The sequence below is a fragment of the Bradyrhizobium sp. I71 genome (assembly GCF_022354745.1).
GTDB classification, from domain to species: Bacteria; Pseudomonadota; Alphaproteobacteria; order Rhizobiales; family Xanthobacteraceae; genus Bradyrhizobium; species Bradyrhizobium liaoningense.
The window spans coordinates 1,733,847-1,790,467 of sequence record NZ_CP059398.1 but is presented as its reverse complement, the minus strand read 5'-3'; the positions used below and the strand labels follow the sequence as shown (position 1 = coordinate 1,790,467).

Annotated in this window: 52 protein-coding genes, 1 tRNA gene and 1 pseudogene (2 of these 54 cut by a window edge); 39 read left to right on the top strand and 15 right to left on the bottom strand. The window is 64.4% G+C overall.

All coding sequences use genetic code 11. The features are described from left to right. From FJV43_RS08945 to FJV43_RS08895, 11 genes are all read left to right on the top strand, one after another. On the top strand, positions 1-804 hold the 3' portion of the coding sequence (locus FJV43_RS08945) for an ABC transporter ATP-binding protein (protein ID WP_239626284.1). It extends 15 nt beyond the left edge of the window; only the last 804 of its 819 coding nucleotides appear in the window; the start codon falls outside the window, past its left edge; it ends in the stop codon at positions 802-804. Further along, entirely contained in the window at positions 804-1,592 is a 789-nt protein-coding gene (locus FJV43_RS08940) for an ABC transporter permease (protein ID WP_061879298.1), read from the top strand. Before FJV43_RS08945 ends, FJV43_RS08940 begins: the two co-directional genes overlap by 1 nt. A gap of 90 nt (positions 1,593-1,682) precedes the next feature. Then, positions 1,683-2,708 (top strand): ABC transporter substrate-binding protein, encoded by a 1,026-nt coding sequence (locus FJV43_RS08935; protein WP_239626282.1) that lies wholly within the window; start codon positions 1,683-1,685, stop codon positions 2,706-2,708. A 30-nt stretch (positions 2,709-2,738) separates the two neighbouring features. Further along, positions 2,739-3,443, top strand: coding sequence for an NUDIX hydrolase (locus tag FJV43_RS08930; RefSeq protein WP_239626280.1), 705 nt, complete (start codon positions 2,739-2,741; stop codon positions 3,441-3,443). A gap of 94 nt (positions 3,444-3,537) precedes the next feature. Continuing rightward, on the top strand, positions 3,538-4,848 hold the full coding sequence (locus tag FJV43_RS08925) for an ABC transporter substrate-binding protein (RefSeq protein WP_239626279.1): 1,311 nt from the start codon (positions 3,538-3,540) through the stop codon (positions 4,846-4,848). 15 nt (positions 4,849-4,863) lie between these two features. Beyond that, on the top strand, positions 4,864-5,631 hold the full coding sequence (locus tag FJV43_RS08920) for an ABC transporter ATP-binding protein (protein WP_061879292.1): 768 nt from the start codon (positions 4,864-4,866) through the stop codon (positions 5,629-5,631). Between the two features lie 3 nt (positions 5,632-5,634). Beyond that, positions 5,635-6,339, top strand: a complete 705-nt coding sequence (locus FJV43_RS08915; protein ID WP_239626277.1) for an ABC transporter ATP-binding protein — start codon at positions 5,635-5,637, stop codon at positions 6,337-6,339. A 5-nt stretch (positions 6,340-6,344) separates the two neighbouring features. Continuing rightward, a complete protein-coding gene (locus FJV43_RS08910; protein ID WP_131869829.1) occupies positions 6,345-7,226 on the top strand; it encodes a branched-chain amino acid ABC transporter permease in 882 nt (293 codons plus the stop codon). Further along, complete coding sequence (locus FJV43_RS08905; RefSeq protein ID WP_239626275.1) at positions 7,223-8,242, top strand: branched-chain amino acid ABC transporter permease; 1,020 nt, start codon at positions 7,223-7,225, stop codon at positions 8,240-8,242. Before FJV43_RS08910 ends, FJV43_RS08905 begins: the two co-directional genes overlap by 4 nt. Further along, positions 8,202-9,131 (top strand): polyphosphate kinase 2 family protein, encoded by a 930-nt coding sequence (locus FJV43_RS08900; RefSeq protein WP_239626273.1) that lies wholly within the window; start codon positions 8,202-8,204, stop codon positions 9,129-9,131. The genes FJV43_RS08905 and FJV43_RS08900 overlap by 41 nt, the downstream gene beginning before the upstream one ends. Next, positions 9,128-10,165 carry a patatin-like phospholipase family protein gene (locus tag FJV43_RS08895; protein ID WP_194392461.1) on the top strand — a complete coding sequence of 346 codons (1,038 nt, stop codon included), beginning with the start codon at positions 9,128-9,130 and terminating at the stop codon, positions 10,163-10,165. The genes FJV43_RS08900 and FJV43_RS08895 overlap by 4 nt, the downstream gene beginning before the upstream one ends. A 276-nt stretch (positions 10,166-10,441) precedes the next feature. On the opposite strand, the gene FJV43_RS08890 is transcribed toward FJV43_RS08895, so the two are convergent. Beyond that, positions 10,442-11,326: an MBL fold metallo-hydrolase gene (locus FJV43_RS08890; protein ID WP_239626271.1), complete on the bottom strand. Its 885-nt coding sequence runs from the start codon at positions 11,324-11,326 to the stop codon at positions 10,442-10,444. Between the two features lie 717 nt (positions 11,327-12,043). On the opposite strand from FJV43_RS08890, the gene FJV43_RS08885 reads away from it, so the two are divergent. From FJV43_RS08885 to FJV43_RS08870, 4 genes are all read left to right on the top strand, one after another. Beyond that, a complete protein-coding gene (locus FJV43_RS08885; RefSeq protein WP_239626262.1) occupies positions 12,044-14,374 on the top strand; it encodes a mechanosensitive ion channel domain-containing protein in 2,331 nt (776 codons plus the stop codon). Positions 14,375-14,714: 340 nt separating this feature from the next. Then, positions 14,715-16,310, top strand: a complete 1,596-nt coding sequence (locus FJV43_RS08880; protein WP_239629365.1) for an NAD-dependent malic enzyme — start codon at positions 14,715-14,717, stop codon at positions 16,308-16,310. A gap of 250 nt (positions 16,311-16,560) precedes the next feature. Next, entirely contained in the window at positions 16,561-17,079 is a 519-nt protein-coding gene (locus FJV43_RS08875; RefSeq protein WP_239626260.1) for a septal ring lytic transglycosylase RlpA family protein, read from the top strand. A gap of 103 nt (positions 17,080-17,182) precedes the next feature. Beyond that, complete coding sequence (locus FJV43_RS08870; RefSeq protein WP_239626258.1) at positions 17,183-17,359, top strand: hypothetical protein; 177 nt, start codon at positions 17,183-17,185, stop codon at positions 17,357-17,359. Between the two features lie 147 nt (positions 17,360-17,506). On the opposite strand, the gene FJV43_RS08865 is transcribed toward FJV43_RS08870, so the two are convergent. The 3 genes from FJV43_RS08865 to FJV43_RS08855 form a co-directional block, all read right to left on the bottom strand. Next, the gene (locus FJV43_RS08865; RefSeq protein WP_239626257.1) at positions 17,507-17,812 is read right to left on the bottom strand and encodes a hypothetical protein; all 306 of its coding nucleotides are present in this window, start codon (positions 17,810-17,812) and stop codon (positions 17,507-17,509) included. A 98-nt stretch (positions 17,813-17,910) separates the two neighbouring features. Continuing rightward, the gene (locus FJV43_RS08860) at positions 17,911-18,183 is read right to left on the bottom strand and encodes a hypothetical protein (RefSeq protein ID WP_239626255.1); all 273 of its coding nucleotides are present in this window, start codon (positions 18,181-18,183) and stop codon (positions 17,911-17,913) included. Positions 18,184-18,314: 131 nt separating this feature from the next. Next, entirely contained in the window at positions 18,315-20,996 is a 2,682-nt protein-coding gene (locus FJV43_RS08855; RefSeq protein WP_239626254.1) for an alpha/beta hydrolase fold domain-containing protein, read from the bottom strand. Positions 20,997-21,186: 190 nt separating this feature from the next. Between FJV43_RS08855 and FJV43_RS08850 the strand changes: the two genes are divergently transcribed. Further along, positions 21,187-21,435, top strand: coding sequence for a hypothetical protein (locus FJV43_RS08850; RefSeq protein ID WP_345946182.1), 249 nt, complete (start codon positions 21,187-21,189; stop codon positions 21,433-21,435). A 75-nt stretch (positions 21,436-21,510) separates the two neighbouring features. Continuing rightward, a complete protein-coding gene (locus tag FJV43_RS08845; protein ID WP_239626251.1) occupies positions 21,511-22,977 on the top strand; it encodes a carboxylesterase family protein in 1,467 nt (488 codons plus the stop codon). Positions 22,978-22,984: 7 nt separating this feature from the next. Here the strand turns inward: FJV43_RS08845 and FJV43_RS08840 are convergent, their stop codons facing one another. Continuing rightward, positions 22,985-23,164, bottom strand: a complete 180-nt coding sequence (locus FJV43_RS08840) for a hypothetical protein (RefSeq protein WP_035669098.1) — start codon at positions 23,162-23,164, stop codon at positions 22,985-22,987. A 156-nt stretch (positions 23,165-23,320) separates the two neighbouring features. Between FJV43_RS08840 and FJV43_RS08835 the strand changes: the two genes are divergently transcribed. After that, positions 23,321-24,115, top strand: a complete 795-nt coding sequence (locus FJV43_RS08835) for a class III extradiol ring-cleavage dioxygenase (protein ID WP_239626249.1) — start codon at positions 23,321-23,323, stop codon at positions 24,113-24,115. Between the two features lie 46 nt (positions 24,116-24,161). On the opposite strand, the gene FJV43_RS08830 is transcribed toward FJV43_RS08835, so the two are convergent. From FJV43_RS08830 to glgC, 3 genes are read right to left on the bottom strand one after another with little or no spacing between them, the layout of a single operon-like run. After that, positions 24,162-24,422 (bottom strand): SemiSWEET transporter, encoded by a 261-nt coding sequence (locus tag FJV43_RS08830; RefSeq protein ID WP_239626247.1) that lies wholly within the window; start codon positions 24,420-24,422, stop codon positions 24,162-24,164. 32 nt (positions 24,423-24,454) lie between these two features. Then, complete coding sequence (gene glgA / locus FJV43_RS08825; RefSeq protein WP_239626246.1) at positions 24,455-25,909, bottom strand: glycogen synthase GlgA; 1,455 nt, start codon at positions 25,907-25,909, stop codon at positions 24,455-24,457. Further along, positions 25,906-27,168: a glucose-1-phosphate adenylyltransferase gene (gene glgC, locus FJV43_RS08820; RefSeq protein ID WP_239626244.1), complete on the bottom strand. Its 1,263-nt coding sequence runs from the start codon at positions 27,166-27,168 to the stop codon at positions 25,906-25,908. The genes glgA and glgC overlap by 4 nt, the downstream gene beginning before the upstream one ends. Positions 27,169-27,500: 332 nt before the next feature. On the opposite strand from glgC, the gene FJV43_RS08815 reads away from it, so the two are divergent. After that, positions 27,501-27,947, top strand: coding sequence for a hypothetical protein (locus FJV43_RS08815; RefSeq protein WP_239626242.1), 447 nt, complete (start codon positions 27,501-27,503; stop codon positions 27,945-27,947). 122 nt (positions 27,948-28,069) lie between these two features. Here FJV43_RS08815 and FJV43_RS08810 read toward each other — a convergent pair whose 3' ends face one another. Continuing rightward, a complete protein-coding gene (locus tag FJV43_RS08810) occupies positions 28,070-29,050 on the bottom strand; it encodes an ABC transporter substrate-binding protein (RefSeq protein WP_239626241.1) in 981 nt (326 codons plus the stop codon). 477 nt (positions 29,051-29,527) lie between these two features. On the opposite strand from FJV43_RS08810, the gene FJV43_RS08805 reads away from it, so the two are divergent. The 9 genes and pseudogenes from FJV43_RS08805 to FJV43_RS08765 all read left to right on the top strand — a co-directional run bounded on the left by FJV43_RS08805 (position 29,528) and on the right by FJV43_RS08765 (position 37,476). After that, complete coding sequence (locus FJV43_RS08805; RefSeq protein ID WP_239626239.1) at positions 29,528-30,628, top strand: ABC transporter substrate-binding protein; 1,101 nt, start codon at positions 29,528-29,530, stop codon at positions 30,626-30,628. Further along, a complete protein-coding gene (locus FJV43_RS08800) occupies positions 30,606-31,628 on the top strand; it encodes an ABC transporter permease subunit (RefSeq protein ID WP_239626237.1) in 1,023 nt (340 codons plus the stop codon). Before FJV43_RS08805 ends, FJV43_RS08800 begins: the two co-directional genes overlap by 23 nt. After that, on the top strand, positions 31,622-32,419 hold the full coding sequence (locus tag FJV43_RS08795) for an ABC transporter ATP-binding protein (RefSeq protein WP_239626235.1): 798 nt from the start codon (positions 31,622-31,624) through the stop codon (positions 32,417-32,419). The genes FJV43_RS08800 and FJV43_RS08795 overlap by 7 nt, the downstream gene beginning before the upstream one ends. Continuing rightward, entirely contained in the window at positions 32,413-33,585 is a 1,173-nt protein-coding gene (locus tag FJV43_RS08790; RefSeq protein WP_239626233.1) for an acyl-CoA dehydrogenase family protein, read from the top strand. The genes FJV43_RS08795 and FJV43_RS08790 overlap by 7 nt, the downstream gene beginning before the upstream one ends. A gap of 21 nt (positions 33,586-33,606) precedes the next feature. Then, positions 33,607-34,707, top strand: a complete 1,101-nt coding sequence (locus FJV43_RS08785; protein WP_239626231.1) for an LLM class flavin-dependent oxidoreductase — start codon at positions 33,607-33,609, stop codon at positions 34,705-34,707. After that, the gene (locus FJV43_RS08780) at positions 34,704-35,642 is read left to right on the top strand and encodes an ABC transporter substrate-binding protein (protein ID WP_239626230.1); all 939 of its coding nucleotides are present in this window, start codon (positions 34,704-34,706) and stop codon (positions 35,640-35,642) included. Before FJV43_RS08785 ends, FJV43_RS08780 begins: the two co-directional genes overlap by 4 nt. Before the next feature lie 5 nt (positions 35,643-35,647). Beyond that, a pseudogene (locus FJV43_RS08775) lies at positions 35,648-35,827 on the top strand (hypothetical protein); the annotation flags it as partial. A 174-nt stretch (positions 35,828-36,001) separates the two neighbouring features. After that, positions 36,002-36,262, top strand: coding sequence for a septal ring lytic transglycosylase RlpA family protein (locus tag FJV43_RS08770; protein ID WP_210343482.1), 261 nt, complete (start codon positions 36,002-36,004; stop codon positions 36,260-36,262). A gap of 44 nt (positions 36,263-36,306) precedes the next feature. After that, positions 36,307-37,476 carry a Gfo/Idh/MocA family oxidoreductase gene (locus FJV43_RS08765; RefSeq protein WP_239626229.1) on the top strand — a complete coding sequence of 390 codons (1,170 nt, stop codon included), beginning with the start codon at positions 36,307-36,309 and terminating at the stop codon, positions 37,474-37,476. Positions 37,477-37,670: 194 nt separating this feature from the next. Here FJV43_RS08765 and FJV43_RS08760 read toward each other — a convergent pair whose 3' ends face one another. Both FJV43_RS08760 and FJV43_RS08755 read right to left on the bottom strand, forming a co-directional pair. Then, a complete protein-coding gene (locus FJV43_RS08760) occupies positions 37,671-38,981 on the bottom strand; it encodes an ABC transporter substrate-binding protein (protein WP_239626227.1) in 1,311 nt (436 codons plus the stop codon). 261 nt (positions 38,982-39,242) lie between these two features. Further along, positions 39,243-40,481 carry an SMP-30/gluconolactonase/LRE family protein gene (locus FJV43_RS08755; protein ID WP_239626225.1) on the bottom strand — a complete coding sequence of 413 codons (1,239 nt, stop codon included), beginning with the start codon at positions 40,479-40,481 and terminating at the stop codon, positions 39,243-39,245. Positions 40,482-40,801: 320 nt separating this feature from the next. On the opposite strand from FJV43_RS08755, the gene FJV43_RS08750 reads away from it, so the two are divergent. After that, positions 40,802-41,062 (top strand): hypothetical protein, encoded by a 261-nt coding sequence (locus FJV43_RS08750; protein WP_131869854.1) that lies wholly within the window; start codon positions 40,802-40,804, stop codon positions 41,060-41,062. Positions 41,063-41,231: 169 nt separating this feature from the next. On the opposite strand, the gene FJV43_RS08745 is transcribed toward FJV43_RS08750, so the two are convergent. Further along, positions 41,232-42,206 (bottom strand): LysR family transcriptional regulator, encoded by a 975-nt coding sequence (locus FJV43_RS08745; RefSeq protein WP_239626223.1) that lies wholly within the window; start codon positions 42,204-42,206, stop codon positions 41,232-41,234. Positions 42,207-42,307: 101 nt separating this feature from the next. Here FJV43_RS08745 and FJV43_RS08740 point away from each other — a divergent pair, with 101 nt between their 5' ends. The 5 genes from FJV43_RS08740 (at position 42,308) to FJV43_RS08720 (ending at position 47,498) form a co-directional block, all read left to right on the top strand. Next, positions 42,308-43,135 (top strand): oxidoreductase, encoded by an 828-nt coding sequence (locus tag FJV43_RS08740; protein ID WP_131869892.1) that lies wholly within the window; start codon positions 42,308-42,310, stop codon positions 43,133-43,135. Positions 43,136-43,586: 451 nt separating this feature from the next. Continuing rightward, positions 43,587-45,149 carry a 2-isopropylmalate synthase gene (locus FJV43_RS08735; protein ID WP_239626220.1) on the top strand — a complete coding sequence of 521 codons (1,563 nt, stop codon included), beginning with the start codon at positions 43,587-43,589 and terminating at the stop codon, positions 45,147-45,149. 284 nt (positions 45,150-45,433) lie between these two features. Continuing rightward, positions 45,434-46,438 (top strand): TRAP transporter substrate-binding protein, encoded by a 1,005-nt coding sequence (locus FJV43_RS08730; RefSeq protein WP_239626218.1) that lies wholly within the window; start codon positions 45,434-45,436, stop codon positions 46,436-46,438. Positions 46,439-46,636: 198 nt separating this feature from the next. Further along, entirely contained in the window at positions 46,637-47,245 is a 609-nt protein-coding gene (locus tag FJV43_RS08725) for a Spy/CpxP family protein refolding chaperone (RefSeq protein WP_239626216.1), read from the top strand. 177 nt (positions 47,246-47,422) lie between these two features. Further along, positions 47,423-47,498: transfer RNA gene (locus FJV43_RS08720), tRNA-Lys, on the top strand. Positions 47,499-47,733: 235 nt separating this feature from the next. On the opposite strand, the gene FJV43_RS08715 is transcribed toward FJV43_RS08720, so the two are convergent. The 3 genes from FJV43_RS08715 to FJV43_RS08705 form a co-directional block, all read right to left on the bottom strand. Beyond that, positions 47,734-48,489, bottom strand: coding sequence for a tyrosine-type recombinase/integrase (locus FJV43_RS08715; RefSeq protein WP_239626214.1), 756 nt, complete (start codon positions 48,487-48,489; stop codon positions 47,734-47,736). 757 nt (positions 48,490-49,246) lie between these two features. Continuing rightward, positions 49,247-50,170, bottom strand: coding sequence for a methylisocitrate lyase (prpB, locus tag FJV43_RS08710; protein WP_239626211.1), 924 nt, complete (start codon positions 50,168-50,170; stop codon positions 49,247-49,249). 21 nt (positions 50,171-50,191) lie between these two features. Beyond that, positions 50,192-51,370 (bottom strand): PrpF domain-containing protein, encoded by a 1,179-nt coding sequence (locus tag FJV43_RS08705; protein ID WP_239626209.1) that lies wholly within the window; start codon positions 51,368-51,370, stop codon positions 50,192-50,194. A gap of 248 nt (positions 51,371-51,618) precedes the next feature. Between FJV43_RS08705 and FJV43_RS08700 the strand changes: the two genes are divergently transcribed. The 5 genes from FJV43_RS08700 to FJV43_RS08680 form a co-directional block, all read left to right on the top strand. After that, positions 51,619-52,314 carry a GntR family transcriptional regulator gene (locus tag FJV43_RS08700; protein ID WP_239626208.1) on the top strand — a complete coding sequence of 232 codons (696 nt, stop codon included), beginning with the start codon at positions 51,619-51,621 and terminating at the stop codon, positions 52,312-52,314. A 201-nt stretch (positions 52,315-52,515) separates the two neighbouring features. Next, positions 52,516-54,036 (top strand): FAD-dependent tricarballylate dehydrogenase TcuA, encoded by a 1,521-nt coding sequence (gene tcuA, locus FJV43_RS08695; protein ID WP_239626206.1) that lies wholly within the window; start codon positions 52,516-52,518, stop codon positions 54,034-54,036. After that, positions 54,033-54,980, top strand: coding sequence for an MmgE/PrpD family protein (locus tag FJV43_RS08690; protein WP_345946181.1), 948 nt, complete (start codon positions 54,033-54,035; stop codon positions 54,978-54,980). The genes tcuA and FJV43_RS08690 overlap by 4 nt, the downstream gene beginning before the upstream one ends. A 126-nt stretch (positions 54,981-55,106) precedes the next feature. Beyond that, on the top strand, positions 55,107-56,264 hold the full coding sequence (locus FJV43_RS08685; protein WP_239626205.1) for an ABC transporter substrate-binding protein: 1,158 nt from the start codon (positions 55,107-55,109) through the stop codon (positions 56,262-56,264). Positions 56,265-56,330: 66 nt separating this feature from the next. Further along, a protein-coding gene (locus tag FJV43_RS08680) for a branched-chain amino acid ABC transporter permease (protein WP_239629362.1) crosses the window boundary here: on the top strand, positions 56,331-56,621 show its 5' portion. Its footprint extends 579 nt past the window's final position; only the first 291 of its 870 coding nucleotides appear in the window; it begins with the start codon at positions 56,331-56,333; its stop codon lies beyond the right edge, outside the window.

Below are 56,621 nucleotides of genomic sequence, written 5' to 3'. Positions count from 1 at the left end.
GCAGTGGCGCTGGAAGATGCCAAGGTCGCGTTCCGCCTCGGGGACGGGCGGGTCTATACGGCGGTCGAGAAAGCCCATCTCACGGTCGCCCAGGGCGAGTTCGTCGCCATCGTCGGCCCGACCGGCTGTGGGAAATCGACGCTGCTCAACGTTGCGGCCGGGCTGCTGAAGCCCGCGGCCGGCAGCGTCCAGATCTTCGACCGGCCGCTGGCGGGGCTGAACCGGGATGCCGGCTACCTGTTCCAGGCCGACGCGCTGTTCCCGTGGAAGACCGCGCTCGACAATGTCGCGATCGGGCTCGAGATCAAGGGCACGCCGCGCGCCGAAGCGCTGCCGCGGGCGCAAAAATGGCTGACGTCCGTCGGCCTCGGCGCCTTTGCGGGCCGCTATCCGCACATGCTCTCCGGTGGACAGCGCAAGCGCGTGGCGCTGGCGCAGGTGCTGATTCGCGATCCAAAAATCCTGCTCATGGATGAGCCGTTCGGGCCACTCGATGCGCAGACCCGCCAGGTCATGGGCAACCTGCTGCTCGACTTGTGGAGCGCCGACCGCAAGGCCGTGCTGTTCGTGACCCATGATCTGGAAGAGGCGATCGCGCTCGCCGATCGCGTCGTGATCATGTCGGCCGGGCCGTTCTCGCGCATCATCGGCGACTGGCGGGTGAGCCTGCCGCGCCCGCGCGACATCTTCGAGGTGCGGCTGGACAAGGAATTCCATGCGCTGCATCGCGAGATCTGGAGCGTGCTCAAGGACGAGGTGATGAAGGGCTACGCGCAATCCACGCACGCGGCGGAGGCGGTCTGATGTCGCGTCCCACGCTGCTTGCGCTGCAAATCCTGGTCGCGGTCGTCTGCATCGTGCTGTGGCAAGTGCTGTCGACCGTCCCCGTGTTCGGCAAGATCCTGCTGCCGCCGTTCTTCTTCTCCAACCCATTCGACGTGTTCAGCCAGATAGTGAAATGGTTCTCGTCCGGCGTGATCTGGAAGCACCTCGGCATCACATTGGCGGAATCGATCCTCGCCTTCGTGATCGGATCGCTCGGCGGCGTGCTGGTCGGCTTCTGGTTCGCGCGCCAGCCGCTGGTCGCCGCCGTGTTCGACCCCTACGTGAAGATGGTCAACGCACTGCCGCGCGTCGTGCTGGCGCCGATCTTCGCGCTGTGGCTCGGCCTCGGCATCTGGTCCAAGGTCGCGCTCGGCGTCACCTTGGTGTTCTTCATCGTGTTCTTCAACGTCTATCAGGGCGTGAAAGAAGTCAGCCGCACCGTGCTCGACAACGGCCGCATGCTCGGCATGAGCGAGCGGCAGTTGATGCAGCACGTGTATTGGCCGTCGGCGCTGTCCTGGATGTTCTCCTCGCTGCACACCTCGGTCGGCTTCGCGGTGGTCGGCGCGGTCGTCGGCGAATATCTGGGATCGGCGGCGGGGCTCGGCTATCTCATTCAGCAGGCCGAGGGCGTGTTCGACGTTGCCGGTGTGTTCGCCGGCATGTTCGTGCTCTCGGCCTTCGTCATCCTGATCGACTTCGGCGTCACGCTGGTGGAGCGGCGGCTGTTGGTCTGGAGGCCGACCGCGTCGGACGGGCGCGGCTAGGCTGTGACGGTCTCGATTGAATGACCGGAGCAGCGCTTCTCAAGCTCGTCCCGCTGCTTTATGGTGCCGCCGGCCGAACGGAGGAACCCAATGAAGAACACGATTGCCAGGCTCGCCGGCGCGCTGCTCGTGCTGACGCTCACCACCTCGCTTGCCGCGGCGCAAAGCAAGGTGACCATCGCGGTCGGCGGCGGCTCCTGCCTGTGCTACCTGCCCACGGTGCTGGCCAAGCAGCTCGGCGAATACGAGAAGGCCGGCCTCAATGTCGAACTCGTGGATCTCAAGGGCGGTTCGGACGCGCTGAAGGCCGTGCTCGGCGGCAGCGCCGACGTGGTCTCCGGCTATTTCGACCATTGCGTCAATCTCGCGGCCAAGAAGCAGGAGCTCCAGTCCTTCGTGGTCTATGACCGTTACCCCGGTCTCGTGCTGGTGGTCGCACCCTCGCGCACCAACGACATCAAATCGGTCAAGGATCTCGCCGGCAAGAAGGTCGGCGTCAGCGCGCCCGGATCTTCCACCGACTTCTTCCTCAAATACATGCTCAAGAAGAACGGCGTCGATCCCGCCGATACCGCCGTGATCGGTGTCGGCCTCGGCGCCACCGCGGTTGCCGCCATGCAGCAGGGCCAGATCGACGCGGCCGTGATGCTCGATCCTTCGGTGACCGTGCTTCAGGGCAGCCACAAGGATCTGCGCATCCTCTCGGACACCCGCACCCAGAAGGACACGCTCGAGACGTTCGGCGGCGAATATCCGGGCGGCGCGCTGTACTCGACCGCGGCCTGGATCAACGGCCATGAGAAGGAGACGCAGGCGCTCACCAATGCGATCCTCGCGACGCTGGCCTGGATCCACGCGCATTCGCCCGAGGAGATCATGGCGAAGATGCCGGAGCAGGTGGTCGGCAAGAACAAGGACCTCTATCTCGCCGCGCTGAAGAACACGATCCCGATGTTCTCGGAAACCGGCAAGATGGATCCGAAGGGCGCGGATGCCGTGCTCGCGGTGTTCAGCGTCGGCTCGCCCGAGGTCGCGAACGCCAAGATCGACGTCAGCAAGACCTTCACCAACAAATTCGTCGACCAGGCCAAGAAGACCACGGGCAATGCCAAATAGCCGACGCGAAGGCGTGGTATCCGCCCCGTCATGACGTCACCTGTCATTCATCGCGTCACGACGCTTGATCTTGCCGTCCGGCCGGTCGTGTGGCCGTTCGCGGAGGAACGGCGCGCCGAGATTGCGGCGCATTTCGCCGAGAAGCAGCGCGAGCGGCCGAAGATCTGGAACGGCCGCGTCTTGCTCGGGCGCGATGCCGTGTTCACCGATCGCCATCTCGCCGCGACCTATTTCGAGACCGATTTCGCCAGCTTTCTCGCCTGGCGCGACTGGGGCTTTCCAGACACGGCCGTGTTTAACGGTTTCGGCATGGGCGCACTGCGCACCTCCGACGGCGCCTTCGTGATGGGCGAAATGGGACAGCACACCGCCAATGCGGGCCGCATCTATTTCCCGTCGGGCACGCCCGACCTCGGCGACGTCAGGGGTGGCGCCCTCGACGTTCCCGGCAGCGTCGTCCGCGAGATCGCGGAGGAAACCGGGCTGACCCCCGACGACTACGCGGCGGAGGCGGACTGGCACTGCGTCGTCTCCGGCCGCGCGATTGCGATGATTCAGATTCTCAACCTGGACATGCCGGCCGACGAGGCCCGCGCCCGGATCGAAGCCAATCTCGCACGTGACGACGAGCCTGAATTGTCGGCCATTCATCTCGTGCGCGACATGGGTGATCTGAGGCCGTCCATGCCGCGATTTGTCACGGCCTTCGTCGAGCGCCAGTTCGCCTCGCGCTGATGCGCGAGGCTTGACATCGCCGCGCTCAGCCCATGTGATGGGCAAAAAGCAAAACCAACAAGAATGCGATGCACAATCGTCCAGGGAGGTTTTGATGCGCCTGCGCATGGCTACCCGTTTGGTACGTGGGCTGTTGGTCGCGATATCAGCGACAGGCTTGGCGGTGTCCGCCGAGGCCCAGGAGAAGAAGCTCAAGATCGGCGTCATCTATGATCTGACCGGCCCGCTCGCCGGCGGCGGCTCGGAGCTGCAGTATACCGGCGCAAGAATCATGCTGGATCAGTACAGCGCGAAGGATGTCGAGGGCTACAAGATCGAGGCGATCTATGCCGATGCTCAGAGCAAGCCGGACGTCGCCATCAATGAAGCGATACGTTTGATCGAGCAGGAAAAGGTCGACATGCTGCTCGGCTTCTTTTCCTCGGCGCAGTGCGTGCCGGTGGCAGCGCGCGTCGAGCAGCTGAAGAAGTTCATGTGGATCACGACCTGCATTTCGTCCGCGGTGCTGGAGAACAAGAACTACAAATACGTGTTTCGGCCGCAGGCCTCCGGCGATCAGTTCGGTATGATGACGATGGACTTCATCGCGCAGAACACGAAGGAAAAGTTGGGCAAGGATCCGAAGGACCTGCGGGTCGCCATCATCCATGAGGACGGCGCCTACGGCGTCGACGTTGCCAAAGGCAATGAAGCTGGTGCCAAGAAGGCCGGTTTCAACATCGTGCTCAGGGAAGGCTATTCGGCCACGGCCCCGGATTTGTCTTCGCTGGTCACCAAGCTGAAGCGGGCCAAGCCGGACGTGATCTTCCACACCGGCTATAATCCCGACATCACCCTGTTGCTCCGGCAAGCCCGCGAACAAGGGCTGAAGTTCGGTGCACTCGTGGGACATGGCGCCGGCTACGGGGTCTATGAGAAGCTGAAGGAAGGCCTGGGCTCCGATGTAAACTACTTCTTCAACACCGATCCGATCTCGATCTGGCTCGCCAACCAGAAGAGCATGGATCCGAAGCTGCCGCCGATCATCAAGGCGGTTGGCGAGGAGTTCGACAAGCGCAAGCCGGGCGTCGCCATCCGTTCGGCTCATGTCGGCATGGCTGCGTCCAACACCTACCTGTTCCTGACCGACGTGCTGCCGCGAGCGATCAAGAAATATGGCGGCATAGATCCCGACGCCCTGCGCAAGGCAGCACTCGACACCGACATACCCGAAGGTGGCACCATGCTCGGCTTCGGCGTCAAATTCCACGGCGATGGCTCGCCAATGGCCGGCCAGAACGAGCGCTCGTTCCCCGTCGTGATCCAGTACGTCGACGACAAGTCCTACGTGGTGTGGCCCAAGAGCCAGGCGCAGCGCGAGGCCGTGCTGCCGCTGCCGAAAGGCACCACCTACAGCAACCAGTAGCGGCGGAGAGCGGCGGTGCTGGAAGTGAACGGGCTGGTGAAGCGATTTGGCGGCTTCACCGCCGTGAACAACGTGTCGTTCAAGGTCGACGAGGGCGAGATCCTCGGTCTGATCGGCCCCAACGGTTCGGGCAAGAGCACGATCTTCAACATGCTCTCCGGCACGTTGGCGCCGACATCAGGTTCGATACTTTTCGCCGGCCACGAGATCGCGGGCCTCGCGCCGCACCGGATCATCAACAGCGGCATCGGCCGCACCTTCCAGATTCCGCGCCCCTTCCGCCGCCTGACCATTTTCGAGAACGTTGCGCTCGCCGGCTTCTACGGCCAGGGCCGCCACAGCCGCGCCAGGGCGGAAGAGGCGGCCGAGCGCTCGCTCGCCATGGTCGGCCTGCCCACCGATCGCCATGCCAGCGTCGATGGCCTCGGCGCTGCCGGCCTGAAGAAGCTCGAGCTCGCCAAGGCGCTCGCCACCGCACCGAAGCTGCTGCTCGCCGACGAGAGCCTCGGCGGTCTCGACGAGGCCGAGATGGATCAGGCGGCCGACATGCTGCGCAACATCCGCGACGAGCTCGGCATCACCATCATCTGGGTCGAGCACATCATGGGCGTGCTGATGCGGGTCGTCGATCGCGTCATGGTGCTCGATCACGGCGAGAAGATATCGGAAGGCCTGCCGAGTGCGGTCGCCGGCGATCCGCGGGTGATCGAGGTCTATCTCGGCACCGATGCCGAGACCACGCAGGCCGCGGCCGCCGAAGCGCGCCGCCGGGCGGGAGGCTAGCCGATGCTGGAGCTTCGCGGCGTCAATGCCGGCTACGGCACCTTCCAGGCCCTGTTCGACGTCGACCTCGATGTGAAGGCCGGTGAGGCCGTCGGCGTCATCGGCCCGAACGGCGCCGGCAAGACCACCTTGATGCGCGTGATCTCCGGCCTGATCAGGCCCTCGCGCGGCTCGATCAGAATGGAAGGCGTCGACCTCGTGGCGACGCCCTCGCACAAGATCGTCAGCCTCGGCATCGCGCATGTGCCGGAGAACCGGCGGCTGTTTCCGCAGCTCACGGTGGACGACAATCTCAAGATGGGCGCCTTCATGAAGGAGGCGCGAGGGCACTATGCCGAGCGGCTCGACGTCGTGTTCGAGCTGTTCCCGCGCCTGAAGGAGCGCCGCCACCAGATGGCGGGTACCATGTCCGGCGGCGAGCAGCAGATGTGCGCGATCGGCCGCGCGATGATGTCCAATCCGAAGCTGCTGCTGCTCGACGAGCCCTCGGCGGGGCTTGCGCCGGTCGTGGTGCAGCAGGTGTTCGAGCTGGTGAAGCGGATTCGCGCCAGCGGGCTGACCGTGCTGATCGTCGAGCAGAACGTGCAGCAGGTGCTGAAAGTGGTCGACCGCGCCTATCTGATCGAGGCCGGCTCGATCCGCGCGTCCGGCACCTCGGCCGAGATGCTGGCGAGCGACACGGTCAAGGAAGCATATCTCGGGGTGTGAAGGGCATGCAGGCGTTCCTGGACATTTTCGACATCTACCTGCTGGAGGCCGTGATCAACGGCATCCTGCTCGGGGGCGTGCTGGCGCTGCTCGCGCTCGGCCTCAATCTGATCTTTGGCGTCATCGACGTCACGTGGATCTGCTATGCCGAGCTCGTGATGATCGGCATGTACGGCATGTACTTCATGGTGCAGTACTACGGGCTCAGCTATTTCGTCGCCGCGCCGCTCACCATCCTGCTGGTCGCGGTGCTTGGCGCGGCGTTGCACTACCTCGTGATCGCGCCGCTGCTGACTGCGCCGCCGATCAACCAGCTGCTCGCGACCGGCGGCGTGCTGTTCGTGCTCCAGAGCTTTGCCACCGTCGCCTTCGGCATCGACTTCCGCAATCTCGGCATCCGCCTGCCGGTGCTTGCCTTCGGCGACATGAACTTCAGCTATGCACGGCTGCTATCGTTCCTGGCGGCGCTGGTTGGCATGGTCGCCGTCTATCTGTTCATGACGCGAACCTTCACCGGCACGGCGATCCGCGCCATCTCGCAGGACCGCCAGATCATGGCGCTGATGGGCGTCGACACCAGGCGGATCTATCTGATCACCTCGGCGCTGGGCGGCGCGCTGGCCGGCCTCGCCGCCTGCCTTCTGGTGCTGCAATACGACGTGCATCCCTTCGTCGGCCTCTCCTTCGGGCCGATCACCTTCCTGATCTGCGTGCTCGGGGGCCTCGGCAATTTCATCGGCGGCTTCATCGCCGCCTTCGTGTTCGCCGAGATCATCTCGCTCGGCGGCCTGTTCTCCGATCTCGAATGGGGCTATGTGCTCGCCTTCGCCTTCTTCATCGTCATGATGTTCATCCGGCCCGCGGGCCTGCTTGCGAGGCGCCGATGATGGGGCAGGGGCGGCTTGCAGCCTGGGGAATAGGCCTGGCGGCGCTGATCGCGCTGCCCTTCGTCTATCGCGATCCCTATCATCTGCACATTCTGGTGCTGATCCTGATCTGGTCGTTCGCCTACACCTCCTGGTCGATGATGGGGCGGTTCGGCCTGGTCTCGCTCGGCCATGGCGGCTTCATGGGGATCGGCGCCTATGTCACGGCGCTGCTCTGGAATCACCTCGGCCTGTCGCCCTGGATCGGCATCCCCATCAGCATGGTCGCGGCCGGCGCGCTGGCACTGATCGTCGGCTATCCCTGCTTCCGCTTCCGCATCACCGGCCACTATTTCGTGCTGGTGACGCTGGCGCTTTCCGGCATCGTGCTTCAGGTCATCACCGCAACACGCGACTACACCGGCGGCTCGCTGGGCTACACGCCGAACCGGACCTCGGGCAACAAGCTGCTGGCGCTGCAGTTCGACGACAAGACGACCTGGTACCTGATCGCGCTCGGGATCTGGCTCTTCGGCATCGTGGTCTGGCACTGGGTGGATCGCAGCATGGCGCGCTATGCGCTGGAGGCGATCTCGGAGGACGAGGACGCCGCTGCTGCCGCCGGCGTCGATGTCACGGCGGAGAAGCTGAAGATCACGCTGCTCAGCGCGCTGATGACGGCGCTCGCCGGCGCGATCTACTGCCAGTACCAGATGTTCATCACGCCTGACACGGTCAGCGGCATCGCGGTGTCGCTCCAGATGGTGTTCGCTGCCATCGTCGGCGGCCTGTTCGTCTCGCTCGGCCCGACCGTCGGCGCCATCATCACCATTCTGCTGGCCGAAACGTTGCGCATCGGCTTCGGCACCAGGGCGGTCGGCTGGGACAACCTCGTCTACGGCGTGCTGCTCGTCCTTTTCATCATATTCCTTCCCAAGGGCATCCTTGGTAGCTTGCTCGACCGATTGAAGCCGCAACGCAAGGTGCCCCGCGCTCATGAACAAGAAGCCGTCCAAATCGCTCGCCCAGGAACTTGACCGCTACATCTCGCCATTCCGCCACGATGGTTCGGGCAAGTTTCACCTCAAGGACCACAAGACCGACGAAAGGGGCGATCTCGACAAGGAGAAGGCGCAGGCGGTCCTCGAGTCGAACAAGAGGCGGATGATCGAATTTCAGGAGAAGCTTTACGCGCAGGACCGCTGGTCGCTCCTGATCGTGTTCCAGGCGATGGACGCCGGCGGCAAGGATTCTGCGATCAAGGCGATCTTCGAGGGCATCAATCCGCAGGGCTGCGAGGTTCATGCCTTCAAGGCACCGAGCAGCAAGGAGCTCGATCATGACTTCCTCTGGCGCCATATGATCGCGCTGCCCGAGCGCGGGCGTATCGGCATCTTCAACCGCTCCCATTACGAGGAATGCCTGGTGACGCGCGTGCACCCTGAGATTCTCGCCAAGGAGAAGCTACCGCAGAAGCTCGTGACCAAGCACATCTGGAGGGAGCGGTTCGAGGACATCTCGGCCTTCGAGCGCTATCTCTGCCGCAACGGCACCGTCGTGCTGAAATTCTTCCTCAACGTCTCCAGGGAGGAGCAACGCAAGCGCTTCCTCGAGCGGCTGGAGGATCCGGCCAAGCAGTGGAAGTTCTCGATGGACGACATCAAGGAGCGCGCGCTGTGGCCTCGCTACCAGGCGGTCTATCAGGACATCGTTCGCCACACGGCGACGCCCCACGCGCCCTGGTACGTCGTGCCCGCCGACCACAAATGGTTCGCCCGTGTCGTGATCGGCTCCGTGATCAACGCGACGCTCGAAAAGCTCGACCTGCGCTTTCCTCGCGCCGACAAGGCCTCCCTCGCCGAGTTCGAGCAGGTACGCAAGGCGCTGGAGAAAGAGGAGACGGGAGGCAGGAAGAAAGCCAAGTGACAGCCAACCGTACCTCGGACCGCAAGACCGTCAATTTCGCGCTCCAGGGCGGCGGCGCGCACGGCGCCTTCGTCTGGGGCGTGCTCGACCAGGTGCTCGAGGACGGCAGGCTCGCGATCGAGGCGATCAGCGCGACCAGTGCGGGCGCCATGAATGCGGTCGCGATGGCCTCCGGCATGGCGCACGGAGGTGCTGAGGCCGCGCGGGAGAGCCTGCACGCTTTCTGGTACGAAGTGTCGCGCATGGACATGGCGTACGATTTGATGTCGCCGCTGAACCAGTGGATCCAGGCGCTGAGGCTGCCGCCGGAATATCATCCGGTCCACGCCGTCATCCATACGCTGACGCACACGCTGCCGCCGGGCCTGCTCAATCCCTTTCATTTCAATCCGCTCCGCGCGTTGCTGCAGCGCGTGGTCGATTTCGACCTGCTCAATTCCTCGCCCGAGGCGCCGCAGCTGTTTCTCAACGCCACCAACGTGCGCACCGGCAAGATCAAGGTGTTCCAGAGCCCGCTGCTCACGGCGGAGACCGTGCTCGCCTCGGCCTGCCTGCCGCCCTATTTCCAGGCCGTCGAGATCGACGGCGAGCATTATTGGGATGGTGGCTATCTCGGCAATCCCGCGATCTATCCGCTGATCTACCGCAAGGGCAGTCACGACGTCATCATCGTGCAGGTCACGGCGATCCGGCGCGACGAGCTGCCGACCAGCGCAGCCGACGTGCTCCACCGCATCAACGAGATCAGCTTCAATTCGTCCCTGATGCGCGAGATGCGCGCGATCGCCTTCGCCACGCGGCTGATCGACGACGGCGAGCTCGACAGCGACAGGCATAGTCGCATGTACATGCACTGGATCGGCAACGACCAGTTGATGTCGCAGCTCGGCACCGCCACGCAGTTCCACCCCGAGTGGAGCCTGTTGTGCCGCCTGCGCGACGAGGGCCGCGAGGCGGCACGAAGCTGGCTGGCACGACACTTCGACCAGATCGGAAAATCCTCGACGGTCGACCTGGCGGACATGTTTCTCTAGGTCGCCCCGCCTGCATCGACAAGAAAGTACGAAAACAACCCCATGCACAGTAGCCCGTGCCAGCGGAATCAATGACTTGGCGAGGCAGCTCGTGCTTTGCGGATTTGGCGAAGCCGTTTGACTCGTCGGGCAAAACAGGGGCATGATGTCATGATCGCCGCGGACCGGTACGGTGGGCGAAGCGTGGCCACTATTGTTCATGCGAAAGGGATGGCGGGCACGGCGCTCTGGCGCCTTTGCCTATCCTGAACCGTCACGGCCCTCTGTAGACTCCCCTCAATATCCGCGAGCCCACCAGTAGCAGAAGCGCTCGACATTGGCGGGAAGCGCGGTCTCGTAATTCGCCCATTTCTCGTATTTCGGCAGCTTCACTTCCTTCATCGCGACGTCGACGCACTTGCCGGCGTCCGCCGCCTTCTTCACCTCGGCCGAGAGGTCCTCCATGTAGGCGATGTCGTCCTCGACGTCCTTCTTGGTGCCGAGGCGACCGCCGGCATAGGGATGGCCGGGGATCATCCGCTCCCAATCGAGCGACGCCAGCTTCTTCAGCGAGGCGATATATTCCAGCGGCGAGGCGTTGTCGGGGATGTTGCGGAACTGGACCTGCTCGATCGGAGCGAAGTCGACCACGAAGACGAGCTTTTCCTTCGGCAGCCGCATCACCAGCGAATTGTCGGAATGGTTGCGGCCGACATAGTTCAGCTCCAGCGTGGTGCCGCCGAGCGTGATGCTCTTCCTGTCATCCACCACCTGATCCGGCATCACGACGTCCGCGAGGAGAGATTTCTGCTTCTTCAGCTCGAGCAGGCGCTCCTTGGTCTTGCGGTGCGCGATGAAAGTCGCGCCGAGGTCCTTGAAGGGCTGGCCTCCGGCGATGTGATCGTAGTGATGGTGGCTGTAGATGACGTATTTGATCGGCTTGTCGGTGACCGCCTTGATCGCGTCGATATAGGGTTTGGCGGGACGCAAATAGGAGATCGGATCGGTCGCGATCACGCCTTGCGGGGTCACCACGAACATCGACTGATGGCCGCCATAGCGGAAGATGTAGACGTTGTCGGTGCCGTCGACCTTCCTGGTGGACGTCTGCGGCGGGTTCTGCGCGAATGCTGATCCGGTGACGAGGGCAGCGAGAACAGCGATGCAAAATGATGCTTTCATCTCTGGCTTTCCGGACATGAACGAGGGCGACGGAGGCGGATATTCTCTTCGATACAAACGCTGCCGTCAGGGATTTATTCCGCCGCTTTCACGGGGCCAATCGCTCGTGGGAACGGCCTGGAACGCGCCTTCAAATGTGATTTTAGGGCCTTTGATCCCGCTTGACAGTTTTGTGTCGCAGGAGGACCATGCCGAGGGTCGCAAACAAGCGACACGCAACGTCCACCTCATGAGCAAGGGGAGGTCTATGACGCCACCTCCGCAAATCCAGCCGCGTTAATTGCGATGGAGCTCGTTCGGACTATCGCATAGCGGCAGAAACCGCGAACGGCACGCCGGGACAAGGTTTAGCGGGCTGCATCAGTGAGGCAAAGCCCCTACCTTCCCGGCGCTGTATTTTGCATCACATCGATCGCGTCTGACGGCCGTGACGAGGCCGCCGCGATGGGCATTCATGACATTCTGCTGTCCGCCGTCCTGCTCCTCGCCGTCGTTCCGCAATGACGGGAGAGGTCTTTGTGCGCACGGGGACCGAAGGCGTTTCGTTGACGCCGCGGCTCCTGATCCTGCATTGCGGCAAATGCCAAGAGAATGTCGCCTCAAAGGCCAACTTCCGACACAGGACCCGGGCGAATAGCGGCAATCCGACATGATGCATGTGCTTCGTCGGTGACGGTCCCGACGCCGCCGGCGCATTCGTATTTCCAGGGAATCCTCGTGTCGCATAAGCTGGCCGCGGCGCTCCTCGCCGCTCTCTTCCTCACGATTTCGCCTTCCTCCGGCGCCCGTGCCGAGCCGTCTTCGCGGCCGGCAAACAGCGCTGCCGCACTGTCGCCCGACGAGGCGAAGCGCGCGCTGGAAACCCTTCAGGACGACAAGAAGCGCGCGCAGATGATCGACACGCTCCGCGCGATCGCCAACGCGTCCGGTCCGCAGCAACCCGCGCCCGAGCCAAAATCGCCGATCCCGCTCTCAGCCGACGGCCTCGGTGCGCAGCTCCTGCTCACGGTGTCGGAGGAGATCGGCGAGATCTCGGGTGAGATCGCCAGCATGGCGCGGACGCTCACGCACTTCCCGGCGTTCTATTACTGGATCATGCGGACCGCGAACGATCCCGCGGCCTACAACCTCCTGATCGAGATCGCCTGGAAGCTGGCGCTGGTGTTCGGTTCTGCCTTCTGCGCGGAATGGGTGATCTTCCGCCTGATCCGGCGTCCGGTCGCGTTCCTGGAAGCACGCGCGCCGCAATCAGCACGTCTGCCAGTGCAGGCCCTGCCGATCGCCGATCCGCCGCCATCGGTCGCGGATGTCACCCCGGAGCCGGAACTGCACAAGCGCCGTCACAGCCTCGCGCGGATCTGGCAGCTGTTGCTGCGGCTGCCTTTCGTGCTGGGCCGCATCGTGCTTGAACTGCTTCCCGTGATCGTCTTCGTGGGCGTTGCTACGGCACTGCTCGGGACCGAGATCGGCGAACCTACCACCGTCCGCCTCGTGATCCTGGCAGTCGTCAACGCCTATGCGTTCTCGCGCGGGCTCATCTGCATGATCCGGGCACTGGTGGGGCCATACGGCCTGTTCCCGGTGCGCGCCGAGACCGCCGCCTATATCGAGATCTGGGCGCGCCGCATCGTCGGTGTCGGCGTCTCCGGCATCGCCTTTGCCAATGTGGCGCTGCTGCTCGGCCTGCATCGCGCCGGCTACGCCGCGCTGCTGCGCATGGTGATGCTGGTCGTGCACCTCTTCATCGTCGTCATCATCCTGCAATGCCGCCGCCAGGTCGCCGACGCCATCCGTGCGCCGGCCGAGCGGCAGGGGATTGCGGCCCGTTTGCGCAACCGCATCGCCGGGGGCTGGCACTATCCTGCCATCGCGCTCGATCTCGCGCTGTGGGCGGTTTGGGCGCTCAACATCCGCAACGGCTATTCGCTGCTGCTGCAATATTTCGTCGGCACGGCCGTGGTGGCGCTGGTCACGCGCGTCGTCATCATGGTGACGCTGGGCCTGATCGACCGCGGCTTCCGCATCAAGCCGGAGATCCTCCAGCGCTTTCCGGGCCTCGAGACCCGTGCCAACCGCTATCTGCCGCTGCTGCGCAGGATCGTGTCCGGCGTGATCGCCTTCATCGGCTTCGTCGCCGTGCTCGAAGTCTGGGGCGTCGACGCCATCGTCTGGTTCTATGGCGGCCAGATCGGCAGCAGGCTGATCTCCGCAGTGGTGACGATCGGCCTTGCCGTGTTCATCGCAGCCGCGATCTGGGAAGCCAGCAACGCGCTGCTGGACCGCCAGATCAATGCGCTGTCCCGGGACGGTCATTATGCCCGCGCCGCGCGTTTGCGCACCTTCCAGCCGATGCTGCGCACGGCGCTGCTCTGCCTGATCGCCACGGTGGTCGGCCTCACGGCGCTCAGCGAGATCGGCGTCAATGTCGCGCCGCTGCTCGCGGGTGCCGGCATCGTCGGCATCGCGATCGGCTTCGGTTCGCAAAAGCTGGTGCAGGATCTCATCACCGGCCTGTTCCTGCTGCTGGAAAACACGGTCCAGGTCGGTGACAATGTCAGCGTCTCCGGGCTCTCGGGCGTGGTCGAGAACGTCTCGATCCGCACCATTCGCCTGCGCGCCGGCGACGGCGCCGTCCATATCGTGCCCTTCAGCGCGGTCACGACCATCACCAATGCCAGTCGCGGCGCGGGCAACGCCTCGGTCAGCGTCAACGTCGCCTACAAGGAGGACACCGACCGTGCCGGCCAGATCCTCAAGGACATCGTCGACGAGATGCGCCGCGAGCCTGAATTCCGTGCGTTGATACGCGGCGACCTCGAGCTCTGGGGCATCGACAAGGTCGATGGTGCGATGGTGTCGATCGTCGGCCAGATCCGCTGCACCGAGGCCGGGCGTTGGCCTGTCCAGCGCGAATTCAACCGGCGCATGAAGCTGCGCTTCCAGCAGAACGGTATCGAGGTCGCATCCGCCACCCAGACCATTTTGATGCACATCGCGCCGCCAGCGGATAGCGCCGCCAGTCTGACGCCGCGGCGGGCGGCTGGATAAGCTGTCCCCTGGATTTCCGGCTTGCCTCTATTGATGCGGTAGCGCGAACATGGCCGCTTTCATGAGGCCGAGACGGTGAAATGGTAGCCTCTCGTTGTGACGGCCGACATCAGGCCGGAGTAGCGCCGTTAACCCTTTTTCTCGCGCGCAACTGCCAGGCGCTCGCGAAAAGCTCGCTGCGGTGCGAGATCACAGTTCATGCCCCAGTCTCTCCGTCCTTGATCTGGATGGAGCGCTGGCCGACAATGTCCGCGGTTCAAATAGAAGCTCCTTGGGGGAATTCGTGAATAGACCTACCCGGGTCGTTGCCCAATCGACGTCGTCCAATTCGCAGCAAGGCATGACGCTGCTGCGCGATCCCTTGCTCAACAAGGGGACTGCCTTCACGGAAGCGGAGCGCGAGACGCTCGGCCTGCGCGGCCTCCTGCCGCCTTGCGTGCTGACGATGGAGACGCAGGCCCAGCGCGTGCTCACCAATCTGCGCACGCTGCCGACGGATCTGGAAAAATACGTCGCCCTGAATGCGCTGCATGACCGCAACGAGGCGCTGTTCTTCCGCGTCGTCGTCGACAATATCGACGAAATCCAGCCGATCATCTACACGCCGACGGTCGGGCTCGCCTGCCAGAAATACGGCCTGATCTTCCAGCGGCCGCGCGGCATGTTCATCTCCTCGCGCGATCGCGGCCAGATCGCGGAGATCCTGAAGAACTGGCCCTATCCGGCCAAGCTGATCGTCGTCACCGACGGCGAGCGTATCCTCGGCCTCGGCGATCTCGGTGCCAACGGCATGGGCATTCCGGTCGGCAAGCTCTCGCTCTATTCGGCCTGCGCCGGCGTGCATCCGGAAGCGTGCCTGCCGATCGTGCTCGATGTCGGCACCAACAACGAGGAGCTGTTGAACGATCCCTATTATCTCGGCCTGCGCGAGCGGCGGCTGACCGGCGAAGCCTATGACAGCTTCGTCGACGAGTTCATGCAGGCTGCGCGAAAGACTTTCCCGGGCGTGCTGATCCAGTTCGAGGATTTCGCCAATCATTCCGCCTTCAAGCTGCTGCACAAGTACCGGGATGAAGCCTGCGTCTTCAATGACGATATCCAGGGCACCGCGGCGGTGGCGCTCGCAGGCCTGTTCTCAGGCTTGCGCATTTCCGGCGGCAAGCTCAGGGATCAGCGCATCCTGTTCCTCGGCGCGGGCGAGGCCGCAACCGGCATCGCCGATCTCGTAGTCTCCGCCATGATGGCCGAGGGTGCCACCGAGGCCGAGGCGCTCCGCCGCAACTGGCTGGTGGATTCCCGCGGTCTCGTCGTCGGCGGCCGCGAGGGCCTCTCCGGTCACAAGCTCCGCTATGCCCACACTGACCAGGCACCGATCGCCGACTTCCTCACCGCGATCAAGACGCTGAAGCCGACGGCGATCATCGGCGTTGCCGCGGTTGGCGGCGCCTTCACACCCGACGTGCTCAGGACAATGGCCGAGCTCAACGAGCGGCCGATCGTGTTCGCATTATCCAACCCGACGTCGAAGGCCGAGTGCTCGGCGGAAGATGCCTATCGCTACACCGAGGGCCGCGCGCTGTTCGCCTGCGGCAGCCCGTACGATCCGGTGAAGCTCAACGGCCGCAGCTTCGTGCCGCGCCAGGGCAACAATTCCTACATCTTCCCCGGCGTCGGCCTCGGCGTCATCGCCAGCGGCTCGCGCCTCGTCACCGACGAGATGTTCATGGCGGCGGCCCATACGCTTGCCGATTGCGTCGGCAAGGAGGACCTCACGCAAGGCAGTCTCTATCCGGCACTGCCGCGCATCCGCGAGGTCTCGGTCCGCATCGCTGCGGCCGTTGCCGACGTCGCCTATCAGCGCGGGCTCGCGGACGGACCAGCGCCGAATGACGTGAAGGCTTTGGTCCAGTCGCAGATGTACGAGCCGAAATACTGAGGCCCCAAAGCGCGATGCGATCGGGATCGCCGGAACGCATTCCGGTCAGGCGCTCGCCATCCTCTGGTGAAGCGCCTGATTTCGCAGCCTCGCACGCTGGCCAAGGGCCGACTGTTCCGATTCAGAACACGCACTGTGGTGGAATCGTCACAGCCGGTCGTGAAACGTCCGCGGCCGCAGAGCCGCTTTTGTTCCGACAAGGTTCTGCCCTCATTGCCGACCGAAAATCCGGTCGTTCGGAGGGCGTACCATGTCTCGCATTGCACGTGCCGAAACTGCCCGGATTTCCTTCGTAACCTCGTGCCGGTTGCTGCTCGCGGTCGTCGCCGCAGCATCGCTCGCCGCCTGCGCTCAAGCGCCGGTCGGCCGCCAGAAGGCCGATCTCGCCGGTACCAGCCGGCATGCCGCGGTGGAGCGGCCGCACAGGGTGGCGGCGCTGCATCCACGCCCGATCAGCCGGGCGCGTGCCCCGGACCGTGACGCCAAGCAGACCCCCGCGCATGGCGTCGCCAGCTTCTATTCGGATACGGAAACCGCGAGCGGCGAGAAGTTCGACAAGAACGAGTTGACCGCGGCGCATCCGACCCTGCCGTTCGGCACCAAGCTGCGGGTCACCGATACCTCCTCCGGCCGCTTCGTCACCGTCAGGGTCAACGATCGCGGACCCTATATTCGCGGGCGCGTGGTCGACATCACTCCCTCTGCGGCCGAGGCGCTCGGCATGGTCGACAAGGGCATCACCAATGTCAGGCTGGAGGTCGTGCAATAGCGCGCGACTCGGCAAGACCGATGCGACGCGCTTAACCGGCTGTTAGCTGCTTCTCAAGCACCATGACTGCCCACACAATTCGGGGCATTCGGGGAGGCGGCGCTTGAACACGATCCAGTATCTCGAAGATCAGGCTGCGCGCGCCGAGCGGCTCGCCAAACGGATCACGGATACGCTGACGATCGAAAAGCTCCTGAACTTCGCCGGCGAGCGCCGCCGCGAGATCGAGGTCATCGCCGGCAAGCACCGCGGCACGCGTTCCCCGCAGACCATGCTTTGAGCTCATCGCACCACGTCATTCGGCGCGGAGCTTCTTTTTTCGGGCGCCGTCCCTGCGTGCATGAAAACGACATGACACTGAGGTGCGCCCTCGAAGAGCGCCGCGGAGCCGGCGCTTCTTTATCGCCCGCAATCGGCGCAACGGGCTTTAGCGGTGGCTCTCGACGAAGTCGCTGAGATAGTCGGGCAGCGTCACGCCATCGATGTCGCAGCGCGCCTTTATCTCGCCGGCGACATCGGCCGAGATGTCCTTCATCCAATGCTCGAGCGTGTTGAACGAAATCACCTTGACGGGGTCGTTGAAGCAGCCGGCGACGAGTTCGTCGATCGTGGTTTCGAGATCGCTCCGCTCAATGCGGATTTCGGTCGACCGGTCGAGGCGATCGATCACCACGAAGAGAGTCTGGTCTGCGCCATAGGGCACGACAGGTGAAGGTATGCCAGCTTCAAGCATCTGAGGCGCTCACGCCTTGGCTTCCGATCTTGGCTTCCGATCGCTGACAACGGAAAAGTCCGGATGAAGGTTCCTACGCGCGTGCTTGCAAGCTGCCGTTAGAGAAATTCCCTCAGCCGCGACAGCTCGATGACGTGCTCGGGCGAGAGGATCTCAGTCACGAGTGGCGGCTGCGGCGCCGTCCGGATCTCATAGAGATGCCGGGTCGCTGCCGGCTTCTCCATGAAGGCCGAGATGCACTCGTCGAGGGTACCTTCGCTGATCTGGTATGATTCCCGATCCGGCCGGCGCTGGTTTGCAAGCGACGGCCATTTATACAGCACCGCGAGCGCACCAAAATCGACCTTTGAACCCGCGACTGCATCCCCCATCGCCTCGCCTCACGCAAGAAGCACCCCAGCACGCCGATTTGCGTGCCGGGGCTCGCACCTATCGCTGCATCTCAATGCCGCAAGCGCCTCAACGCGGCAGCCGGGAAAAGGTTCCCGCCGTCTCGTCGCGATCAGCTCGCCGCCGCCGCGATCTTGAGGCTGGCCTGACCGCTGCTGTGCTCGTCGCCGCGGCTGACCTCCGGCGGGAGCCCGGCAAAGCGGCGCAAGGCCTCGGCCATCCGCACCCGGCCTGGCACCCCGGTGATCACCACATCGACCATGGTGAAGGACGAGTGGAAATGGCCGCGGGCCTGAAGCTGTTCGACCGGGACGCCGGCTGCGGCCATTGCCTCGGCATAGGCGACGCCCTCGTCGCGCAACGGATCGAACTCGCAGGTGACGACGAAGGCCGGCGGCAGGCCGGCGACCTTGCCGCGCAGCGGCGAGACGCGCGGATCGGTGCGGTCGGCCGGGGAGCAGTAGAGGTCCCAGAACCAGTACATCAGCGAAAGCGTCAGGAAATAGCCGGTCGCATTGTCGTTGTAGGACGGGCGATCGAAGGTGCAGTCCGTGACCGGGCATATCAGGAGCTGGCCCGCGATTTCGGGCCCGCCACGATCGCGCGCGAGCTGGCAGGTGACGGCGGCGATGTTGCCGCCGGCGCTCCAGCCCGCGACCAGCACCGGACCCGGTTTGCCGCCGAGCTCGCCGGCGTGCTCGGCGATCCAGCGCGTTGCCGCATAGCCGTCTTCAGCCGCGGCCGGGAAGCGATGCTCCGGCGCGTGGCGATAGCCGACGCTGACGAACATCATGCCGGTTCGCCGCACCATGTCGCGGCAGAACGGCTCGTCCGACTGCTCGTCGCCGAGCACCCAGCCGCCGCCGTGGAAATAGACCACGACCGGATGCGGGCCGGGCGCTGTGGGCTTGTACACGCGATAGGGCAGCGGACCGTCGGCGCCGGGCAGGGTGCCGTCGACGATCTCGCCGATCGGCCGTCCTGCCGGGCGGCCCTTGTTGAACTCGTTGACGAAGGCGCGCGCCCCGATCGCGCCCATCGACTCGATCGGCGGCAGGTTCAGCGATGCGAGCAGGTTCAGCACCAGCCGCACGTCCGGCTGCAGGCGCACCACCTCGCCGTCATTGCACTGCGTGGCACCGTTGGGGCCGGTGAGCCTGAAGCCGAGCATGCCGCGGCTGACCACCTCGTCGCAGATGCTGCGATAGGGGCCGACGCCACCAGTATAGGGCATCAGTCCCTGGACCTTGCCGGGCACGTTGGCGCCTGTGTACCAAGTGTTGGCGAGCCGGTGCAGCGTCAGCGTCGAACAGTCCGCCATGTGCCGGCCCCAGCCGGCCTGCGCAGTTTCTGTCGGCTCGATCGTGGTGAAGCCGGCCTCGCGCAGCGCAGCAAGGCGGTCCACGACCCAGTCGACATGCTGCTCGATCGACACCGCCATGTTCGACAGCACCGACGGGCTGCCTGGGCCGGTGATCATGAAGAAGTTCGGGAAGCCCGCGACCGTGAGGCCGAGATAGGTCTCCGGTCCCTTCGCCCACACGTCCGAGAGCGACTTGCCGCCGCGCCCGGTGATCGGGTGCACGGCGCGGATCGCGCCGGTCATCGCATCGAAACCGGTCGCGAACACGATGACGTCGAGGTCGATGCTGCGCCTGGCCGTCGTGATGCCGCCTGCGGTGATCGCCTTGATCGGCTCCTGGCGCAGATTGACCAGCGTGACGTTCGGCCGGTTGTAGGTGGCGTAGTAGTTGGTGTCGAGACAGGGGCGCTTCGCCCCGAACGGATGATCGTCCGGCATCAGCGCCGCCGCGGTTTGCGGGTCCTTCACGGCGGCTGCGATCTTCTCGCGGATGAGATCGCAGATCAGCTTGTTGCCTTCGAGGTCGACCGCCTGGTCGGCCCACAACTGCGTCAGGATGTAGACGAGATCGCCCTTGCCCCAAGCTTCCTCGAACCGCGCGCGGCGCTCGGCGTCGGTGAGCTGCCAGCTCACGACCGCCTGCTGCGGATAGGGCACACCGGCCATCGACTGACGCGCCTGCTCGCGATAGGCGGCGCGATCGCCCTGCAGCAGGCTCATGCGGTCCGATGGCGCCGGGCCGTTATGCGCGGGCAACGCGAAATTCGGCGTGCGCTGGAACACGGTCAGATGTGCGGCCTGCTCGGCGATCAGCGGGATCGACTGGATCGCCGACGAGCCCGTGCCGATCACGGCGACGCGTTTTCCCGACAGATTGACGCCGTCATGCGGCCAGCGGCCGGTGAAATAGACCTCGCCTTTGAAGTCCTTGACGCCATCGATCTCCGGCGGCTTCGGCGCGGAGAGGCAGCCGGTGGCCATGATGTAATGGCGGCAGGAGACCGGTGCGCCATTGTCGGTGGTGATGAGCCAGCGCTCGGACGCATCGTCCCATCTGGCTTCAGTGACCTTGGTCCTGAAACGAATGTCGCGCCTGAGATCGTAGCGATCGGCGACGAAGCCGAGATAGCGCAGGATCTCCGGCTGGGTCGCGTATTTCTCCGACCATGTCCAGGCGGTCTCGAGCTCCGGATCGAAGGTGTAGCTGTAGTCGACGGTCTGGATGTCGCAGCGCGCCCCCGGATAGCGGTTCCAGTACCAGGTGCCGCCGACATCGCCGGCCTCTTCGAGAGCGACCGTGGAGAAGCCGGCCTTGCGCAGGCGATGGAGAAGATAGAGGCCGGCAAATCCGGCGCCGACCACGGCGACATCGACCTGCTGAGCGGTTCCGCGCTCATCGGAGGCACGTGTGGCAACCATTGCGTCAGGCATGGCATTCCTCCCGTATGTTCTGTTTTGCCGGCAGGCTATCGCCGCAGGTTCAGCTTGTCATCAGAGCAAGTGCAATCCCCGGTGGTTGTTTGCGGCGCATCGTGACCGCGCGAATGTTTGCGGCACCACACGCATCGCGACGCACAATGGCCGTGATAGCCCGGGGTAATCAGAGCGCATCCTTCTGTGTATGCTTGCGCTTACAAGCCACGCGTACCGGCCGGGCGTCATGACAGAGTTGAGTGAGCGCACCAAAGCGAACATGGACGTCGTTCTCGAGGAGACATGCCGCCAATTGCCGCATGGCGGCGGTCATGACAGCCGCAGGTTCATCGCCGAGCGCCTGATCAAGGCGGCGGAGTCCGGCCACTCCACGCTCGGCGAGCTCGGCATCGTCGCGCGGCGCGCGCTGGCGGAGTTGATGGGCAAAGGCCGCTAGGCGCGGGCGCGAGGCTTGCCTCGCTGACGGCCCTGGACATAACCTGCCCGGGATCCTTCATCGAGATCTTCGAAGATGCGGTCTTTGCTTGCACTCGTTGCGGCTTGCGCAATCCTGTGTTGCGCACGATCGGCTGAGGCTCAGCCGGTCGGACAGTTTCCATTCGCGTTGACGCGTGAAGGTCAGATGCTCGGCGCCGTGGAAGGCGAGGTGGCGTCCTTCAAGGGGCTGGCTTACGCGGCGCCGCCGGTCGGCGCGTTGCGCTGGCGCGCGCCGCAGCCGACGGCCGAAAGCTCGGAGATGCGCACCGCCTACGACTACGGTGCGCCGTGCCTTCAACCGTCGCTGCAGGATGCGAGCGAGGATTGCCTGACACTGAACGTGTTCCGTCCCTTCGGGGTCGACGGCCCATTGCCGGTGATGGTGTTCATCCATGGCGGCGGCTTCGTCTCGGGCACGGCGAACGATCCGCTGTTCAATGGCGCCAAGCTGGCGCAGGCGGGCCTCATCGTGGTCACCGTGAATTATCGCCTCGGCGCGCTCGGCTGGCTCGTTCATCCCGCGCTTTCGGACGGCGGCGGCAATTACGGCCTGATGGACCAGATCGCCGCGCTGCATTGGGTGCGCGACAACATCGCGGCCTTCGGCGGCGATCCGGGCAACGTCACCTTGTTTGGCAGCGGTGCAGGCGCGACGTCGGTCGCGCTCCTGATGCTGTCTGTGCAATCGCGCGACCTCTTCCAGAAAGCCATTCTGCAATCGGTGCCCGCTCGTGCGCGCCTGCGCTCAGTGCAAGAGGCGGAGGCCATCGGCCGGCAGTTCGTGGCCGCGCTTGGACGGGAGGCAGGTTTGCGCGCAGCCGAGCCGCGGCGTGTGCTGGCCGCCGAACAGCAATTGCTGGAGAAGTCGCCGCGCAGCTTCGCGCCGATGATGGATGGGCGTGTGGTGACCGAGGATCTCGCCCCGGGCTTCACGGCCGGACGTCAAGGTCGCATTCCCCTGATCATCGGGTCGAACGACGACGAGACGGGTCTGGACAATGAGATCGACATCAAGAAGGAGCTTGCGTCGTCCGGCATTCCAAGCGGCGAACTGCGCAAGCTCTATCCGGGCCTCGCCAGATCCTCGGATCTCGCGGCAAGGTTCTACACCGACAAGGTCTTCTCGGAGCCGGTGCGATTGCTGGCTCGCCTGCACGTCGCAAGTGGTGCGCCGACGTTTCGCTATCGCTTCGCCTATGTGCCGGAGGCCCGGCGGGCGAATCCGGAAGCTGGCCACGGGCGGGAGTTGCAGTTCATCTTCGGTGCGGAAGGCGTGCCCGGCGCCGGCATCTTGTCGCGACGTGATCGCGCCGTCGCGAGCCGCATGCGCGCCTACTGGATCAATTTCGCGAGAAGCGGCGATCCCAACGGTCCCGACCTGCCACGCTGGGACGCGGCGGGCGGCGATCGCCTGCTGCTGATCACGAACGACCGGATCGCGAGCGAAGACGATCCGCTGGCGGAGCGTCTCGATCGGCTGGCCGGTGAGGACAGCAAATGAATTGGATTTACGCCGCGAGTTCGACGCGGGGTGCCGGCGTCAGCCGGTCTTCCTCCAGATAGTCCATCGCGCCGTCCTTCTCGACGGCGTAGAACTGCTGGCCTTCCCTCGACTTGAAGGCGGCGCGGACGACACCGCGGCGGCCCTTGTCACTGTTGACGACGTCCCCCAGCGCAAACTTCCTCATCTCACGTCTCACTTGTCTTCAGGCCGACTCCTTCGGCCACGGCGGGGATTCTGAGCGGCAAATCGTTAACGGCTTGCTAACCATGCTGCTTTGCCTATGCTCACCGCGGATCGTGCGGACAGTACGCCCGCGCCCGCTGTCAACGAGACGAGCCCCATGACGCGATTTCCGACCCTCTTCCTGTCGCATGGCGGGGGCCCCTGGCCCTTCATGGAGGACAGGCGCGTGCAATATGCCAGGACCGCCGAGGCGTTCGGTCGTCTGCCGCAGCTTCTCCCCGAGAGACCGAAGGCCGTGCTCGTCATCACCGGACATTGGGAGGCCGATGCCTTCACCGTGTCGACCTCGCCGCATCCTCCGATGGTGTACGACTACTACGGTTTCCCCGAGCATACCTATCAGCTGAAATATCCGGCGCCCGGCAAGCCCGAGCTCGCCGCGGATGTGAAGGCGCTGCTCGCACGCGCCGGTCTCGATTGCCGGGAGGATCCCGACCAGGGTTTCGATCACGGCACCTTCGTGCCGCTCGGGCTGATGTATCCGAACGCCGACATGCCGATCGTGCTGCTGTCGCTGAAGTCGAGCTACGATGCGGCCGAGCACATCAAGGTGGGACAGGCGATCGCTCCGCTGCGCGACGCCGGCATCCTGATCATCGGCAGCGGGCTCACCTATCACAACATGCGCGGCTTCAACCGGCCGGAGTCCAAGCCGGTCTCGTACGACTTCGAGGCCTATCTGAACGAGGCGATCAGCAACCCGGATGCGGCGCGCCGCAACGCGATGCTGGTCGAGTGGGAGAATGCACCGAGCGCACGCCTTGCGCATCCGCGCGAGGACCATCTGCTGCCGCTGATGGTGGCGGCCGGTGCTGCCGGCAGCGACGTCGGACGCCGCGTCTTCGTCGACGAGGTCGCGAACGTGGCAATGGCGTCGTATGTGTTTGGGTGACTGGTCTTGTCCCTCGCCCCGCTTGCGGGGAGAGGCGAAGATGGCCTCACCCGTATCTCAGCTTCATGAAGAGGATGCCGCCGGCGAGCACCATGGTCACGGCGTTGGCGGCGACCAGGGGGGCATCGCCGGAGAGCAGGCCGTAGACGAGCCAGAGCGCCAGGCCCAGCACCATGACCAGGAACATGCCGAGAGAAATGTCGCGCGCCGAGCGGGTCTTCCAGACCTTGATGAACTGCGGCGCGTAGGCGACGGTGGTGCAGGTGGCGGCGGCGAAGCCGAGCAGCTTGATCGCGAAGGGGTCCATGGCCGCCTCTATAGCATGGATTCGACCACGCCTCACGCGCGGGCCGTCGTGAGGCGGCGATAAAGCGCGGCATAGTCGCCGGCGCGATTGCGCCAGGAGACGTCGGTCGCAAGCCCATTTCGTTGCAGCCGGCGCCAGGTCAGCTTGTCGTGGAAGACGGTGTTGGCCTTGCGCAGCGTGCCGGCGAGGGCATCCGCCGTCACGGGGCCGAACTTGAATCCCGTGGCATCGTGGCCGGACGCATCGGCCTCGCCGATGTCGACGATGGTGTCCTCGAGGCCGCCGACGCGGGAGACGATCGGCACGGCGCCATAGCGCAGCGCGCAGAGCTGGGTCAGGCCGCACGGCTCGAACCGCGAAGGAACGACGAGGGCGTCCGAACCGGCCTGGATCAGATGCGCCAGAATCTCGTCATACCCGATCGCGACGCCGATCCGGCCGGGGTTGGCGCGGGCCGCAGCCTGATAACGATCCTGCAGATCGCGGTCGCCGCTACCGAGCAGTGCGAGCTGCATGCCTTCGCGCAAAATGGTCGGAATGGCCTCGAGCAGGAGATCGAGCCCCTTCTGCCACGACAGCCGGCTGATGACGCCGAGCAGCGGCGCCTCGTCGGAGGAATCGAGGTTGAACTGCTGCTGCAGCACCGCCTTGTTCGCGGCCCGGAACGTCAGGTCCTCCGCGCCGAAGCGGTAGGCGATGTGCGGATCTTCCTGCGGATTCCACACCGATATGTCGATGCCATTGAGAATGCCGCTCAGCACGCCGGATCGTTCACGAAGCAGACCGCCGAGCCCCATGCCGCCTTCGTCGCTCTGAATTTCCTTCGCGTAGGTCGGCGATACCGTGGTGATGCGATCGGCGAATCGCAGGCCGGCCTTCAAGAAGCTGATGCCGCCGAAATATTCCAGTTCGTTGGCGTTGAAGGAGTGCCAGGGCAGGCCGATTGATCCGATCAGCTCGGGAGCGAACTTGCCCTGATAGGCCATGTTGTGGATGGTCATCACGGTGCCGGGCCGCGGACGATCGTCGTAGTGCAGATAGGCCGGCGCCAGCCCGGCCTGCCAGTCATGGGCGTGCACGATATCGGGCACGAACGCCGGAACGAGGCCGTGGCCGATATCGGCGGCGACGCGCGACAGCGCCGCGAAGCGCACACCATTGTCGGGCCAGTCGATGCCTTCAGCGGTGACATAGGGGTTGCCGGGCCGGGCATAGAGATGCGGCACGTCGAGCACGAACAGGTCGAGCCCGTCATACGAGCCCGCCAGCAGCCGGCCGGGGCCGCCGAAATAATCCGGCCAGCTCCGGAGTTCCTCCGCGCCCGAGACCAGGCGCATCACGTCGGGATAGCCGGGCATCAAGGTGCGCATCTCGACGCCATGCGCCTTGAGCGCAACCGGCAGCGCGCCGGCGACATCCGCAAGGCCACCGGTCTTGACGAGAGGATAGACTTCAGAGGCGACCGCGAGGACGCGAACAGGCGTCATGTATTGAGCCTGTCGATCATCGGCTGGGTGATCAGCGAGATTCCCTGCTCGGTAGTGCGAAAGCGCCTTCCGTCGAACTCGGGATCCTCGCCGACGACGAGGCCTTCCGGAATCTCGACACCGCGATCGATGACGACGTTCCTCAAGTGGGCACCGCGACCGACATTCACATAGGGCATGATCACGGCGTTCTCGACGTTGGCGAAGGAGTTGATGCGCACGCCGGTGAACAGCAGTGAGCGGCGCAGCGAGGCGCCGGAGATGATGCAGCCGCCGGAGACCAGCGAGCTCACCGCCTGACCGCGCCGGCTCTCCTCGTCGTGGACGAATTTCGCGGGCGGCGTGATCTCGGCATAGGACCAGATCGGCCAGGCGCGATCGAACAGGTCGAGCTCGGGCACGACGTCGGTGAGGTCGATATTGGCCGCCCAGTAGGCATCGACCGTGCCGACGTCGCGCCAATAGGCGCGGGGGTCGCTGCCGGAGCGGACGCAGGAGGTCGAGTACTGGTGCGCCATCGCGCGGCCGTTCTTGACGATGTAGGGAATGATGTCCTTGCCGAAGTCGTGGTTCGAGTTCGGATCCTCGGCGTCGCGCTTGAGCTGGTCGAACAGGAACTTCGCGTCGAATACGTAGATGCCCATGCTGGCGAGCGAGACGTCCGGCTTGCCCGGCATCGACGGCGGATCTTTCGGCTTCTCCAGGAACGCCTGGATCCAGCCGTTTTCGTCAATATGCATGATGCCGAAGCCGGAGGATTCCGTCCGCGGCATTTCGAGGCAGCCGACGGTGACGTCGGCACCACTCTCGACGTGCTGGCGCAGCATCAGCTCGTAGTCCATCTTATAGATGTGGTCGCCGGCCAGCACCACGATGAAGCGGCAGGCGTGAGATTCGATGATGTCGATGTTCTGGTACACCGCGTCCGCCGTGCCGACATACCACATGGTCTCGGAGACGCGCTGGCTGGCGGGAAGGATATCAAAACTCTCGTTGCGTTCGGGGCGGAAGAAGTTCCAGCCCATCTGAAGATGCCGGATCAGGCTGTGAGCCTTGTATTGGGTCGCGACCGCGATGCGGCGGATGCCCGAGTTCACGGCGTTCGACAGCGCAAAATCGATGATGCGGGACTTGCCGCCGAAATAAACCGCGGGCTTGGCACGCCGGTCGGTCAGCTCCAGGAGCCGGCTGCCGCGCCCGCCGGCCAGGACGAACGCCAGCGCCTGACGGGCAAGCGGCTCGGGTCTCGCGGCACTCATGTCATCCTCCCACAACTCTGGCGCTCGCGAGAAGCCTCCCGGCCGCGCACATTGGAACCGATAGTAATGGCACGAATAGTAAATCGGGAAGGTGGTTGTTGGTTGCGGATGCACGGAAGCTTAATGCTTTCCGGGTGTTCGGGCCTCAGGCGCCGTCGCGCCGGTGTCGCACGAGGCGAGCTCGTCAAGCTTCGGTGGGCACCGGTTGATCAGAACGGAGGCATGCGTCTTGTGCGGTGCACGCAAATTCCAGGCTTTGACTTGGCGCAAGGATGCCCGATCATGACGCTGCGATCCTTCTCCAAGCGAAAGGTCAGACAGGGAGTAAGACGATGAGGATCTGGAAGACGGCAATTGCCTGCTCGCTGGCCGGCGTGGTCATGGCAGGCCAAATCGGGCAGGCCACGGCGGGCCCGATGCCGACCAACGTTGCGACGATGAAGGCTGCGGCCGGCGACGATGTCACGCAGGTGCATTGGCGCGGTGGCGGCTGGGGATTTGCCCTTGGTGGTCTCGCCGCCGGCGCGATCATCGGCGGCGCCATCGCCAGCGGCGCGCCTTATGGCTACGGCTACGGCTATTATGGTCGCCCGTACTATGGCGGCTATGGATATCCGGGCTACGGCTATGGCTACGCCCCGGCATATTACGGCGGTTATGGCTACGCGCCGGCCTATGCCTATCCGCGATACTATCGGCCCTATCGTCCGTATTACAGCTATGGCTATTACCGGCCGTACCGTGCCTATCCCCGGCACTATTACCGCAGATATTGGTAAGCACCGCGGCTAGAACGAGAGCCACACGATCAAGCTCATGCATGCCAGATGCATGAGCACGATCGCGGCGAGATGCAATGGGCCGGGCTTGAGGCGAAGCCCACGCATCCCGCCGCCTCCACCTAGTTCGATCCCGCGGCCGCCGCGGTGAAGCTGCGGTCGACGGCTTGGCTAACGTCGAGCTTCTTCGGCAGGATGCCGTAACGCGTCGAGCGGTCGGAGGCCTCCTGCACCTCCTTTACCACGTTATCGTCGATCACGATCGGGCTGGTGCGCTGCGCGGTGTAGGCCGACAGCAGTACGTCCTCCGGCAGCCTGGTCAGCTCGGCCGTGTTCCTGGCGTATTCGCCGAGGTGATCGAGCGACCATAGCCGCGCCTTGTTCAAACGCTGCACGAGATCCTGCACCGCCGCGCGCTTGGCGGCGATGGCGTGATCGGAAGCGACGATGAAGGTGATGGTCGGCGTCAGGCCTTCGCCGTCGGCGATCACGCGGGCCTTGTCCTTCAATGTCGCGAACGAGACGTAGGGCTCCCACACCGCCCAGGCGTCGATCGAGCCTGCGACCAGCGCGATCTTGGCGTCGACGGGACCGAGCGGCGCGAAGGTCGCATCCTCGAGCTTGATCTGCGCCTTCTCCAGCGTCGCGTCGATCAGGAACTGACCCCAGCCGCCGCGCGTGCCGGCGAGGCGTTTGCCCTTGAGGTCGGCGGCCGACCTGATCGACGAATCCTGGCGCACCAGGATGGCCTGTGTCTTCGCATCCGAGCGCGTGCCGCCGATCGCCTTGATCGGCGCGCCGGCGGCGTAGACCGAGAGGAAGGAGAGGTCGCCGGTGTATCCGACGTCCAGCGCGCCGGCGTTGAGCGCCTCGAGGATCGGCGCGGCTGCAGGGAATTCCGACCACTCGATCTTGTAGGGCAGGTCCTTCGCGTAGCCGGATATTTCGAGCAGCGAGCGGTTGCCGCCCTTCTGGTCGCCGACGCGAAGCACGACCGCGTCCGCGGCGAAGGCCATGGCAGCCGTCGACAACGTGATGGCGGCGGCGAACAGCGATACTGCGAGCCGGCGGGTGATGGAATGGTCGTGGGAGTTGATGCTCATATGGCCTGTCTTGTTAGCTGGCTCACGACGCGGAGCCAGCGATGCTGCGAAACCATCGAGTCTATGAGCGCGCGATGCGCCGTCAATGAAATGGCCAACCTTATTGCGGGTGCTCCAGGCAATGACGTTTCAGAGAATCGTCGCTTTTGAGAACGTGTGGCGTACATGGCCGACGATGCGCAGGAATGGAGCAGGATGGCGATAGTCGCGCTACGCTCCGTTGACCGATGCGCGGGCGAAATCGTTTCATCGCTCCCGCATCCACCGATGGAGAGAATGACTTTCCTTCGCGCAACATTCGAAAATCCATTTCATTGACGGTACGGCAAACGCGCCGCATGATTTGAGCATCGCATCAACGCGGCGCGCAAAACGCCGACGGAAAAATCTTCTCTCAACGCAGCTCCGCCCGGAACATGCGCAACGCGAGCCGTTGCGCAGACGGCGGAGTCGTGCCAGCGCAGGAGCCAGGGGCTGATGAAGAATGACGACAAGCGCAGCGGAGCGAGCCTCGACCGCCGTTATCTGCTGCAGGCGGGGCTTGCCGCGGCCTTCGCCGCGCCGCTCGGTGCACTGGGAGCGCAGGCCTTCGTGCCGCGCGGAATCGCGCCGGGCGTCGACTTCTCGGAATTTCCGCTGTGCCGGACGGCATCGAATGCGCCCGCGCTCACCGGCGCGCCGCGCAAGCTGAAGCTGTCGTGGAACGCCGGCGCCGTCTGTCTCGCGCCGGTGCCGGTCGCCATCGAGCACGGCTTCTTCCAGAAGCACAATCTCGACGTCGAACTCGTCAACTATTCCGGATCGACCGACCAGCTGCTTGAGGCGATTGCGACAGGAAAGAGCGATGCCGGCCTCGGCATGGCGCTGCGCTGGCTGAAGCCGCTGGAACAGGGCTTCGACGTCAAGATCGCCGCGGGCACCCATGGCGGCTGCATGCGCGTGCTGTCGCGCACCGATTCCGGCGTCGCCAAGCTAGCCGACCTCAAGGGCAAGATCGTTGCGGTCGGTGATCTCGCAGGTCCCGACAAGAATTTCTTTTCGATCCAGTTGGCGAAGCTCGGCATTGATCCGGTGAAGGACGTGGACTGGCGTGCCTATCCCGGCAATCTGCTCAACGTCGCCGTGGAGAAGGGCGAGGTGCAGGCCTTCCTCTCGTCAGATCCGCTCGCCTATCTCTGGCTCAAGGACACGCAATACAAGGAAGTCGCGTCCAACCTCGACGGCGAATACCGCGAGAAGAGCTGCTGCATCCTCGGCCTGCGCGGCAGCCTGGTGCGCGAGGAGCCGCAGGTCGCCCGCGCCATCACCCAGGCGCTGCTCGATGCGGCGATGTTCACTTCGCAAAATTCGTCCGTCGCGGCGAAGTCGTTCCAGCCCTACGCGCCGAAAGCGGCGACGCTCGCCGATATCGAGGGCATGGTGCGCTACCACACCCACCATCATCATCCCGTCGGCGAGATCTTGAAGCGCGAGCTCAAGGCCTATGCCGACGATCTCAAGAGCGTGCAGGTCTTCAAGCAGAGCACCGACACGGCAAAATTCGCGGAGCGCATCTATGTCGACGTATTCGCTGTCTGACGGGCTTTCCTCCGGCGCGCCGCGGCTTTCGCGCGCGCCGCTGCTCGCGAATTGGGTCCGGCAGTCCGGCGTCGGCTTTCTCGCCAGCGTCGTCTGGATCGCCTTCGGCCTCTCCTGCCTGTGGTGGGCGGACGTCGGCGACTGGTCGCGCACGCATTCGCTCGGCATCGTGGCCTTCGTCATTGCTGCCATCGCGCTGTTCGGGACCGTCGGCGCCGACTATCTCGGCGCGGCGGGACGAGCGTTGCACAAGCGGGCGCCGTGGCTCGTCGCGCTCGGTGCGTTCCTGACGGTTTGGGAGGTCGCGACCGCAAAGTTCGCCTGGCTGCCGCTGCCGTTCTTTCCGCCGCCGCAGGCGATCATCGAGGTCTACACCGACGACTTGTCAAAGCTGCTCGACAGCGTCCTTGCGTCCGTGAAGCTTCAACTCGGCGGCTATCTGATCGGCGCGACGGTCGGCTTCCTGACCGGCGTCTCGATCGGCTGGTCGCGTGCGGTCGGCTATTGGGTGCACCCGGTGCTGCGCTTCATCGGTCCGCTGCCGGCGACCGCCTGGCTCCCGATCGCCTTTTTCACCTTCCCCTCGAGCTGGAGCGCCTCGACCTTCCTGATCGCGCTGGCGACGGGCTTTCCCGTCACGGTGCTGACCTGGTCGGGCGTCGCGAGCGTCAGCAACGCCTATTACGACGTCGCGCGCACACTGGGCGCAAAGCCGTCCTTCCTGGTGTTGAAGGTCGCGATCCCCGCCGCATTGCCGCACGTCTTCGTCGGCCTGTTCATGGGGCTCGGCTCGTCCTTCGCCGTGCTCGTCGTCGCCGAGATGATCGGCGTCAAGGCCGGGCTCGGCTGGTACCTGCAGTGGGCGCAGGGCTGGGCGGCCTACGCCAACATGTACGCGGCACTGATCGTGATGTCGCTGCTCTGCTCCGGCGCGATCACACTGCTGTTTTCGATCCGCGACCGCTTGCTGGTCTGGCAGAAGGGGACCGTGAAATGGTAGCGGCAGCCCTGGCCGATATTGCCACGCATCCGGCCGCCGGCGCCGCGCTCGACATCGAGCAGGTCAGCCATGCCTTCGATATCGACGGGACCGAGCTGCCGGTGCTGAGCGACGTCAGCATCTCGGTCGAGCCCGGCGAGTTCGTCGCGCTGCTCGGCCCCTCCGGCTGCGGCAAGTCGACCTTGCTGCGGCTGGTCGCTGGCCTCGACAAGCCCAGGGCGGGGAGACTGCGGGAGGACGAGGACCGTATCAGAAGTCCGCATCCCTCGCGCGTGGTCGTATTCCAGGACCCGACCCTGTTTCCCTGGCGGTCGGTCTGGGACAACGTCGCCCTGGGGCTCGAGGCCCAGGGCATCCTCAAGAGCCAGCGTCACCGCGTCGATGCCGCGCTCGATCTCGTCGGCCTGTCCTCCTTCCGCAAGGCCTATCCGCACCAGCTCTCCGGCGGCATGGCGCAGCGCGTCGCGCTCGCGCGGGCGCTGGTCAATGATCCCAAGATCCTGATCCTCGACGAGCCGCTGGGAAAGCTCGACTCGCTCACCCGCATCACCATGCAGGCCGAGCTCGTCTCGCTCTGGCAACGCAAGGGCTTTACCACCCTGCTGGTGACGCACGACGCCGAGGAGGCGCTGGTGCTTGCCAACCGAGTCATCGTCTTCAGCGATCGTCCCGCGCGCGTGAAGGCCGACATCCGCGTCGACCGTCCATATCCGCGCCATCGCGGAGATCCGTATCTGGCCGATCTGCGGCGCCAGATCCTTGGTCTGCTGGGGTTGGATGCCACATGGTGACGTCCGTAGCCGAAGACCGAACGGTCCATGGCGAGCCCGACTACGTCGCCCGCACCGAGACGCTCGCGGCAGGCTTTGCCGCGCGCGCCGCCGGGCACGACCGCACCGGGACCTTTCCGTTCCAGAATTTTGGCGAGCTCTCCGAGGCGGGCCTGTTGTCGCTGACGGTGCCAGCCGTTCATGGCGGGGCAGGCGCGGGCGCGCGATACGCCGCGCGCGTCATCGGCATCATCGGCAAGGCCGATCCGTCGACCGCGCTAGTGCTGTCGATGCATTACATCAATCATCTCGTCATGGCACGCAGCCCGACCTGGCCGGTGCGGCTGTCACGCAAGCTTGCGCGCGAGAGTGTGGAAGGCCTCGCGCTGATCAACGCGCTGCGCGTCGAGCCGGAGCTCGGTTCACCCGCGCGCGGCGGCCTGCCGGCGACGATTGTGCGTCGGACCGAGACCGGCTGGAGCCTGACCGGCCACAAGATCTATTCGACGGGATCGCCGATCCTGAAATGGTACCTGGTCTGGGCGCGGACCGACGAGGCCGAGCCGCGCGTCGGTCAGTTCCTGGTGCCGGCAGGCCTGCCGGGCACGCGCATCGTCGAGACCTGGGACCACCACGGCCTTCGCGCCAGCGGCAGCCACGACGTGATCTTCGAGGACGTCGTGATTCCGCGCGATGCCGAGATCGACGTGCGCAAGCCGGCGGATTGGCGCGCGCCCGACCTTGCACAGGCGGCCGTCCATGCCGTCTTCGTCGCCGCGATCTATGACGGCGTCGCCCGCGCCGCACGTGACTGGCTGATCACATTCCTGAAACAGCGCGTGCCCGCCAGCCTGGGCGCGCCGCTCGCAACACTGCCGCGCGCGCAGGAGACTCTTGGCGCGATCGAGGCCCGGCTCGCGGTCAATGCGCGGCTGATCGACACGTTCGCCCGCGATGTCGACGAGGGCGTCGAGCTTTCCGCCGGCGAGTCCAATGCCGTCAAGCTGACGGTGACCAACAATGCCGTCGCCGTGGTCGAGGATGCGTTGTCGCTCACCGGCAATCACGGCCTCAGCCGTACCAATCCGCTGGAGCGGCACTATCGCGACGTCCTGTGCGGCCGCGTGCACACGCCACAGGACGATTCCACGCGCGTCGGTCTCGGCCGCGCCGCACTCGGCCTCTAGGACATCAACAGGGAGACGATCATGTCGATCGAGTTCATCGGCTTCATCAGCAACAACAATTCGTCCGAGACCGTCGTCCGCGAAGGACCGGTCCTCAACCCGACCCACATCGAGACGGTGGCGAAGGCGCACGAGAACGCCGGCTTCGATCGTGCGCTGCTGGCGTTTCATTCGACGACGCCCGACGCGCTTCAGGTGGCCCAGCACGTGCTCAATACGACCAGCCGCCTCAACGTGCTGATCGCGCAGCGGCCCGGCTTCACCGCGCCGACGCTGCTGGCGCGGCAGTTCGCCGTGCTCGATCAGTTCTCCCGCGGCAGGGTCGCGCTCCACGTCATCACCGGCGGCAACGCTACCGAGCTTCGGCAGGACGGCAACACGCTCGACGACAAGGACGAGCGCTATGCCCGCACCTCGGAGTTTCTCGATGTTCTCAAGCTGGAATGGTCCAGCGACAAGCCGTTCAGCTATAAGGGCAAGTACTATCAGGTCGAGAACGCCTTCTCGCAGGTGAAGCCCTATCGTCCGGAGGGCATCCGGATCTATTTCGGCGGCGCTTCGGATGCGGCGATTGACGTGGCCGGCAAGCACGCCGGCACTTTTGCGCTGTGGGGCGAATCCTATGCGCAGGTGCGCGACATCACCTCCCGCGTCCACAACGCGGCCGTCCGGCACGGGCGGCCGACGCCGCGCTTCAGTCTCTCGGTGCGGCCGATCATCGCCCCGACTGAAAAGCAGGCCTGGGAGAAGGCCGAGGAGATTCTGGCGCGCGCCACCGCGCTCCAGGACAAGACCGGCTATCGCAAGCCCGCGGACGGCCACGCCACTGCCGGTGCCCGGCGCCTGCTCGCGCTCGCCGACCAGGGCAGCCGCATCGACAAGCGGCTCTGGACGGAGATCGCAAAGCTCACCGGCGCCAACAGCAACACGACGGCCCTGGTCGGTACTCCCGAGCAGGTCTCCGAAGTCTTCGGCGACTATTACGATCTCGGCATCAGCCATTTCCTGATCCGCGGCTTCGACCCGCTGATCGACGCCATCGAGTATGGCCGCGAGCTGATCCCGCGGACGCGCGAGCTGATCGCGAAGCGGCAGGCCGTTCGCGGCGAGGCTGCGGAATGATCCGTCTCATGCTGGCAGGCGCGCTGCTGCTCGGCTCGGTCGGGCTGACGGCGGCACAAACCACGCTCCGCGTCGGAGATCAGAAGGGTAATGCACAGGCCGTGATGGAAGCGGCCGGCGTGCTCAAGGACGTCCCTTACAAGATCGAGTGGAAGGAGTTTCCGGCGGCAGCTCCACTGCTCGAAGCGCTCAGCGCCGGTGCGATCGAGACCGGGCTCGTCGGTGATGCGCCCTTCACCTTCGCCGCCGCCTCCGGCGCGCCGGTCAAGGCGATCGCCGCGATCCGCCAGACGCGCGAGGGCCTCGCGATCCTCGTGCCGGAGAGCTCGCCGATCAAGAGCTTCGCCGATCTGCGCGGCAAGAAGATCGCCACCGGCCGCGGCTCGATTGGCCATCAGCTGATCCTCGCCGCGCTGGAGAAGAACGGCTGGAGTGCGAGTGACGTGCAGATCGCATTCCTGGCCCCCTCGGACGCCAAGATTGCCTACACGCAGGGCTCCGTTGATGCGTGGTCGACCTGGGAGCCCTATGTCAGCCAGGAGGAGGTGCTGTTCAGGTCGCGACGCATCATCACCTCTGAGGGCCTGACGCCGGGCCTGAGTTTCCAGGTGGCGCGGCCGGACGCGATCCGCGACAAGCGCGCGGAGTTGACCGACTTCGTCCGACGTCTCACCGCAGCACGGGCGTGGTCGCTGAGCAACGTCGATAGCTATGCCGCGACCTGGGGCAGGCTGATGAACATCCCGGCCGCCGTGCCGCAGAACTGGCTGGCTCGCGCAAAGATCCGGATCGCTCCGATCGACGATGGCGTGGTTGCGGACGAGCAGAGCACGATCGACCTCTATTTCCGCTGGGGTCTGATCAAGCAGAAGCTCGATGCAGCCGAGATCGTCGATCGCTCCTTCGCAGATGCGATCGCGAAGCCGGGGCTGTAGGCACCTCCCGTGTCCCGGACCCGGCGCAAGAGGTGGGGACGGTCTACTATCTCGCGGTCGAGGCATTCCTGCGCGCCACGCTGAAGACGGACCGCGTCTTCATCTTTGATCACGCCGTGCACAAGCGTGTCGAAGGCGCGCCGGATATTCGCGACCGCGGCCCGCGCCAGCCGGCGACGCGCGTGGTGTTTCGCGCGCGGTAACAAAGCGTGATGGCCCGCGGCGCATTCCCGGCAGGGTTCCTGGAACCTGAGGGAACAAGACGACGTTGCAGGGCCGGGCTAGGGTCAACCGGGAGCGGTGCCGTGCGCGCGCAGCCGACTTTATTGCTTGGTCTCGTGATTTCATCCCTTGCCTTCATGTCCGTTGCAAAGGCCGAAAGCGGGCTCGCCTCCTATTACGGATACGGGAAGGCCGGCAGAGGCGGCGAGTTGACCTGCGCCCATCGCACGCGTCCGTTCGGCAGCGTGCTCAAGGTGTCCTATAGCGGGCGCACGATCCAATGCCGCGTCAACGATCGCGGTCCCTTCATCCGCGGGCGGATCGTCGATCTCTCGGTGCCGGCGGCCCGCGCGCTCGGCATGATGAGCGCGGGCGTGGTGAGGGTCTCGGTGGAATAGTCCTCTGTGCGCGCTATAGTGCCGCCCCAAAGCAAGGGGGCGCCATGGCCAGGATCAGGGTGGGAGTCGTCGGCTGCGGCTTCGTGTCGGAGCTGCACATGTATGCGTTCCGGCGCGTTTATGGCGTGGACGTCGAGGTCGCGGCGGTTGCGGCGCGTGGCGAGCGCGTCGTTGAATTCGCCGATCGACACAGCATCCCGCGCGTCTATCGCAGCTTCGCCGATCTGGTCGCGGACGCCGATCTCGACGTCATCGACATCTGCACGCCGCCCAATCTCCATGCCGGGATGATCGTCGGCGCGATGCAGGCGGGCAGGCATGTGATCTGCGAAAAGCCCTTCGCCGGCTATTTCGGCCGCGAGGGCGACGAGCAGCCCATCGGCAAGCGCGTGCCGAAGGCGCTGATGTATGAGCGCGTGCTGGAAGAGATGGACGCGACGCGCGCCGCGATCGAGCGGACCGGCAAGCTCTTCATGTATGCCGAGGACTGGATCTACGCGCCGGCGGTGACCAAGATAGCGGAGATCATCAGGGCGACGAAAGACAAGATCCTGTTCATGAAGGGCGAGGAAAGCCATTCCGGCTCGCACGCCGCGCATGCCGCGCAATGGGCGATGACCGGCGGCGGCTCACTGATCCGCATGGGCTGCCATCCGCTCTCGGCCGTGCTCTATCTCAAGCAGGTCGAAGCGAAGGCGCGCGGCGAGACCATCCGCGTCGCCAGCGTCACCGGCGACGTCGGCAACGTCACAGCCGGCCTCAAGCCCGAGGAGCGCGTCTACATCAAGGCCAATCCCGTTGACGTCGAGGACTGGGGCACTCTCACCGCCACGTTCTCCGACGGCACCAAGGCCACCGTGTTCTCCGGCGACATGATCATGGGCGGCGTGCGCAATCTGATCGAGACCTATACGAGTGGCGGCTCGCTGTTCGCCAACATCACTCCGAACACCCATCTGATGAGCTACCAGACCAGCGAGGACAAGCTCGCCGGCGTCTACATCACCGAGAAGGTCGACCGCAAGACCGGCTGGCAATATGTCTGCCTCGAGGAGGAATGGACGCGCGGCTACTTGCAGGAGATCCAGGACTTCATGGAATGCGTTGCGACCGGACGACAGCCGCTGTCGGACCTCGCGCTCGCGTATGAGACGATCAAGGTCAACTACGCCGGCTATTGGGCCGCGGAGGAGGGGCGGCGAGTGGTACTGTAGAACATCACCATGCGCACGCTGGGAATCCTTCTCCCCTTGTGGGAGAAGGTGGCGCGAAGCGCCGGATGAGGGGTTCTCTCGGCGAATTCAAACAAGAGTTGGACTCGTGGAGACGACCCCTCACCCGTCTCGCCGCTTCGCGGCGAGCCACCCTCTCCCACAAGGGGAGAGGGTACACCGCCGCGGCCTGCGCCTCACGTCCCGTAGGTCGAGCCCTTCGGCAGCGGGAACACCGGGTCCTGTGTTCTGATGTTGGTCGGCCACACCACCGAGATGTGCTCGCCCGCGTTCTGCATCACCACCGGTGTCGAGCGTTCGTTCTGGCCGGACAGCGGCGTGCCCGGCGGGAAGAATTTCACGCCATAGCCCTGGATGGTGCCGCCCGCGGGGATGTCGACGTCGAGCGCCGCCTTGCGGATGGCCTCGGGCTCGAAGCTGCCGTACTTCTCCTTGGCGACCGGCAGCACGTTGTTGAGCAGCACCCAGGTCTGGTTGAAGCCCATCGAGCAGTGTGGCGGCACGTCGGTCGCACCGGTCTTGGCCTTGTAGCGCGTGACCATGGCGTTGATCAGATCGCCAATGCCCGGCGCGAGCTTGGCGGGATCGAGCAGTTGCGCCGGCACCGGGTCGATGTTGCAGAAATTGTCGATGTCGGCCCCGAAGGTGGCGCGCAGCTTGTCGAGCTGGCTGTAGCCGGCGCCAGCCCCGAACAGCATCTTGAAGCGCAGGCCGCTCTCGCGTGCCTGGCGCAGGAACAGGGTGATATCGGGGTTGTAGCCGGCATGCGAGATCACGTCGGCCTTGGCGCGCTTGATCTTCGTGACGAGCACCGACAGGTCCGGTGCGGATGCCGAATAGCCCTCGCGCAGCACCACCGGGATGCCGGCCTGCTTGGCATAGGCTTCGTCGGCGGTGGCGACGCCGACACCATAGGGCCCATCCTCGTGGATCAACGCGACCTTGACCTCCTTCGGGTCCATGCCGAGCTTGGCTTTCGCATGCTCGTTGATGAAGCTTGCAAAGGCCTGCCCGTATTGATCCGAATGTATCTGCGCGCGAAACACGTATTGCAGGTTCTTGTCCTTGAACACGGCGGTCGAGACCGCGGTCGTGATCCAGAGAATCTTCTTCTGCTGCTCGACCTTGGCCGCGAGCGGCACCGCATGCGAGCTCGCATAGACGCCGTTGAGGATGTCGATCTTCTCCTGACTGATCAGTCGTTCGGCCTCGTTGATCGCAACGTCGGGCTTGCTCTGGGAATCCGCGGCGACTGGAGCAATCTTGTACTTGCCGCCGACACCGCCTTTCTCGTTGACGAGATCGATCGCGATCTGCGCGCCGATCGACGAGGCGACCGAGCCGCCGGCGGCGAAGGGGCCGGTGAGGTCATAGATCAGGCCGATACGTAGATTCTCGGCTTGGGCCTGGGCGCGTGTCCAATCGAGGCTGAGTGCGGCGGCGGCAGCCGCCGAGCTCTTCAGCAGCTGCCTGCGTGAAGTCGGCATCCTATCCTCCCTTTGAACCGTATAGTCCCGGTTATTTTCGGCGAAGTATTGGGAGCGGGAGGTGGAAAGTCAACATCGCCCAAGGTCGATGAGGCGGCGGTGTCGACCGCAGCTGCGAAGGGCGGCAAGAAGCCCAGCGCTCCGTGCGATGCAGGCGCCGACCATGCTGCGGCCGCAGATCACAACGCGCTGTGCGGATGGAAAGCATTGGGCGCCGACGGTTCACGTCGGCGCCCTTGATTGCGGCCCCCTCGCTCTCGCTCAGCCGGGCCCTGCTCCTTGCGTCGCCGTATACACTGCGTAGAGCGACTGGCTCGCCGCCATGAACAGGCGGTTGCGCTTGGGGCCGCCGAAGCAGACGTTGCCGCAGACTTCAGGCAGGCGGATGCGGCCGAGCAGCTTGCCCTCCGGCGACCACACGGTCACGCCGCTGTAGCCGACCGAGCGGCCGGCATTGCTGGAGGCCCAGAGGTTGCCATTGACGTCGCAGCGCAGGCCATCCGGCCCGCACTTCACGCCGTCGATCACGCAATCGCTGAACTTCTTGAGGTTGGAGAGCTTGTTGTCGCTGCCGACGTCGAACACGAAGATCTCGCCCTTGCCGCCGGGGCCGGTGTCGCCCGGTCCCTTGCCGGTGGAGGCGATGTAGAGCTTCCTGTAGTCGGGCGAGAAGCAGAGCCCATTCGGGTCGGGCACCTGGTCCTCGGTGACGACGAGATCGATGCGGCCGGAAGGATCGATGCGATAGCAATTGGTCGGCAGCTCGCGCCTGCCCGGCACGAAGCCGGCCGGCTGCCCGATCCGCGGATTGAGCTTGCCGCCCGCATTGCTCGGGCCGCCCGCGACGTCGGGCTCGCCCTCATAGAGCTGGCCGCCATAGGGCGGATCGGTGAACCAGTAGCTGCCATCGGGATGCGCCGCGATGTCGTTCGGCGAGTTCAGCTTCTTGCCCTGATAGGAGTCGGCCAGCACCGTGGCGGTGCCGTCATGCTCGTAGCGTGTCACCCGGCGCGTCAGGTGCTCGCAGGAGAGCTGGCGGCCCTGGAAGTCGAAGGAGTTGCCGTTGGAATTGTTGGAGGGCGAGCGGAATACGCTGACGCGGCCGTCGTCCTCGCTCCAGCGCATCTGCCGATTGTTGGGAATGTCGCTCCAGAGCAGGTAGCGGCCCTGCGCGCTCCACGCCGGGCCTTCGGCCCATAGCAGTCCGGTGTAGAGCCGTTTGATTGCGGTGTTGGGCTGCGCGAGATCGTTGAAGGACGGATCGACCGCGATGATGTCGGGGTCCCAGAAATAAGTGGTCGGCGCACCGTGGGGGCCGAAATCGCGCGGCGGAGTGGTGATCGTCGTCGGCGGTGCGGCGGGCCCGGTCTGGGCCAGCGCGGGGCCGGCTCCGATCACGGTCGCAGCGGCGCCGAACGTAAGTCCCCGGACAAGTGTTCGTCGTGAAAGCGCAGCGTCCTGGTCACGCTGCTCGTGGTCACGAGCCTCCTGGCGTGTCATCGCGTCCTCCCGATCATGTTCACTGGCCGGTTGATCCGGCCGAGCTGGGCGGAGGTTAATGCGGTCCGCAGCCGGTTGCGAGCGCGGAATAGGGCTCTCCGCAGAGTCGGGTCGCAATCCGGTCATATTCCTTTGCGCTTGGAATGGCGGCGCTTCGTGCTCGCATTGCGACATCAGCATGGCTCGGAAACGTTCCGCGAGACCGAGCAGAAATTTTCTACGGCAAAGCGCGGCACACAATGCGTTCGACGCATTTCAAGCCTTGATTTCGCGCCTATTGCCGCGCACAACCGGCCCCGGGGCGACGGACGGAGTTGATCGTGGCTGGCGTCATCGTACTGTTCTTGTTGCTGGGAGCCGCGTTCGCGGCCGGCTATTTCACGCGTGAATTCATTTCCAGGAAACGACGTGCGGAGGCACGTCGCTGGCGCGCGCATAGTGAGCCGGATTGGCTCCCCGCTAACGCGCCGGCCAACACCAACGAGATCGCAAGCGCCACCACGGCTGCCGTGGTCACCGGCGAGCTCGGTCAGATGCTGAACCGCTGGGAGACGAGGGCCCGCGCCCGCCGCGCGGGATAGCTGGCCGAGTTGCTTCGCGCCATCCGGGCACCAAGGGCGCCGCGGTGCTTGTCTGGCAAACGGCATGCGAGTTGGATCGATCGTGACGGTGCGGCTTGGTCCATCGTGCTTACCGCGATGACGCTGCGGGCGACGAGCCGGCTTGCAGCGGATACCTCCAAGCCGATGTCTATGTCCCGGCCGCGAGCGTCTTCGCCGCGAGCTGCTTCCGCTTTTTGCCCGCCGTCGATATCAATGCGTCCTTGCGTTCCGCCTTGCTTTCCTCCTGCAGCAGATCGATGAAGGCGCGAAGCCCGGCCGTCATATGGCGGTGACGGGGATAATACAGGCGCAGGCCAGGGAACGGCGGTGTCCAATCGTCCAGCGCGGCTTGCAAGGCTCCGGTGGCGAGATATTTAGCCACCCAGAAATCGCTGACAAACGCGAGGCCTAGTCCTTCAAGCGCGGCTTCAACCATCAGAGCGTCATGGTCGAGCGTGAGCCTACCCGGCACGTCCACGGTGATCTCCTCCCCGCGCTTCTCGAACTCCCAGCGATAGAGCTTGCCGCCCGGCATCCGCCTGCGGATGCAGGCGTGACTGAGGAGATCCGAAGGCGACCTCGGCAATGGATTGCGTGCGAAATAATCCGGCGCGCCAACGACGATGAAGCGGGAGGCCGGACCGCAGGGAATGGAGACCATGTCCTGCGGCACGGCTTCGGCCAGTCGAATTCCGGCGTCGAAACCTTCCGCGACAATATCGATGTGACGCCCCTCCAGGACAAGTTCGACGTTCATGTCGGGATAGCGCCGCAGGAATTTCCCGACGACGGGGCGGAGGATCTGGTGCGCAGCGCGCTCCTTCAGATTGATGCGAAGCGTTCCCGTCGGGGTGTCGCGAAACTCGTTCACATCTTCAATCGCGCCGGCAATCTCGCGCAACGCGGGGCCAACCCGTGCGAGGAAACGCTCACCTGCTTCCGACAACGACACGCTCCGCGTCGTGCGATGGATGAGGCGGACGCCGAGCCGTTTTTCGAGCGCGGCGACCGCATGGCTCAGGGCCGAGGGCGAAATGCCGAGCTCAGTCGCGGCCGCGCGGAAACTGCGATGCGCCGAAATCGCGGCAACGGCGTGCAGTTCGAAAAGACCGGTGTGAAGCATTGTACGATATTTTGCATCAGGTCATGCCATTTTATGCCGATTATCGCATTAATCAACCCGACTATATTGAGCCCGCAATCACGACCCGAAGGACATCTCACATGGCAAAGACCTTCCTCATCACCGGCGTTTCGTCGGGCTTCGGCAGGGCATTGGCGGAGGCTGCGTTGAGCGACGGCCATACCGTTGCCGGCACCGTGCGCAACGACGCCGACAAGCAGGGCTTCCAGGCGCTCGGTCGCGGCGCGCATGCGGTGCTCCTGGACGTCACCGATACCGGGGCGATCGCGCCTGCGGTTGCTGACATCGAAAGCAGGCTCGGTACGATCGACGTGCTCGTGAACAATGCGGGCTATGGCCATGAGGGCATCCTGGAAGAATCGTCCATGGACGATCTGCGACGCCAGTTCGAGGTCAATGTGTTCGGCGCTGTGGCGATGATCCAGGCCGTGCTGCCTTCCATGCGAAAGCGCCGTGCCGGACATATTCTGAACATTACGTCGATGGGCGGGATCATGACGCTGCCGGGCTTGAGCTATTACCACGGCAGCAAGTTTGCTCTGGAAGGGATCTCCGAATCCCTTGGCAAGGAAGTCAAGGGGCTCGGGATCAAGGTCACCGCGGTCGAGCCCGGCAGCTTCCGCACCGACTGGGCCGGTCGATCGATGGTGAGGGCGGCACGATCGATCGGAGACTACGACGCGATCATCGAGCCGATCCGCAAACGGCGCATGGAGCTGAGTGGCAAACAGGTCGGCGATCCCAGGAAGGCCGCGCTGGCGATGCTGAAAGTCGCGCTGTCGGCAGATCCGCCGGCGCACCTGCTTCTCGGCAGTGACGCAGTCCGGCTGGTCGACGAAAAGATGAAATCGTTGCAGGCCGAGCTCGATGCATGGAAAGGCGTTTCACTTTCCACCGATGTGGCGTGACGCGTGCCCGCACGCTCGCGGCTGGCGTTTTGAGCGCGCCGGGGACAGGCCAACGGCCGACGGGCCATGCTTCCAACCAGGTCAGTCTTCCTGACCATCTTTTGGCGTTGCAGTTGCGCCCGTTTGTCGTCTAGAAACGGCCGCATCGGTCCTCCTGGCAACCAACCGTCAACGGTTTTCGCCCAGGATTTCGGGGCTCAAAAGGGTCTGGCAATGTTGATTCGCGGCCAAATCGAGGGGATTTCGGGGGAGGTGGCTCTGGCCGCCGCCACGACCTCGGCCGCGTTGCTGCCCACCCTCCTTATTGGCGGCCTGCTTCTTACTTGCCCCTGAGGGCCGGCTGGGCGCCATGCGCCTGGGCGCTCAGGGGTTGGTCGAGATCACCGGACACCTCAAGCGCCAGGGGACAAATCGGTCTGAACGGCGCAAACGCTCAAAAGGAAATTTCGTAATGGCCACCCAGAACAAGTCCGACAAGGACCGCGTCATCATTTTCGACACCACGCTGCGCGACGGCGAGCAGTGCCCCGGCGCCACCATGACCTTTGAGGAAAAGCTCGAGGTCGCCGAGCTCCTGGACGATATGGGCGTCGACGTCATCGAGGCCGGCTTCCCCATCACCTCCGAAGGCGACTTCCAGGCCGTCAGCGAAATCGCCCGCCGCTCCAAGAACGCCGTGATCGCCGGCCTGTCGCGCGCCCATCCCGCCGACATCGATCGCTGCGCCGAGGCGGTGAAGTTCGCCAAGCGCGGCCGCGTCCACACCGTGATCGCGACCTCGCCGCTGCATATGCGGGTGAAGCTGAACAAGACCCCGGAGCAGGTGATCGAGACCTCGGTCGCCATGGTCGCGCGCGCCCGCAACCAGATCGATGACGTCGAATGGTCGGCGGAAGACGGCACCCGCAGCGAGATGGATTTCCTGTGCCGCATCGTCGAGGCCGTGATCAAGGCCGGCGCCACCACGGTGAACATCCCCGACACCGTCGGCTACACGGTGCCGGAGGAATACACCTACTTCATGAAGACGCTGATCGAGCGCGTGCCGAACTCGGACAAGGCGGTGTTCTCCGTGCATTGTCATAACGATCTCGGCATGGCGGTCGCGAATTCGCTGGCCGGCATCGTCGGCGGTGCGCGCCAGGTCGAGTGCACCATCAACGGCATCGGCGAGCGCGCCGGCAACGCCGCGCTCGAGGAGATCGTGATGGCGATCAACGTGCGCAACGACAAATTCCCCTACTGGAACAAGATCGACACCACCCAGCTCACCCGCGCCTCGAAGGTGGTGTCGGCGGCAACCTCGTTCCCGGTGCAGTACAACAAGGCCATCGTCGGCCGGAACGCGTTCGCGCACGAGAGCGGCATCCACCAGGACGGCGTGCTGAAGGACGCTTCCACCTACGAGATCATGCGGCCGGAAATGGTCGGCCTGAAGCAGTCCTCGCTGGTGCTCGGCAAGCACTCCGGCCGTCATGCCTTCGTGCACAAGCTGGAGGAGATGGGTTACAAGCTCGGCCCGAACCAGCTCGAGGATGCGTTCACGCGCATGAAGGCGCTCGCCGACCGCAAGAAGGACATCTACGACGAGGACATCGAGGCGCTGGTCGACGAGGAGATGGCGGCGTCCCACGACCGCATCAAGCTGACCTCGCTGACGGTGATCGCCGGCACCCATGGTCCGCAGCGCGCGACCATGAAGCTCGACGTCGACGGCCAGATCAAGATCGAGGAGGCCGAGGGCAACGGTCCCGTCGACGCCGTGTTCAACTGCATCAAGCGCCTGGTGCCGCACGAGGCGAAGCTGGAGCTGTATCAGGTCCACGCCGTCACCGAAGGTACCGACGCGCAGGCCGAAGTCTCGGTGCGGCTGTCGCAGGACGGCCGTTCGATGACGGCACGCGCGGCGGATCCGGATACGCTGGTGGCCTCGGCCAAGGCCTATCTCGGCGCGCTCAACAAGATCGTCATGAAGCGCCAGCGCGACACGGTGACGACGGCGGCGGCGAGCTGACGTTCTTCGCCTCTCCCGCTTGCTTGCGGGAGAGGCCGACACGCGAAGCGTGGCGGGTGAGGGTTCTTTCCCCACGGGGAATGTCCCGTTGCCGAAACACCCTCTTCCCCAACCCTCTCCCGCAAGCGGGAGAGGGAGCGCAGCAGTGCCTGCGGCATTCACCATGAATACCTGCCCTGCTAAGGGCCAATAGCGGCGTAAGCCGGCGGCCTGTATTGATGCAGCCGGCATGAAGAAAGGCCGCTCGGCGTGCCCGGCGGCCCAATAACACCCAGGGAGAGATTATGCGCACCTTCGCGATCGCCGCGTCCATGGCGGTACTGGCACTTGGCCTGACCGGGCCGGCACTGGCCCAATCGCCAATCATCATCAAGTTCAGCCACGTCGTCGCCACCGATACGCCGAAGGGCAAGGGGGCGGAGAAGTTCAAGGAACTCGCCGAGAAATATACCGGCGGCAAGGTCAAGGTCGAAGTCTATCCGAACTCGACGCTCTACAAGGACAAGGAGGAGCTCGAGGCGCTCCAGCTCGGCAGCGTGCAGATGCTGGCACCGTCCAACTCCAAGTTCGGGCCGCTCGGCATTCGCGAGTTCGAGGTGTTCGATCTGCCCTATATCCTGCCCGACCTGAAGACGCTGCGGAAGGTGACGGAAGGCCCGCTCGGCACGAAGCTGCTCAAGCTGCTGGATGCCAAGGGCATCACCGGCCTTGCCTATTGGGACAACGGCTTCAAGCAGATGAGCGCCAACAAGAAGCTGATCACGCCCGCCGACTATCAGGGCGTCAAATTCCGCATCCAGTCCTCGCGCGTGATCCAGGCCCAGTTCAAGGCGCTCGGCTCGCTGCCGCAGGTGATGGCATTCTCGGAAGTCTACCAGGCGCTCCAGACCGGCGTGGTCGACGGCCAGGAGAACACCTGGTCGAACATCTATACCCAGAAGATGCACGAGGTGCAGAAGTACATCACCGAGACCAATCACGGCTACATCGGCTACGTCGTGATCGTGAACAAGAAGTTCTGGGACGATCTGCCGGCCGACATCCGCGACCAGCTTTCCAAGGCGATGAAGGAGGCGACCGCCTTCAGCAACACGCAGTCGCAGAAGGAGAACGACGACGCGCTCGCCGAGATCAAGAAGAGCGGCAAGAGCGAAATCATCAAGCTCACGCCGGAGCAGGACGAGGCGATGCGCAAGGCGATGGAGCCGGTCTACAAGGACGCCGCGAGCCGCGTCGGCCAGTCGCTGATCGACGAGTTCCAGAAGGAAGCGAAGAGCACGACGAACTGATCCTAACGACGATGAATGATGAACGAAGGCTTCCGTGCGCTCCGCACGGAAGCCTTTTTGTTGCGAATGATTTCCGATCGCGGCTGGAGGTAAAATCGGCGGTTACATCTTCGTAACAACGCGCTCCCTGTCCAAGTTGTAAGTTGCGCGTCAGCCGCGCCGCGCTCATCCTCGGGCATCCTTCCAGAGGAGGTTCGTATGAGGAAATTCACCATCGCAGCCATCGCCGTGCTCAGCATCGCCGGCTCAGGCGCGGTCTATGCCCAATATCATCGCCCGTGGATGGAGCACGTCCGCCACATGCGCATGAACCCCGAGGACCGCGCCGCCTTCGTCGACGCGCGGATCGCCGCCGTCCATGCCGGGCTGAAGCTCAACGCCGATCAGGAGAAGCTGTGGCCGCCGGTCGAGACCGCAGTGCGGGAATTCGCCAAGCTGCGCATCGATCGCGCCAATGCGCGGATGAATGCCGGCCCCGGCGATACCGACAGGCCGGAGGATCCGATCGCCCGCCTGCGCCAGCGCGCCGAGGACATGGGCGCCAGCTCCGCCGCCCTGAAGAAGATCGCCGATGCCGCCGATCCGCTCTACAAGACCCTGGACGAGGGCCAGAAACGGCGCCTCGCCGTGCTGACCCGCCACCGCGGCCCGTTCGGCGGCGGCGAGGATGGGCCGCGGCACCGCCATTTCATGGAGCGCATGGAGCGGGGCATGGACCGCATGATGGAACGCGGCATGGATCACTTCCACCATGACCGTTTCGACCGCGACGGCGGTCCGGACCGGGACCGCGAGGGCCAGCTCTGAGCGGATCGGGTTTCCGGCCATTAACCTTGGTGAAGCCGCTGGAATCCAGCGGCTTTTCGCTTTTTGCGTCCCGCGGAAGAGGCCTCGGCAAACCCTTGGAAAACCTTCACCGGATCGCTTGCCAGACCCGGATCGCTTTGCTAAACGACCGGCCTCGCAAGGCTTTAGCCGCCTTTCGGGCGCATAGCTCAGTTGGTAGAGCAGCTGACTCTTAATCAGCGGGTCCCAGGTTCGAGCCCTGGTGCGCCCACCATATAAATCAAAGACTTACCGACGCTGTGCACCAGAACGGACCTTTCAGTTGGGAGGTCAGTTGGGAGTTTTTGTTCGGTTTCCGTGCCGTCCGACGCCTCTTATCACGATGGCGGGATGACTGCGCGTTACGGCAGCGGTTGTCTCGTCCCCGGCGGTGCGGGGCGCTCTCTCACGCAGATGCCTTGGCGGCCGATGAACGCCTTCATCTGGGATTGCTTCCACATCCCAACCGTTCATTTCTGCCCCTGCCCATAAACTGCGCTGAGCTTCTTGATCGCCGACTCCGCAAGCTCCACGCGGCCGCCGAGATAGTGTGCATCGAGTATCTGCTGCACCGTGGCCATTGAGTGTCCTGTTATCGCGGCAATCTCGGGTACGGAGCAATTCGACAGCGTGAGGCGTGTGACAGCAGTTCCGCGCAAATCATGGAAGTGCAAGTCCTTCAGCGAAGTCCTCTTGAACGCCTTGTCCCAGCTTGTCCGGAAACCGTCCTCTGTCCAAGGTCGGCCAAATGAGTTGACCAAAATCGTGACCGCCGAGCGCTTCTGGTTGAGCGCAGCGTCGAGAGCGGCCTTTAGCGGCGGCCCGACCGGGATCGTTACGCGCCGCCGGCCGTTGTTGCCGCGGCCCTTCGACTGACGCAGTCGAATGTACGTGCCATCGTAGTTGCTCCAGGTCAGCCGCAAAAGATCTCCCTGGCGCTGGCCGGTCCACAGAGCGAGCAGTAGAGCCGCCTGCAGTTCGATGGACGCTACGCTGCAAAAAGAGCGAATGTCTTCGGCGGTCCATACGATCTCCGCTCGGTCGGATTCATAGAGCCGGCCGCCGCGCTCGCAGACGTTCTCCGACAGCTTGCCATGGTCTTTCGCCACCGAGAGCACACGCGCGATCGTCGTCCAAACGTAATCGGCTTTGCGCGGGGTGGCTGCGAAGGTGTTGCGGAAGGCCTTGAAATCTCCGCGAGCCCGCCCGATCCTCGAGGGCTCCAATCGGCATCTCACCGAATTCGGCTTCGATCAGTGCGAGGTACTGTTCGTAGGCACGCTTGCTCTTATCACCGAGGCTCGTGTACTCGCTCTGGTCCTTGAAGTAGTCAATCAACGTACTGAATGTTTGAGCATTCTTGTGCTTCTTGGTCGCGATAGCTTCTCCATAGAGCCTTATGAAATCCGGTGTGCCCGGTTCAGCATCTATGCGTGGCCCGCCCTTCCAGGCGTACCAGTACGTCTTCACTGTCCCATCAGCGAGTTTCTTTGTGAGGTTGTTGATGCCTTTGAGCCGCACCCGCATTTTGCGAGGCCTTCCATTCATCATAGGGTGATCGCTGCGGTTGCAGTTTAGAATCGAGGACGGACATTCGATCAAGAGCCGCATCAATGGCTTTTCTGTCCCATTTGCGTGTTCCCGGAATCGGTTTAGGCATGATCCCGCGTCGAACCCAATTGTTAAACGCTGAAAGCGACTCGCATCCTGCGTAAGCCGCAGCGGGCGCGAAGGCCTTCGTCGACAAGAATTCTACGACCGTAATTCAAACGGTGGGTTTCGGTCGATGAAGATCGAAAATGCTTTATCTTTCAATAGGAGTTGACTGACACTCTCTCCGCCATCTGCGCGATCTTCTACGCTAACCTCCGATATTTGCGGTGGCGTTCTCCGGAATCGTAAGTGTCGACGGCCGCAGAACTTTGCGCCGTGGGTTATTCTGTCCGGGCGCCATGCGTGAGAGAGGATGTCTGCGTCGCGTCTCTACTTCCGTTGCGGCATTCCGGCCGGAACGATTGTCTGAACGATTGACCTATCAAGCACTTCGTAATCGTGCAGGCCGATCGTGGTGTAGAGTTCGGCGCGCGTCTGCATCCGCTCCACGAGTTTGTGCGTGCCGCCGTCGCGCGCGATCGCCGCGTAGAGCTCGGCCTGGGCCTTGTTGGCCACGCGCAGCGAGGAGACCGGCCAGATCACCATTGCGTAGCCCATCGCCTCGAATTCCGAGGCGGTAAAGAACGGTGTCTTGCCGAACTCCGTCATGTTGGCGAGCAGGGGAACGCCGGGCATGCGCTCCGCGAAAGCGCGGAACATCTCGGCGGTGTTGAGCGCTTCCGGGAAGATCGCATCGGCACCCGCTTCCATGTAGAGCTTCGCCCGGGCGACCGCGCCGTCGAGGCCTTCGCTCGCGGCGGAGTCCGTCCTGGCGATGATCACGACATCGCGCCGTGCTTTCGCCGCCGCCGAGACCTTGGCCGCCATGTCATGCGCGTCAGCAATCTTCTTGTCGTTGAGATGGCCGCACTTCTTCGGCAGGATCTGATCTTCCAGGTGTAGCGCGCCAGCGCCAGAATCTTCAAACACCCGGGTCGCGTGCATCACGTTCAACGCCTCACCATAGCCAGTGTCGGCGTCGACGAGCAGCGGAAGTCCCGACACGCGGGTGATCTGGCGAACGAAGAAGGAGACCTCGTCGACGGTGATGATGCCGAGATCGGGTAAGCCCATCGATGCGGTCATGGCCGCGCCCGACAGATAGAGCGCCTCGAAGCCCGCCGCCTTGGCCTGCAGCGCCGCCATGCCGTTGTGAGCGCCCGGCAGTTGCAGAATGCCGGGCTGCTTCAACAGCGCGCGAAAACGCTGGCCGGCGGATTCGCGGGGAAGTTCGGCGGCAACGAGATAAGTCATCGTTCAGGGCTCCGGATCAGATTATGCGCTGCGCCGCGCCTGCGCGGTCGCCTTGGCGGTTCGATAGAACACGTTGCCCTCGAACAGTCGCCGCGCGGTGCGATAGACCGCGCCATGAATGGCGCGGGCCTTCGCGGGGTCGTCGGCATGTTCGACCGCGGCATCGACCACTGTCGTGCCGGAGGGATGGGCGATGGTGATCGGGCCATCGCCGGCGCGGGCCAACCGGTTCGCCAACGTGCCCTTGATGCGGACCGCGATCGCAAGGCAGGTAGCACCGGTGATCGGCACCGCGCGATGCGGCTGGCCGATCGAGATCATCCGGATGCCGAGCGACATCTCCGAAGGCTCCAGATGTCGTCCCGACAAGGTCGTCATCTGCCTGGGCGACACGATCATCGCAACCTTGGGCACGCTCGGGATCTTTGCGGCGGCCGCGACATCAGGCGCGAGGCCCATCGCCACCGAGGCCGCGCAGCGTATTGCTTCCATCGTCGCGAGGAAGACCGGATCGCTCTCGAGCGTATCAGGCATTTCGTCGCCTGCCTTGCCGACCGAATTTGCCGCGACGAAGACGCAGGGGTTGGCGGCGTCGACCAGCGAGGCCTCGATCGTGCCGAGACCAGCGATCTCGAATTGATCGCAGGCGCATCCAGTCGGGAGCAGGCGTCCGGTCCTTGTGCCGCCGGGATCGACGAATTCAAGGCGGACCGGTGCGCCCTGTCCGCCGACGCCGTCGATCGTCATGTCGCCGTCGATCTCGACCTCGCCATCGCTCATGGGGAAGCGCGCGACGATGATCTTGCCGGTGTTGGTGTTGTGAATGCGCACGACCGCTTCGCCGTTCGCGGGCGCACTCACCAGGCCCTCACTGACAGCGAACGGGCCCATCGCCGAAGACATGTTGCCGCAATTGGCGCTGTAATCGACCGCGGCACGCTTCACCTCGATCTGCGCGAACGTATAATCGATGTCGGCATCGGGGCGCGTCGGCGAGCCGACCACGCAGATCTTCGACAGCGACGACAGCCCGCCGCCCATGCCGTCCAACTGGCGGCCGTTGGGGTCGGGCGAGCCCATCACGGCCACGAAGATCGGATCCCAGAGCGCGGGATCTGCCGGCAGGTCTTGTCTGTTGAACACGACGGCCTTCGAGGTGCCGCCGCGCATGAAAGTCGCCTTGAGCTTGTTCTGGGGCATCGAGCGATCCATTGCATACCGTTGTATACTCTGGATACCACTGTATACATTCGTGGTCCGGCCTGCTACCCTTATTCTATTCGGTGGATGCTGATGGCCTCGTTCCAGACAGGCATCGCGACGCCGAATATCTTGCGTCGGTCATGTGCTCCGTGCGTCGGAAGGATCAGGCGCAGATCAATGATGGACGGCTTGGCGCCTCACGCTCGCATGGGGCGGCTGCTGCCGAATGAGATCGGGAAGACTTCATGAACGACGACATGGTGTTGCCGGACCGCGCGAAGTTCGCATCTGCTGCCGATTACGCTTACGCAGCGCTGCGGCGTGAGATCGTCGAGGGGCGCTTTGCCCCCGGGCGGCGCATGCGCGAAGTCGAATTGGCGGAACACCTCGGCATCAGCCGAACGCCGACGAGGCAGGCGCTGACGCGTCTCGAGCTCGAAGGCCTGCTCGATCTTCGCCCGCGAACAGGGCTGGTCGTGTCTGTGCTCGACATGGATGCGGTCGAAGAGCTCTATGAGATGCGCGCGGCGCTCGAAGGCACCGCGGCGGCGATGGCCGCCAAGCATGCAAGTCCAAAAGACCTCGCCGCACTTGCCCGGCTCATCGCCGAAGGTGACAAGCTCGATCGCGATCCCCTGAAGCTCTATCGGCACAACAGGGAGCTCCACGACGCCATTCAGGTCGCGGCGCACAACCGCTATCTCGAAAAGAGCTTGTCGGCCCTTCAGGATGCGATCGCGCTGCTCGGGCCGACGACCTTGGCTGACAAGGGCCGCTTCGCTGTCGCCCAGGCCGAGCACGCCGCCATCGTGCAGGCGATTTCGCAGAGAGACGACGAGAAGGCCAACGAACTCGCGCGCACGCATGTTCTCAATGCGCTCGAGACCCGTCGTGCAATCCTGGCGAAGGAACGCGAGCGCCGCGAGCACGACGGCGCCTGAACGCCTCCATGCGCAGCTGACCCTGTTGCATTCAGCACTGCCTCGATCGGTCATCTGACCCCATCATTCTCAGTAACCGACTGTTTTCAAAGGCATTTTCCCTGACAATCGGGCACGTTTGAATTATCTTGCATTCCAATGTATACAGAGGTATTCAAAAGAATACAGAAGCACAGAAGGCGCCTGCGGGAAGGAACGGAAATGCACGAAGAGTTCGATGTGATCGTCGTTGGCGCTGGAAACGCTGCCTTGGCTGCGGCGGTCTCGGCGAAGGAAAACGGCGCGGATCGTGTCGTCGTTCTCGAAAAGGCTCCCCGCGAAATGCGAGGCGGAAACACCCACTGGAGCGGTGGTGTGCTGCGCTTTGCCTATGACGAGCCGCGCGAGATCGGCGCCCTGCTGCCGGGCATCGAGGACGAGTTCGAGAATTTCTACGACGGCATCTCGCCCTACACGCAGGAAGACTTTCACGGCGACCTCATGCGCGTCACCAACGGGCGCACGGATCCCATCCTGTCGCGTCTTCTCGTGTCGAACTCGCAGGCGACCGTTCGCTGGATGAAGGACACCGGCGCCATCAAGATGGAGCCGGCGATCAGCCTGTCCGCCGTCAAGAAGGACAACGTCATGGTCTGGGCGCGCGGCCTCGTCGTGCGCGCCGCGCATGAGGGCGTCGGTCTTTCGCGCAGCTGGTTCTCGACCTGCGAGCGCATGGGCATCGAGGTGCGATACGGCAATGCCGTCTCGGAGCTGCTCGTCGACGACAATGGCTGCGTCGTCGGCGTCAAGACCAAGGACGAGGAGGGCGTTCGCTCGCTCGGTGCCAAAGCCGTGGTGCTCGGCTGCGGCGGGTTTGAGGCGAATGTCCAGATGCGCACGCAGCATATCGGCCCGCTGGTCGGCGCCGCGAAAGTCCGCGGCACGCCGCACAATCAGGGCGACGGGCTGCGGATGGCGCTCGCCATTGGTGCGATGCCGTGGGGGCAATGGAGTGGCTGCCACGCCACCCCGATCAGCGCGGACTGGGGCGACTTCGCGCCGCGTGAAATGACCGACCGCAGCAACCGTCTGTCCTACGTCTATTCCGTGATGATCAACCGCAAGGGCAAACGCTTCGTCGATGAGGGCGAAGACGGCGCGCTCTTCACCTACGCGAAGTTCGGCCGGGCGATCCTGGCCGAACCGGGCGCCAAGGCCTATCAGCTCTTCGACAGCAAGGTCGTCCACCTGCTCGAGCCGCGCTATGCGACCAGCGACCCGATTAAGGCCAATTCGCTCGAGGAGCTGATCGCGCAGCTCGATATCGACGACAAGGCGCAGGCCCTCAAGACGGTCCTCAACTACAACGACCACGCGCGATCGGCGGACGAGGGCTTCGATCCCACCAAGAAGGACGGCCTCTCGACCAAGGGGCTCGATCTCGAAAAGACCAACTGGGCGCTCCGTCTCGACAAGCCGCCTTACTATGCCTACAGCGCGACCGGCGGCATCACCTTCACGTTCGGCGGCCTGAAGATCAACGAGAATGCCGAGGTGATCGGCACCGACTGGCGCCCGATCAAGGGTCTGTACTGCTGCGGCGAGCTGGTCGGCGGCCTGTTCTACGACAATTATCCCGCAGGCACTGGTCTCGTCTCGGGTGCGACGTTTGGCCGGATCGCGGGGCGCAATGCTGCGGGCGTGCAGAGCGTGGCGCAGGCCAAAGCGGTGGCATCGCGATGAGCGCCGGCACCACGACGATGGGACTGGCGGAGCGGATCCGTGCCTACGATCCGCCGCCGCGAGATCCGAAGGCCGTCGCGCGCGCGCGGGCGGCCATCATCACGGCGTTCGGCCGGACGCTGTCCGGCACGCCGAGCGCAATCACCACGGCCTTGCTGGCGACATCAGGTGTCGCCACGGCTGGCGGCTCGTCGCTTGTGTTCGGCACCGAGCGGCGCACGAGCGCGATCGAGGCCGCTTTGGTCAACGCCACGGCGGCCGTTGCCGGATCCGACGGGGCACCCGATGCGGCGAACGGAGCCTTCGTCGTCTCGCTGTTCGGCCTCTGCGAGGGGCGCGGAAAGACGGGGCAGGAGTTCGTTGATGCGTTGATTGCGGGGGCCGAGATCTCGCGGTCTCTGCCGTCGGCTAGCCGGCTTGGAGCTGCCTTGCTGGGTAGCGTCGCCGCCGCGGCCCGGTTGGTCGGGCTGAGCGCTGCGAAGATTGCAGTCGCGCTGCTGATGGCGGGCGTAGCAAAGGCCGGCGCGCCCGCGGCCGGGCAGGGCGGAGCTGAAGCGCTCATGGTCGGTCAAGGCCTGAGAAACGCTTTGCTCGCGGCACTGCTGGCCGAAGCGATGGACGAGGCATCCTGCAAGCAAATGATCGAAGGCGACCAGCGCGCCGCTGGCGAGGCCGTTCCGGGAGCGGAAGCGCTCGATCTTCTGGCGCTCCAATCGCCGCCGGGGGCCGATCTCTGGGATCAGTTCGATCAACACGTCGGCGCCATCCTGCCGCGCGATGACGTCGCTCCGCTGTTTGAGCGGCTCGAGACGATCGAGAAGGTGAAGGACCTCGCGACGGTCTCGCGCCTGTTGCAGGGACGCGGCATGCGAGCGGCGCCGAAGAAGGTCGTCTTCGCGCCCCGCGGAACGCATGAGCCGGAGGAGACCAATTGGGTCCCTTGACCCCGCGAACGAGGGCGATGGCGTGAAACCGCCATCGCAAACGACTGGCATTGCCTGACAAGAAAAAGCCGAGCCTGAAAACAAACGAGCAAGGCAGACAAGAGCAACATCTGGGGAGAGATTGGAATGAAGCGTTTTGAGTTGATTGCCGTGCTGGCCGCGTCGGTCGTCTGTTCCGCCGCCTATGCCGAAGACAGTGTCACGATTGGCGTGCACGCCAGCTTTTCCGGTGCTGGCGCCGCGTTCGCGGAAGGCATGCTCGCCGCCACCGATTTTGCCGCTGAGGACGTCAACAAGGACGGCGGCCTCGAGGTCGGCGGCAAGCGCTACAAGATCCTGTTCAAGCAATATGACGACCGCTACCGCGCCGCGGACGCGGTCACCGCGATGGATCGCCTCATGATCCAGGACGGAATCCGCTTCGTGGTCGGCCCGATGGGCTCGGCGGCGGCGGTGGCGACCAAGGACCAGACCACCTCCGGAAAAGTCATCACCATGACGCTGGCCTTCACGCCGCGAGCGCTCGGCGCCGACGCCCCGTTCGCCTATCGGCCGGTGATCACGACCGGCGAGTTCTCGGATCCGCAGGTGGCGTGGCTGATGAAGAGCACGTCGGCCAAGCAGGTCGTGTCGCTGCTTCCCAACGACGAGACCGGGCAGCAGATCGGCGTGGCGAACTTCAACTCCTACACCAAGGCCGGCACGAAGCTGCAGGTCGAGTATTTCGAGCGCGAGCGCGTCGATTTCGTGCCCATTCTCACGCGCATCCTGATGAAGGCGGACGGCCTCGAGCTCGGCGGCAACTCGCCGACCACGGCCGGGCTCATTCTCAAGCAGGCCCGTGAGCTCGGTTACCGCGGCCCGGTCTTCGTCACGGGCGGTGACGTCTCGGCGGAGATGCTGAAGGTGGCCGGCAAGGACGCGGCCGAAGGCACCTACGTCCATCTGCCGATCGACACCGGCCTGCCGGATACCGCGGCCTACGTGACCCGCTTCAAGGCCAAGTACGGGCAGAACATGAACGGCTTCAGCCCGTTCTTCTATGCTGGCCTGCAGATGCTGTTCACGGCCATGAAGAAGGCCGGAGCCGTCGACGATACGACCAAGATCGCCAAGACCCTCGATGGGCTGTCGGACGTCCCGACCGCGATGGGGAAGGCGGGTTGGACCGGCGAGCAGAAATACGGGATCAAGCACCAGATCGATCTCCCGTTCTATGTCGGGCAGATCAAGGACGGCGTGGTGACGAAAGTCGCCACCTGCGATGTCAACGCTTGCAAGTAAGCGTCCGCTGAAACGGCCGAGGCGCCACGTGCGCCTCGCCGATGCGATTGGAGTCATCCCGTGAGCATGGACATCATTCTGGCCCAGACGATCGTGAACGGCCTCATGGTCGGCATGATCTATGTGCTGATGGCGATCGGCTTCACCATGGTGTTCGGCATCATGCGCATCGTCAATTTCGCGCATGGCGAGTTCTACATGGTCGGCGCATTCCTTTTCGCCATCCTATACGGCAGCAATGAGATGCCGTTCGCCGCCAGCGTTCTGCTCGCGGTCGGCGCGACGGCTCTACTCGGGCTGGTGATGGAGTGGGTCGTCTTCCGCCGGTTTCGTGGCAACGAGCTGAACGGCATGATC

Excerpts from the sequence above, each read along its gene's own strand:
- FJV43_RS08810 (WP_239626241.1), bottom strand. The coding sequence starts at position 29,050 with ATGAGCATCAACTCCCACGACCATTCCATCACCCGCCGGCTCGCAGTA.
- FJV43_RS08830 (WP_239626247.1), bottom strand. The coding sequence starts at position 24,422 with ATGGACCCCTTCGCGATCAAGCTGCTCGGCTTCGCCGCCGCCACCTGC.
- FJV43_RS08765 (WP_239626229.1), top strand. The coding sequence starts at position 36,307 with ATGGCCAGGATCAGGGTGGGAGTCGTCGGCTGCGGCTTCGTGTCGGAG.
- FJV43_RS08935 (WP_239626282.1), top strand. The coding sequence starts at position 1,683 with ATGAAGAACACGATTGCCAGGCTCGCCGGCGCGCTGCTCGTGCTGACG.
- FJV43_RS08835 (WP_239626249.1), top strand. The coding sequence starts at position 23,321 with ATGACGCGATTTCCGACCCTCTTCCTGTCGCATGGCGGGGGCCCCTGG.
- FJV43_RS08735 (WP_239626220.1), top strand. The coding sequence starts at position 43,587 with ATGGCCACCCAGAACAAGTCCGACAAGGACCGCGTCATCATTTTCGAC.
- FJV43_RS08800 (WP_239626237.1), top strand. The coding sequence starts at position 30,606 with ATGTCGACGTATTCGCTGTCTGACGGGCTTTCCTCCGGCGCGCCGCGG.
- FJV43_RS08845 (WP_239626251.1), top strand. The coding sequence starts at position 21,511 with ATGCGGTCTTTGCTTGCACTCGTTGCGGCTTGCGCAATCCTGTGTTGC.
- FJV43_RS08805 (WP_239626239.1), top strand. The coding sequence starts at position 29,528 with ATGAAGAATGACGACAAGCGCAGCGGAGCGAGCCTCGACCGCCGTTAT.
- FJV43_RS08900 (WP_239626273.1), top strand. The coding sequence starts at position 8,202 with ATGAACAAGAAGCCGTCCAAATCGCTCGCCCAGGAACTTGACCGCTAC.
- FJV43_RS08890 (WP_239626271.1), bottom strand. The coding sequence starts at position 11,326 with ATGAAAGCATCATTTTGCATCGCTGTTCTCGCTGCCCTCGTCACCGGA.
- FJV43_RS08850 (WP_345946182.1), top strand. The coding sequence starts at position 21,187 with ATGCTTGCGCTTACAAGCCACGCGTACCGGCCGGGCGTCATGACAGAG.
- FJV43_RS08725 (WP_239626216.1), top strand. The coding sequence starts at position 46,637 with ATGAGGAAATTCACCATCGCAGCCATCGCCGTGCTCAGCATCGCCGGC.
- tcuA (WP_239626206.1), top strand. The coding sequence starts at position 52,516 with ATGCACGAAGAGTTCGATGTGATCGTCGTTGGCGCTGGAAACGCTGCC.
- FJV43_RS08875 (WP_239626260.1), top strand. The coding sequence starts at position 16,561 with ATGTCTCGCATTGCACGTGCCGAAACTGCCCGGATTTCCTTCGTAACC.
- FJV43_RS08740 (WP_131869892.1), top strand. The coding sequence starts at position 42,308 with ATGGCAAAGACCTTCCTCATCACCGGCGTTTCGTCGGGCTTCGGCAGG.
- FJV43_RS08905 (WP_239626275.1), top strand. The coding sequence starts at position 7,223 with ATGATGGGGCAGGGGCGGCTTGCAGCCTGGGGAATAGGCCTGGCGGCG.
- FJV43_RS08690 (WP_345946181.1), top strand. The coding sequence starts at position 54,033 with ATGAGCGCCGGCACCACGACGATGGGACTGGCGGAGCGGATCCGTGCC.
- FJV43_RS08745 (WP_239626223.1), bottom strand. The coding sequence starts at position 42,206 with ATGCTTCACACCGGTCTTTTCGAACTGCACGCCGTTGCCGCGATTTCG.
- FJV43_RS08705 (WP_239626209.1), bottom strand. The coding sequence starts at position 51,370 with ATGCCCCAGAACAAGCTCAAGGCGACTTTCATGCGCGGCGGCACCTCG.
- FJV43_RS08940 (WP_061879298.1), top strand. The coding sequence starts at position 804 with ATGTCGCGTCCCACGCTGCTTGCGCTGCAAATCCTGGTCGCGGTCGTC.
- FJV43_RS08840 (WP_035669098.1), bottom strand. The coding sequence starts at position 23,164 with ATGAGGAAGTTTGCGCTGGGGGACGTCGTCAACAGTGACAAGGGCCGC.
- FJV43_RS08815 (WP_239626242.1), top strand. The coding sequence starts at position 27,501 with ATGAGGATCTGGAAGACGGCAATTGCCTGCTCGCTGGCCGGCGTGGTC.
- FJV43_RS08930 (WP_239626280.1), top strand. The coding sequence starts at position 2,739 with ATGACGTCACCTGTCATTCATCGCGTCACGACGCTTGATCTTGCCGTC.
- glgA (WP_239626246.1), bottom strand. The coding sequence starts at position 25,909 with ATGACGCCTGTTCGCGTCCTCGCGGTCGCCTCTGAAGTCTATCCTCTC.
- FJV43_RS08755 (WP_239626225.1), bottom strand. The coding sequence starts at position 40,481 with ATGACACGCCAGGAGGCTCGTGACCACGAGCAGCGTGACCAGGACGCT.
- FJV43_RS08855 (WP_239626254.1), bottom strand. The coding sequence starts at position 20,996 with ATGCCTGACGCAATGGTTGCCACACGTGCCTCCGATGAGCGCGGAACC.
- FJV43_RS08880 (WP_239629365.1), top strand. The coding sequence starts at position 14,715 with ATGACGCTGCTGCGCGATCCCTTGCTCAACAAGGGGACTGCCTTCACG.
- glgC (WP_239626244.1), bottom strand. The coding sequence starts at position 27,168 with ATGAGTGCCGCGAGACCCGAGCCGCTTGCCCGTCAGGCGCTGGCGTTC.
- FJV43_RS08785 (WP_239626231.1), top strand. The coding sequence starts at position 33,607 with ATGTCGATCGAGTTCATCGGCTTCATCAGCAACAACAATTCGTCCGAG.
- FJV43_RS08865 (WP_239626257.1), bottom strand. The coding sequence starts at position 17,812 with ATGCTTGAAGCTGGCATACCTTCACCTGTCGTGCCCTATGGCGCAGAC.
- FJV43_RS08915 (WP_239626277.1), top strand. The coding sequence starts at position 5,635 with ATGCTGGAGCTTCGCGGCGTCAATGCCGGCTACGGCACCTTCCAGGCC.
- FJV43_RS08685 (WP_239626205.1), top strand. The coding sequence starts at position 55,107 with ATGAAGCGTTTTGAGTTGATTGCCGTGCTGGCCGCGTCGGTCGTCTGT.
- prpB (WP_239626211.1), bottom strand. The coding sequence starts at position 50,170 with ATGACTTATCTCGTTGCCGCCGAACTTCCCCGCGAATCCGCCGGCCAG.
- FJV43_RS08760 (WP_239626227.1), bottom strand. The coding sequence starts at position 38,981 with ATGCCGACTTCACGCAGGCAGCTGCTGAAGAGCTCGGCGGCTGCCGCC.
- FJV43_RS08795 (WP_239626235.1), top strand. The coding sequence starts at position 31,622 with ATGGTAGCGGCAGCCCTGGCCGATATTGCCACGCATCCGGCCGCCGGC.
- FJV43_RS08700 (WP_239626208.1), top strand. The coding sequence starts at position 51,619 with ATGAACGACGACATGGTGTTGCCGGACCGCGCGAAGTTCGCATCTGCT.
- FJV43_RS08910 (WP_131869829.1), top strand. The coding sequence starts at position 6,345 with ATGCAGGCGTTCCTGGACATTTTCGACATCTACCTGCTGGAGGCCGTG.
- FJV43_RS08790 (WP_239626233.1), top strand. The coding sequence starts at position 32,413 with ATGGTGACGTCCGTAGCCGAAGACCGAACGGTCCATGGCGAGCCCGAC.
- FJV43_RS08860 (WP_239626255.1), bottom strand. The coding sequence starts at position 18,183 with ATGGGGGATGCAGTCGCGGGTTCAAAGGTCGATTTTGGTGCGCTCGCG.
- FJV43_RS08925 (WP_239626279.1), top strand. The coding sequence starts at position 3,538 with ATGCGCCTGCGCATGGCTACCCGTTTGGTACGTGGGCTGTTGGTCGCG.
- FJV43_RS08770 (WP_210343482.1), top strand. The coding sequence starts at position 36,002 with ATGTCCGTTGCAAAGGCCGAAAGCGGGCTCGCCTCCTATTACGGATAC.
- FJV43_RS08730 (WP_239626218.1), top strand. The coding sequence starts at position 45,434 with ATGCGCACCTTCGCGATCGCCGCGTCCATGGCGGTACTGGCACTTGGC.
- FJV43_RS08780 (WP_239626230.1), top strand. The coding sequence starts at position 34,704 with ATGATCCGTCTCATGCTGGCAGGCGCGCTGCTGCTCGGCTCGGTCGGG.